We start from the raw sequence: 43911 nt of genomic DNA, 5'->3' as shown, positions 1-43911 counted from the left end.
CCTTGCGGGCGTTCCTTCGCTTTTTTTTTTTTTTTGAATGCGCTTCCATTCCAAATAGACTGCAAGTTGATCATGCATTTTTAGATCAGCAGTTACAGCCCGGATATTCATGATATATACGTAATATGAAATAGGTTTCGCAGATAAACTGACAGAATCTATTATAAAAATACATTTTTTTTATCATTTTAAAAATAAAAACGTGAAATATTTCTCAACAAAAATGTTGGCGTTTTCACGGGGCGGAAAGCATGGACCATTTATGATGTATTTGTATACATCAAAGATTAAAAAGGAGGTACGACCAATGAAGCATCCATTGCATGTGGCTTCGGAAATTGGGGAATTACAAACGGTTTTATTAAAACGTCCGGGACAAGAATTGGAGAATTTAACGCCGGAATATTTACAACCGTTATTATTTGACGATATTCCCTTTTTGCCAGTGATTCAAAAAGAACATGATTATTTTGCCCAAACATTACGCAATCGGGGAATTGAAGTTCTTTATTTGGAAAAACTTGCGGCCGAGGCATTAGTGGATAAAAAACTAAGAGAAGAATTTGTTGACCAAATGTTGGAAGAAGGAAGGGCTGAAGGAAATGTTTCACATCAAATTTTAAAAGAATATTTACTTTCCTTCTCCAATGAAGATTTAGTTCAAAAAATAATGAGTGGTGTACGGAAAAACGAAATTGAAACGCGTAAGAATATGCAACTATATGAATTTATGCAAGATCATTCTCCATTTTATTTAGTTCCAATGCCAAACTTATATTTTACCCGCGATCCTGCAGCAGTTATTGGTGATGGATTAACGATTAATAAAATGAGAGAAACTGCACGAAGACGTGAATCCATGTTTATGGAGTACGTTATCAAACATCACCCGAGATTCACCAGCCATAATGTACCGGTTTGGCTGGATCGCAATTATGAATTTCCAATCGAAGGCGGTGATGAGCTCATTTTAAATGAAGAAACCATTGCAATTGGTGTATCTGCCCGTACTTCAGCGAAGGCTATTGAACGTTTAGCCCTAAATCTATTTAGCCGTCAAGAAAAATTCAAGAGAGTACTAGCCATTGAAATTCCAAAATGCCGCGCATTTATGCATTTAGATACCGTATTTACGATGGTTGATTTTGATAAATTTACAATTCACCCCGCGATTCAAGGACCGCAGGGAAATATGAATATTTTTGTTTTAGAGAAAGGTCCGGATGAAGAAACGCTTAAAATTACCCGTCACACCTCTTTAATGGAATCTCTAAAAGAAGTTTTGGGCTTAAAGGATCTGGTTTTTATTCCTTGTGGAGGAGGAGATGTAATAGCCTCTGCTCGTGAACAATGGAATGACGGATCCAATACATTAGCCATTGCGCCAGGAGTCGTTGTTACGTATGACCGTAACTATGTATCAAATGCTTTATTGCGTGAACACGGTATCGAGGTCATTGAAATATTGAGCTCGGAATTATCCCGAGGCCGTGGGGGACCACGTTGTATGAGTATGCCAATCGTTCGAAAAGATATTTAATTTACGGAGAAAGCAGGGATCAATATGGGAAAAACCAATTCAAGCTTACAAGGCAGAAGTTTTCTTGCAGAGATAGATTTTACAGAAGAGGAATTGTTATATTTGCTCGATTTAGCAGCAGATTTAAAAGATAAAAAGAAAAACGGTATTCCCCATCGTTATTTGGAAGGGAAAAATATAGCTCTTTTATTTGAAAAAACTTCTACTCGTACACGGTGCGCATTTACAGTGGCTTGTACAGATTTAGGGGCGCATCCCGAGTATTTAGGTAAAGGTGATATTCAGCTTGGTAAAAAAGAATCCGTAGAAGACACGGCGAAAGTGTTGGGCCGTATGTTTGACGGAATTGAGTTCCGCGGTTTTGCTCATAAAACAGTGGAATCTTTGGCTGAGCACTCGGGTGTACCGGTGTGGAACGGTCTAACGGATATGTGGCATCCAACTCAAACGCTCGCTGATTTATTAACCATCCAGGAACATATTGGGCATTTGCGAAATGTGAAGCTCGTTTATGTTGGTGATGGCCGAAACAATGTTGCAAATAGCTTATTGGTGGGTGGTTCAATCGTCGGAATGGATGTGCGGATTTGTGCGCCCAAATCATTATGGCCAGCACAAGAAGTCATTTATTTGGCCAAAAAATTTAGTGACCAGGTAATGGTAACCAGTAGTATTGAAGAGGCTGTTGCGGGCGCAGATGTAATCTACACAGATGTGTGGGTATCTATGGGGGAAGAAGATAAATTTGCTGAACGTATTGAACTGCTCTCACCTTATCAAGTAAATATGCAGATGATCAAAGAAGCAGGGAATAAGGATGTGATTTTTTTACATTGTCTACCTGCATTTCATGATCTGGAAACAAAGTATGGAAAAGAAATTTACGAAAAACATGGATTGAGAGAAATGGAAGTAACCGATGAGGTATTCCGCAGCAAGCATTCAAAAGTATTTGATCAAGCTGAAAATAGAATGCATACCATTAAAGCGGTTTTGGCAGCTACTTTAGGAAATATGGAGTAAAGAAGGAATTCATCTTCCTTCTTTCTCTCTCTCTTTTCCTTAACACGATCAAATAGAGAGAGGTGAGTGTAGTGGGTGAAGAAAAGAAATTGGGATTATTTACTTTAACAGCTCTCGTGGTCGGTTCGATGATAGGCGGTGGGGCATTTAACCTGGCAAGTGATATGGCCAAAGAAGCCGGCGCCGGAGCGATTATGATTGGGTGGATTATCACAGGCATCGGAATGATTGCGCTTGGATTATCCTTTCAGAATTTAACTAAAAAAAGGCCTGATTTGGATGGTGGTATTTTTAGTTATGCAAAAGCTGGATTTGGAAATTTTATGGGGTTTAATAGCGCGTGGGGGTATTGGGTAGCCGCATGGCTTGGGAATGTAGCTTACGCAACTTTACTATTTAGTTCATTAGGTTATTTTTTTTCCATTTTTGATGGGGGTCAAAATATAGCATCGATTATTGGCGCGAGTATCTTGCTCTGGTGTGTCCACCTGCTGATTTTACGAGGCGTACAATCGGCAGCGCTTATAAATCTAGTAACTACAATCGCAAAATTAATACCTGTGTTTGTATTCATTATTGTGGGAATCTTTGCTTTTCGAATCCATGTATTCGTAGAAGGATTTTGGGGACAAGGCGGTACTTTTACTTGGGGGGCAGTAGGCAGCCAAGTCAAAAGCACAATGCTTGTAACGGTCTGGGTATTTACAGGTGTTGAAGGGGCTGTTGTCCTATCTAGCCGTGCAAAAAATAAAAGTGATGTCGGAAAAGCGACAGTCATTGGGTTGATAGGAACCCTTATTGTTTACGTATTGATTACATTATTATCTCTTGGGCTTATGCAGCAAGCGGATATTGCTAATTTAAAAAATCCAGCTATGGCCTATTTATTTGAAAGCGTTGTTGGAAAATGGGGGGCTGCATTTATTAACCTAGGTTTGGTTATTTCCGCCTCAGGCGCTTGGCTAGGGTGGACTTTACTCGCATCTGAAATTCCATATTTAGCTGCTAAAGATGGTATATTTCCAAAGTGGTTTGCGAAAGAGAATAAAAATAAAGCCCCTGTAAATTCATTATGGATTACAAATGGTTTAATTCAACTTTTTTTATTAACCTTCATTATTTCGGATAAAGCGTATCATTTCGCGTTTTCTCTAGCATCTTCTGCTATTTTAGTTCCTTATGTGTTTTCAGCATTTTATCAATTGAAGTATAGCTTGCGATCAAGCGAAAAAGGCCGAACCATCAATATAGTCATTGGGATCGTTGCAAGTATTTATGGAATTTGGTTAGTTTATGCGGCTGGATTAAATTACTTGTTATTAGCAATGACCTTATATGCACCAGGCATTTTTATCTATTATAGGCTGAAAAAGCGAAATAATCCAAAGCAAATATTTACTCAGGTGGAACTGATATTATCTGTTGCTATTGCTGCTTTGGCAGTATTCACAATCTATGAATTAGTTGCGGGGAATATTGCGATTTAAGTTTTCTGGAAATAAAAACAGTTGGAGGGTTGATGTATGGCACGCAGAAAAATTGTAGTGGCATTAGGCGGAAATGCGATACAATCTGTGAACGCTACGGCACAGGCACAACAAGAAGCATTAGAAAAAACAGCGGAACAACTTGTAAAAATAATAGAAAATGATGTGGATATCGTTATTGTCCATGGGAATGGTCCGCAAGTAGGAAATATTTTATTACAGCAAAAAGTGGCGGAATCAGAAAAAACCCCCGCAATGCCGTTGGATACTTGTGGTGCGATGAGTCAAGGAATGATTGGCTATTGGATGGGAAATGCGATTGCAAAAGTATTAAGAAAACGGAATATAAATAAAGATGTGGCAACAATCGTAACAAGAGTGATCGTCGATGAAAAAGATGAAGCATTTAATAATCCTACCAAACCAATCGGGCCTTTTTATACAGAGGACGAAGCAAGAAAGGTTATGAAGGAATCAAAAGTGGTATTTAAAGAAGATGCAGGAAGAGGATGGAGACGAGTTGTTCCATCACCAGCACCTGTAAGCATACTTGAATATAAAGTGATTGACTCTTTGGTAAAGGATGGGAATATCGTCATTGCTGTTGGAGGTGGCGGAATTCCAATCATTCATTCTCATGAAGGATTGACAGGGACTGAAGCCGTTATTGATAAAGACTTCGCCGCTCAGAAATTAGCTGAATTAGTAGGTGCCGATACGCTTGTCATTTTAACTGCAGTTGATTTTGTGTATGTGAATTTTAATAAGCCCAATCAAAAAAGGTTAGAGCTTGTAACCAGTGATGAATTAGAAGGATATATAAAGGGACAACATTTTGCAGCGGGAAGTATGCTTCCCAAGATTGAAGCTGCGATTCATTTTGTTAATACAAATCCAGAACGAAAAGCCATTATTACTTCTTTAGAGAAGGTATATGAAGCATTAGAAGGAAAAACAGGTACGGTTATTTCTAAACAAGAAGGATCTGTGCATGTATAAATAACATTTAAAAATACTGCTCTTTAAACAATATGGTCGAGTTTGGGCTGATTTTTGCTCCCGAATTCGGCCTGCTTGTTTCATTGATCATTTATAGTTTATGGAGAGCTAATTGCTCAGTACATAGGATAAATGATAAAATTTATATTATATTCTATTATGAAACAAGAGAGGTGTATTTATGGATAAAAGGAATGTGATGGAAAATTTGAAGCAGTTTAATTTATTTGCTGATTTATCAGAAAAAAAATTAAAAACCTTAAGAGAATTTGTCTATTGGAGAACTTATAAGAAGGGTCAATTTTTATTTTTAGAAGGGGACTTAAGGGAGCGAATTTACCTTATGTTAGATGGCTTTGTAAAGTTAGAGCGGGTCAATCAAAGTGGAAATTTACTATATGAGGACTATGTAAAACAATATTCAATTTTTCCTTATGGCGGTATGTTTACAGATCAAAGATACAATTACTCAGCAGAAGCACTGACAGATGTGGATGTGTATTATATTCCTACAGTAATTTTTGAAGATATGTTGAAAGCCAATCCCAAACAATTATTATCTGTTGTTCAGCAGTTTTCTTTAATCTTAAAACTTCATGAACATCGTATACAATATATTACAATCCCCAATGCACAAGATCGGGTAATTCAGTCACTTAATTATTTAAGGCAGGATTTAGGGGAACAAAACGGTGAAGAGATTGTCATTTCGTGTCCACTGACAACAATCGGAATTTCTAAAATATCCGGAACGTCTCGAGAAACGGTCAGCGGTGTGTTAAATCAGTTAAAGAAAGATCATATTATTACCGTTTCAGGTAAAAAAATTATAATACATGACCCAACTTATTTTGAAGAACTCTCTATATGAAAATAAGGATGAACGCCTTCAAATCGAAGCCGTTCATCTTTTTGCTTTTTGTTTATGACGATGAATAACATCCTCCATTGCTGCAGCTGCATTCGAACGTTGCTCGTTTGAAATCGGAACAGCCATGACCCCATCGTATTAGAGGACGAATTACAGCGCGATTATCAAAAACCGATCCCCGACCTTTCACGGTCTAATCGGGTTTTCTAATTTTTCCTCAAATCCCCGCGCATAAATCTTCACACTCCCCCAAACACACCGCTGTTCAAATAGTTACACCCACTCCCAACATCATGTATAGTAAAGTTATGGGAAATAAACATGAACCCGCATATCATCGAGAACGTTTTAAACGTACATTAGGAAACATGGCAAAAACGAGGAGGAACGTGATGATACATCCAACACAGATTCAGGACATGCTGCAAGCCGCGCTGGAGACGGGCGGAGATTTTGCAGAGGTGTTTGTTGAGGACCGTACCAATGGACAACTGGGTATGACCGGGGGCGTCGTAGATACGGCGCTGTCAGGCCGGGATTTTGGGGTTGGCATTCGGATCATGAAGGAGCATTTTTCGGTGTACGCCTATACCAGCGACATGAGCGAACAGAGCCTGATCCGGCTGGCCCAATCGGCCGCCAAGGCCATTCGCGGAGGTGGAGTGCCAGGTACACAAACGATTACACTCCATCCTCATGCCATCCCTAACCATCATCCGATTGCCATCATACCTGACGGATCACAGAAGCGCGCCAAGATCGAGATGATGAGACGTGCGCATGAGGCGGCCAGCCAATACGATCCTTCCATCACGCAAACCTCCATTGGGATTAGCAACTCGATTCAGAATGTATTGATCGCCAATAGCAATGGACTACTGGTGGAGGATACACGCACGTATACACGCATGAGAATAAGCGCCATTGCGACGGCTGGGGAGCATAGACAATCCGGCTTTCGCGGGCCGGGAGCGTATGCGGGGACTGAATTCCTGGAGAATCTGAATATCGAAGAAAATGCGAGACACGCCGCCCGCATTGCGGCCACGATGGTCAAAGCGGGATATGCGCCCAGCGGCAGACTACCCGTCGTGATTGAGAACGGCTTCGGCGGTGTGCTTTTTCACGAGGCGTGCGGACACGGACTGGAATCCACGGCGGTGGCACATGGAACTTCCGTGTTTGCCAATAAAATCGGGCAGCAGGTGGCTTCACCGCTTGTTACGGCTGTGGATGACGGAACGATTCCCAATGCCTGGGGCTCGCTGAATATCGATGATGAAGGAGCGCCGACACAGCGAAACGTATTGATCGAGAACGGCATTTTAAAAGGATATTTGATCGACCGAATGGGCGCGCGCCAGATGGGGATGGTTGCGACAGGGTCAGGACGAAGACAGTCTTATAAATTTGCGCCTGCTTCCCGTATGAACAATACGTTTATTGCGAATGGCGCTTCGACACGTGAAGAAATTATCGCCAATACGGAGTACGGGATCTATGCCAAGTCGCTGGGCGGCGGTTCGGTGAATACCTCGACCAGCGAGTTCAACTTTGCAGTCGAAGAGGCGTACATGATTCGCAATGGCAAAATTGCCGAGCCGGTCAAAGGGGCAACGCTAATCGGAAAGGGAATTGAAACCCTGCAAAATATTGATATGGTCGGCAACAATCTGGATCATGGTCAGGGCATGTGCGGCTCGGTCAGCGGAAGCCTTCCGGTTAACTGCGGGCAGCCCACGATTCGCGTGTCCGAAATGACCGTCGGCGGACGGAAGGGGGAGTAGGCGATGAATATTCAGCAATTTCAGGAAGCGTTGTTTACAAAAGGCCGCGAAATCGGTTACACAGACATGGAAATCTATTATGTGAATGGACGTTCTACCTCGGTAAAGGTGTTGAAGGGAGAAATTGACCAATATACAATCGTCGAAAATGGTGGACTTTCCTTCCGAGGTGTCATTAACGGGAAAATGGGCTACGCCTCTACGGAGAAGCTGAAGCCTGACGTGATCGATTTTTTATTGGAAGAAGCGCGCAGCAACGCAGACATACTGGAGAACGAGGAGCAGGATGAACTGTTTGAGGGCTCTGAAAGCTACCCTGAGCAGCCTGTCTATATCGCCGAGCTAGTCGACACGGCTCCCGAGATACTTATCGAGGCTGCGATGGAAATGGAGCGCACGGCGCTTGCCGCAGATCCGCGGGTTGTAATGGCCAGACATTGCTCGGTCAGCATTCGTGAAAACGAGGTCTTGATTGCCAACACGAAGGGACTGCATTGCCATCACCGTAAAAGCCAGGCGACCGCCTATATATATGTCATTGCAACACAACATGGGGAGACCGTTACCGGGGGCTGGCATGATTATTCCTTGCGAAGTGTAGAGGAAATCGACATTGAGGATGTGGCGCGAAAGGCGGTTCAAGAAGCCGTTTCCCGACTGGGCGCTAGCACCATCCAATCGGATAATTATCCGGTCATTTTCCGCCGCGATGCAGCAGCCCAATTGCTGGCTGCGTATACGACGGTATTTTCAGCGGAGTCGGTGGATAAAGGCTTTTCACGGATGGCTGGGAAATTGGGACAACTGGTAGCAAGTCGGCACGTCACGCTAATTGATGATCCGCTTATGAAGAACGTTCCGGCAGGCAGTACGTTCGACGCCGAAGGCAGCGCGACACGCCGCAACGAGATTATCAAGGACGGGGAGCTACGGACGTATTTCCATAACCGCAAGACGGCCCGCAAAGCAGGCGTACAAAGTACTGCCAATGCCTCCAAGGGCAGCTATAACGGCAAAATAGGCGTTTCGTACCATAATCTGTACCTGGCTCCAGGCTCCTCTACCTTGGAGGAGATGATTGGCAAGACAGATCGCGGGCTAATGATCGTGGAGCTGCAAGGGCTGCATGCGGGCACCAATACGGCGTCCGGTAATTTTTCGCTGGCTTGTCTGGGATATTGGATCGAGCAGGGGCAGGTGGTCAGAGCAGTCAATCAAATTACCGTATCGGGCAACTTCTTTGACGTGCTGCAGCAGATTGAGGAGGTTGGAAATGATTTGCGTTTTACGGGAAGCTGCACCTCACCTTCGTTCAAGCTGGCTTCACTCTCGATTTCAGGCTCCTAACACTGGAGAAGTCTCTTTCCTTCCATTTTTACAGTCTGTTTCTGACCTCCGCTTGGCTGCCGATTGCAGATGCCTGATGCTTCGAGGTATGGTAAAGTAGGAGAAGGCTTTTAGGAAATATGAAAAAAAGGCTTGGTTGCAGCACCGCGGGCAGGGTATTATAGACAATAATATATTCGAAAAAAGGTTCGAATTGAATTTTTACTGGGGGATGTATATGAGATATATAAGCACTAGAGGCCGAGTAGAAGCCAAGGGATTTATTGATACCGTGCTCATGGGGTTAGCTGACGATGGTGGCTTGATGGTACCGGAGCAAATTCCACAGGTGCCTGTGGCTACGCTGGAGCAATGGGCAACATTGAGCTACAGAGAGCTGCTGCTGGAAGTTTTTGCGCTGTATATCAATGATGAAATTCCTCGTGAAGATTTGGAACAGCTGGTGGAACGCAGTTATGCAAGCTTCCGTCACCCGGAAGTTACGCCAGTGAAGAAGATCAACGAATCCCTGTCTATTTTGGAGCTGTTCCACGGACCTACGTTTGCGTTCAAGGATGTGGCGCTGCAATTTATGGGTGAGTTTTATTCCTATGTGTCCAAAAAGCAGAACGAGATCATTCACATTTTGGGCGCAACCTCAGGTGATACAGGGGCAGCAGCCATTCAGGGCGTGCGTGGCAAGGAAGGCATCAAAATTTGTATTTTGCATCCGCATCAGAAGGTGAGCAAGGTACAGGAGCTGCAAATGACGACCGTTGACGATGAAAATGTACTGAATCTTTCGGTAAAAGGAAACTTTGACGATTGTCAAAAAGTCATCAAGGACCTATTTGCAGATCTCGATTTCAAAGGCAAACATCATCTGCGTGCGATTAATTCGATTAACTTTGTACGTATTTTGGCGCAGACGGTATATTACTTCTATGCCTATTTCCGGGCGCAGGAGTCAGCAGGTACGAAGAAGATCAATGTCAGCGTGCCATCCGGCAACTTTGGCAATATTTTTTCCGGTTTTCTAGCGAAGAAAATGGGCCTGCCGATTCATAAGCTGATCATTGCAACGAATGAAAATAATATTTTGGAGCGCTTCGTGAAGACGGGCGATTACAAACCAGGCGACTTCAAAAGCACATACAGTCCTTCCATGGACATTCAGGTGGCGAGCAACTTCGAAAGATATTTGTACTACTTCGTTGGAGAGGATGCAGCCAAGGTATCTGAATACATGAACAACCTCAAAACCGAAGGACGGATTGTGATCAGTGCAGAGGATTTGCAACGGGTACAGCAGGATTTTGAAGCTCTCGGCGCTTCGAATGAGCAGTGTCTGGAGCTGATCCAAAAATACAAGGCCGAATACGATTATTTGCTCGACCCGCATACGGCTTGCGGTATTGCCGCATATGAGGCGCATAATGGCGCGGACGAAGTATGTGTGACCTTTGCGACAGCGCATCCGGCCAAATTCGATGAAGCCATCCGTCTGGTGGATATTAAGCAGCAGTTCCCGGCAGAAATTGAACAATTGTTCTCCAAGCCGCAGCACCAGCAGGTGGTTGAGCATGACGAGGCAGAAATTGTACGTCAGCTTGAAGCCTTTTATGCGTAGAAAATCGTTTCTGCAATGATGAGTTACATCCTAATAGAATGGAGAGAAGAGGCTGCGCCCTGTGCGTAGCCTCTTTTTGTTGCCTCCACATTCCCGGATAGGCTGTATGTACATAAATAATAGAGGAAAGGATAAACGTATAACAGACCATGGGAGGTTTATAGAGTTATTTAATAAAGGGGACAAATTATTTTTATAAGCAAATTAGATGTATTTATTTTAAAAATCATGTATAGTTAACTAAATTTTATGAATACATAAGATTCCACTCTTGCGGTGTAGATCAACTCGGATCATCATGTAGCAGAGGGACTCATTATAAAGGGGTGTATTGAAAAGTGACCATTATCCGTTCAGAGCAGAGTCAACAGGCAGCAGCCGAATATGTGCAGTCCGTTTTTGAGAAGGTTATCGCGCGTAATCCTCATGAGAATGAATTTCATCAGGCCGTCAAGGAAATATTGGATTCGTTAGTTCCCGTGCTGGCTAAGCATCCCAAGTATATGCAACAAGGGCTTTTGGAACGGCTGGTGGAGCCGGAGCGTGTCATTACCTTCCGTGTACCTTGGGTGGATGATGCAGGGAATATACAGGTCAACCGCGGCTTCCGCGTACAGTTTAACAGTGCGATTGGTCCTTATAAAGGTGGACTCCGCTTTCATCCGTCTGTATATCTGGGAATCGTCAAATTTTTGGGCTTTGAGCAAATTTTCAAAAATGCATTAACAGGCCTCCCCATTGGTGGTGGCAAAGGCGGCTCCGATTTTGATCCCAAAGGCAAATCAGATAACGAAGTCATGCGGTTTACACAAAGCTTTATGACCGAGCTGTACAAATATATTGGTCCGGATGCCGACGTTCCGGCAGGGGATATTGGAGTAGGCGGCCGCGAGATCGGTTACATGTTCGGACAGTACAAACGGATACGCGGTGGACATGAAGGCGGTGTCCTGACGGGAAAGGGAATTCATTACGGCGGGAGCCTCGCGCGTACAGAAGCGACTGGCTACGGTTGCGTGTACTTTGTAAATGAGATGCTGCAAGCCCAGGGCTTGTCTTTTGAAGGAAAACGTGTCGTCGTGTCCGGCTCGGGGAATGTATCGATTTATGCGATTGAAAAAGCACAGCAGCTCGGCGCCACGATTGTCGCTTGCAGCGATTCGAACGGCTACATCTATGATCCCGAAGGCATTGATTTGGAACTGGTGAAGCAAATTAAAGAAGTGAACCGTCTGCGGATTAGTGAGTATATCAAGGAGCGTCCAGACGCAACATATACAGAAGGCTGTTCCGGTATCTGGTCGATTCCATGCGACATCGCACTGCCATGTGCCACGCAGAACGAAATCAACGAGCAAGCAGCCCAGTTGCTGGTGAACAATGGCGTAAAAGCGATTGGCGAGGGAGCCAATATGCCATCCACGCTGCAAGCCATTGAAGTATTTTTGAACAATGGAGTACTGTTTGGCCCAGCCAAAGCTGCCAATGCAGGCGGAGTTGCGGTTTCCGCACTTGAAATGTCACAGAACAGCATGCGCTTGTCATGGACCTTTGAGGAAGTGGACGCCAAGCTGCATGATATTATGAAAAATATTTATGAGAACAGCGTGAAGGCGGCTGAGGAATACGGTGTGCCTGGCAATCTGGTCGTAGGTGCGAACATTGCCGGATTTGTTCGGGTGGCCGACGCTATGTTGTCCCACGGAATTGTCTAAGTCAACGGTAGCTTGGGACACAAGTAGAGAAATAAGTGAGTACACATATATTAAATAAGCAAGCTTATAAAAAAGAGAAGCTGAGTGTCCCTCGTGAGGGCGCTCAGCTTTTATTTTCCAAGCGGGACTTTATTTTTCTCAGGAACTTGATTTTTAAAAAAAGAGAATGTATATTATTTGATATATCAATGATTGATGTATCAAGGGTTTAATCACAAAGCTCATCGATATGCTTAAGGGGAGGGATTACGATCACCCAAACATCATCTGAGGCTGGGCATATTTTTGACTTGCTGCTGCTGCTCAACAAGCAAATCAGCTCCAAGTTTAAGCGCTGTGCAGGAATCAGCGCATCCCGATTGCAGCTGTTGTGCAAGTTGTACCAGGTTGAGGAAATTAGCCAAACTCTGCTGCAAAAAGAGGTTGGCATCGACGGTGCGGCCGTAACCCGCCATTTGAAGCAGCTTGAGGCGAATGCTATGGTTGCACGGCGCATCAAGCCCGAGGACAACCGGATTACCTTGGTAAGCCTGACCGATTATGGCCGGGAGCGTATTGTCACTTTCGGACAGGAGCGCTCGCAGTTTGTGGATCGACTGCTCAGCAGCTTTGATGAGGCAGAGCGGCAACAGTTAGCTAATATGCTGAAAGTCATGAATGATCACATTTCCGATATGGACTGACTAAAATACGTTACTAACGATTACTCCCACAGGGAAGAAGGAGAGATTTGAATGAGTAATACGGATACATCTAATATTGTAAAAACGAATGATTTTAGAGAGATTGCACTCGGCCGGCGTTCTGTTAAAGTATACGATCCAACTGTGAAAATCAGCCGTGAAGAAATGACCGAGATGTTAACGGAAGCTACACGCGCACCATCTTCCATTAACCTGCAGCCTTGGCGCTTCCTTGTGATTGACAGCCCGGAGGGCAAAGCAACCCTTGCACCATTGGCAAGTTTTAACCAGCGTCAAGTGGAGACATCTTCAGCCGTAATCGCTGTGTTCGGAGATTTGAACAACTTTGATAATTTTGAGCAAATTTTCGGAGAAGCTGTAGAACTGGGCTATATGCCAAAAGAAGTGAAGGAAATGCAGCAGGAAAAAGTGGCCGCCCATTTCGCAGTGCTTGATCCGGTTGTGAACAAAGAAACCGTCTTGATTGACGGAGGCCTGGTCTCGATGCAGTTTATGTTGGTGGCGCGTGCCCATGGTTATGACACCAACGCTATCGGCGGATATGACAAGGATAAAATTGCTGAAGCCTTTGGCCTGGAAAAAGATCGTTATGTTCCTGTGATGCTCATTTCCATGGGTAAAGGTGTCAACGAAGGCCATCCGTCCACACGCTTGCCGATTGATCAAATTGCGCAGTGGAAATAAGATGAACGTGTGATCATATATATGCAAAATAAAAACAGGCGACAATGGAACTATCCTTTGCTGCGCCTGTTTTTTGTTAGTTTTCTTTTAGCTTTCCGGCGTCGTATTAGCAGAATACAGATCCGATCGAGTCATAAGCTGCTTACGCCTGCTTTCTCCGGAATTTCACCAAAGACCAGATGATCAGGAGGGCCATGAAAGCCACGCATACGCTGATGCTGATCCGATTTTGCGGGTCAAGCAGGAACAGGAATGCAATCACCCACAGACATCCGATGGTTATCACTGTGATATAAGGGAATCCCCATATTTTAAAGCTGGGCTCTATGGGATACGATTTGCGCAGTTTCAACTGGGACAGGCAAATACAGCTCCAGACGAGCAGCACGCCAAACCCGGGCACGGCCATCAAAATACGGAACAGTCCGTCCTGAGCGATATAAGCGATCATGGAGCCCACAACCAGAGCTACGGCAACTAATTTGAGGCTATTGATTGGAACTCCATTCGCAGATACCCGAGCGAGTGATTTGGGCCCTTCCCCATTGACGGCCAGTGAATGCAGTATGCGTGTTGCGCCGTAAATCCCCGAATTGGCGGCAGACAGTACAGCGGTGATCAAAATAAAGTTCATCACATGTGCCGAGCCTTGAAGTCCTACAGAAGACAATACCTGTACAAACGGGCTCGTATTTGCATCCAGCTGATTCCAGGGAACCAGACCGCAAATGATGAGAATGGGCAATGTATAGAACAAAACAACGCGAAAAATAAAGCTTTTAACAACTCTGGGCATTACCTTTTCCGGATTTTCTGTCTCCGTCAACGTCAATCCGATCAGCTCGGATCCCCCATAGGAAAAGGTAACGACCAGCAGCGCCGAAAAGATAGCCGGCCAGCCATTGGGGAGAAATCCGCCATGCTGCATGTAGTTGCTCAGGTAGGGTGGAGTTCCCGTAGGGATAATGCCGAACAGTATACAGCCACCCAACGCGACAAAGATAATAATCATGGCAATCTTGATACCCGCAAGCCAAAATTCCAGCTCCCCAAAACCGTCGACACTCAGCATGTTGACGACAATAATGAAAGTCGCACTCGCTAAACTGAGTACCCATAAGGGGACATCCGGCAACCAGTATTGCAGGAAGCTTCCCGCCGCGATGACCTCAATGACACAGACAGCCAGCGACATAAAGCAATACAACCAGCCAATGATAAAGGAAAGTCGCTCTCCAAAGGCTTTGCGAATAAATTCCTTCATATTCATATTAGGGTAGACGGTGGCCATTTCGGCAATTGCCCCCATAACGACCAGAAGCAGAAGCCCTGCAAAGACATAGGATAAAATAACCCCAGGCCCCGCCAAGCTGATCGTTTCGGTACTTCCTTTAAAAATACCGGTTCCGATGACTCCGCCTATAGCCATAAAGGTGATATGTCTAGGGCGCAGCTTCTTGTGTAAAGTTGCTTCATTTGACTTCAATCTGAAATCCTCCTTCATAATGTGTATAGCTTCAGCATAGCCCAAATAGGATACTTCAATTAGATTTATACTACATGAAAATATCAAATTAGGAAATGAAAGAAATAGGATCAGAGAAGAGAATGATATATAATGAGGTTGATTTGGAAAATAGTATGTTATTTTATGAAGCGGAGGCTTTCCCCAGTGAAGCAGGATCGAAAACAACTCAGCGTGTGATTGCTTCGTATCTGGAGGATCATCTGGTTGCAAGGGTGTGAGCAAGGATGAATTGATTAAAGATCCTGTCCGGAGTGGAATTTCAGCCGTTAAGGAAGGACATGTATACGATTTTGGCAAAGATTCCAGCTGGTTGTATACAGGTACGATTGCAAACGGACAGATGATTGATGATGTTCTGAAAAGTGTATTTCAATAATCGGGAATGTAAAAGCGCTCCCCCGCTTGATGGCATCATGCCTCAGGAAGGGGGCGCTTTTTTTATCAAAAAGATGCCTGCATGGGGCAGACTTCAGAATTTACATTTTTATTAGGATTGCGGAGATACCAGGATTTTAACCTAATTTTTTTCTTTCAGAAGACCTTCAAAGCCTTGCTCAATCACTTCTTCGAGTTTAATACGTTTGGTAACCAGTTTGTCCGCAGGGAAATAGCCTTTTTCCATCAGACTGATGACAGCCGGGAACACATCGCGGTACCCGATAATACCCGTCAGATTGCGTTCTTTCATGACGATATTGTTAGGTTTGATTGGAGCTTTTTCACCAGTCAATGGATGCTGAGCATCCTGGGGAATGAAGATCGGTCCAGCTACATATTCCATGAAGATCACTACCACAAATACCACACCACTCAACTTTAATTTTTACTTTTCCTGCCAGAGCAGCGGGTTGTTCAATGTTTTCCAAACTCAAGTCTTTTACTCCATGCCATCTCAATGCTTTCATATCTGTCATCTCCTTGACAAATATATGATCATGTAATGATGCTATAAAAAAAAGAGAATGAAATAGGAAACGTTTCCGAAAGACAAGCGGCGGGAAGAAGAAAACGGTTTCCATCTTTAAATGCTGATTCTATGGTATAATATCAATATTGAGGTTTTAAACTGGGAAGTCAGAAAACGATTCCGTTCTTGAAAGGATTTTGGGCGTGACAGATCAAAAAAAAGTAACCATAGAGGATGTAGCCAAGCGGGCAGGGGTAGGTATTGCGACTGTCTCGAGGGCTATTAACGATAGTGAAGGCATTAGCCCGAAGACGAAAGCATTGATTTTGCAAGTGATTGACGAAATGGGGTTTACACCCAATACCTCGGCGCAAAGCTTGAAGGTACGCCAGACACACCAAATTGCGCTGGCCGTGCCGGATATTCGCAATGCGATTATTCCCGAGATCGCCTGGTCTGTGGAACAGGCTGCCAAGCAGCATGGTTATCGTGTCGTGCAGATTAATACCGCCGGAAATGCCAGAATGGAGCTTGAAACAGTTCGTGAGGTAAAGAAGCTGCATGTGGACGGACTCATTATTATGCCGCTGGCATACCCCAAAATGCTGGTGGATTTGATCAATAAAGCCAGTGTTCCTGTGTCCATTATTAATTATGGCAAGAAGCTGGGCGAAGATGTCAAAGCGGATATCGTCAGTCTAGCCCGGCAAGAGGGACGGCTTGTCATGGAGCATTTGCTTAAAATCGGAAGGACGAGAATTGCTTACGCAGGTGCTGCGAAGGACAAAATTGAGGAAAGGTACTTTGCTTATGAGCAGTCTCTGCAGCATGTGGACCCTTCACTCGTTTATTTTGGTGATGATTTCTCCTTTGAGACAGGACTGCGTGCAGCCGATTATTTTTACAGCCTGAAGCATATGCCGGATGCGATTTACGCGGTTAACGATATGGTGGCGATAGGGATTGTCAACCGCTTTAAGGATCTGGGCGTCAAAGTGCCGGATGAGGTTGCAGTCGTCGGTATTGATAACAATCTATGGGCAACGGTAACGATACCACAGATCAGCTCTGTGTCCATTATGGGGGAAGAGGTAGCACGATTGGCTGCGGAGCTGCTGCTCAAGCGAATTCAAGACCAGACACCGGGCGATTATGAACGCGTGCAATTCGAGCCTCGCCTGATCGTCAGGGAATCAAGCGTCTCAGTGATCCGTAAGCCTACGGTTGGACGTGGCGAGTAGAAGCCCTAGCTGGTACCTTCCTATCGTTATAGCGATGGATGAATGGTCGCAGGAGCAGTCGCAGATGACTAGTTTATAATCGCAACTAAGCCATTGGTTTGAACAGGAGAGTGGACCCGTGTCAAAAGGGAGCGTGTTCGTTTCTGTAGCTTGTACTGCACTATTGCTGGCTGTAATTATAGGATGTACTTCTAATCCATCAGAACAGTATACTGACGTTACAGCGCGGTCTGGAGCAACTGCCGGGAGTCCAGGCTTCTGACGGATTGGATGGAGCTTTAAGTGAAAGCTATGCTGCCATCTTGGGGGAGCTGTTCACAAGGGATAAGACTGCGATGACCCATATTAATAAAATGATAGTCGTTTCTCTACCTGAGAATCGGCTTATTTGTGCTTGTGCCACAATAAAAAAATAATTGGTTTACTTTTGGCGATAGTTATGATAATTTTACTTCGACAAACATCGAAATTAAGCCTGAAGCAGAAAGGAATGGAGCAAGGTGAAAGATACGGAAATGCAGCAAGCTGTAAAAATATACAAAGCGCTGGGAGAACCGACTCGTCTCAAGATCGCGCTGTTGTTAAAAGAGGAAAGTGACCAATGCTGCTCTGTGCTGGGCGAAAAGCTGAACAGTGTTGCTATCTCAACTTTATCGCATCACTTGAAGCAAATGGCAGACTCTGGACTGCTGACATTTCGGAAAGAGGGCACTTTTATTTATTACAGCTTGGATATTGAAGCAGCAGAGAAATATGCTTCGTTCCTGTTAAAATAATTTTTTTTAGTCTTAATTTCGATAATTGCAAAAATATAAAAACAAATAGAAAAGAGGCGTTATCTAGAAATGCAGAGTACATGGAAAGTGTATATTTTGGCTATTGTCAGTTTTTTGGTAGGCACATCCGAATATATCATCTCGGGGATTTTGGATCAGATTGCGATGACGATGGGAATTACGGTGGCGGCCGCAGGTCAGTTGATTACCGTTTTTTCTCTGGCCTATGCGATTGGCACGCCGATCCTGATGGCAATATCGGCTAAATGGGACAGACGCAAGCTGCTTCTGTATTCCCTCGGCTTGTTTGCAGTCGCCAATGTTCTGTCCTTTGCCCTGCCGGGTTTTGGTATGTTTATTGCCGCACGTATTCTTATGGCACTCGGGGCGGGGGTGGTCGTGGTTACAGCCCTGAGCATCGCAGCGAAAATTGCCCCAGCGGGCAAGCAGGCCAGTTCTATTGCTACGGTTACCATGGGTTTTACAGCCTCGCTGATCATTGGAGTACCGCTTGGAAGAATGATATCTTCTGCATATGGCTGGAAAATGGTATTTCTCGGCATTGCTTTGGCAGGGATTATGGCACTGATTGTTATTGCAATGGCCATTCCTCGCTTAAAAGGAGATCAGCCAGTTCCCTTACTACAGCAATTTGCTCTTTTGAAAAAGCCTGAAGTCGCTTTGGGATTGGCCATCACCTTCTTTTGGCTAGGTGGTTATTCACTTGCTTATACTTACATTTCACCATATTTGCTGAATGTATCTGCTATAGGGGAGGATGTGCTAAGCTCAGTATTACTCGCCTTCGGGATCGCCAGTCTGGTCGGGTCGAAAATCGGTGGGTACAGTGCAGATAAAAAGGGCATTCCCTTCACATTATTTGGTGGTATGATGCTGCACGTCATTTCCTTGCTTTTACTTCCTTTTGCTGCTCATTCCCTCATGGCAGTGTTGGCTCTGTTGATTCTTTGGTCGTTCGCAGCCTGGACATCCGGACCCACTCAACAATATAATCTGGTCACGCTTATGCCTGAGTCTTCCGGCGTTATGCTGAGTCTCAACCAGTCTACGATGCAGCTTTCCATGGCGGCCGGAGCTGGGATTGGAGGCGTGATTGTAAGCCAGGTATCGCTGGCTTCCATCACTTGGTTTGGGGCGGCGGGTGTCGCTATCGCCATTATAGCTGTGTATTTACTTACACGAAAAGTCTCGGTCCAAACGAAATTGAGTATTACGGAATAAGTTTACAGGTAAGCTGAAAAGAGGGGGCATGATCACAAAAGTGGTTTTGCAGGCCCTCTTTTGATCTGTATGAATCGTTTTGTAAAATCTATCAAGGCTTAAATCTCTTCTCGATCTGCTTCTTATTCTTTTGCCGCCAAATCCACCTCTCGATAAAGTTTTTTTCTTTTCTTTCCTGAAGTGTTTCCTTCATACCTTTGATAAGCAATTCGGATCTCCGCTTGTCATTTCTGTCAATTGCGCGCAGCTCCTCAATAAATTTGTGGTCCATGTCCGCATCTCCGTTAGTTCAGGATTTACAAATTGCTAAGTTAAATTATATGGAACGTTTGTTCTATTTTCAAGTTTATTCCCGATTTAATCTATTTCATAGTGATTCCGAGGTAGTGCGTGAGGCCGAGGCCTTGCGCGGATTGACAGGGAAAGCATGGAATAAAGTAGTTAAACGCATTGAGTTGTATGATGAAATCGATGCCGTAGAGAAGGCAGGGTTTCGTGCTTGTAAAAGATGCCAGCCTCAGACAGCTGTTTCACCCTATACCAGACTTGTCCAGCATGTGATCGCCTTCCTGGTCAATCATTATAGAGAAAGACTGGTATTGCGGGATATTGCCGATCATGTCGGAGTAAGCCCCTTTTATCTGGAGCGTTTTTTAAGCAGAAAACTTCGGAAGCACCCCGCACGTATTTGGAAAAAATCAGAGTGGATAAGGCAGCCTATCTGCTTAAAAGTACGGACCTTACGAATCTTGAGATTTGTTATGAGGCGGGTTTCCAAAGCCCCTCCAATTTCTATAAAGCCTTTTGTAGCCAGAGCGAATGTTCTCCTAGAGATATGGGGAACGATTGATGCAGTCCATTATATCATGTTCTCTGATCGGGACGTGCCTATAACCAGAATGAGGGAAGATACTGTACCCCAGGTTTAGGAGCAATTTCGGAAATCATGCAGAGATATTGAACACATGAGCAAAGGCCGTTTTGATATTTTACGGAGAAGAGTTCGACGGTTTTCCCGTTAAGGTGATTTTCCCATAGGGAAAAGGGAACTCCCTGATTGGTTCCATCAGATAGAATGTTTAGAATGAAAGAGAATAAAAAAATTTTAATCATGGGGGAATAAAATGATGGGTCGATTAAACAAAGCCGCAAAGATGACAAGCATTGTGAAAAAAGGAGCAAGGATTTGAAGGGGATCAGCAGATACATTCCCAATCAGCATGGCGCTTGGGCAATGCTAATTCTTCCATTTTTATTCGGTCTAGCTGCTTCTCAAGGACAATTCATTCATATTCCGCTTTTTGTGTGCTGGTTTTTTATATATTTGTTCAGCTTTCCACTTCTCCAGTGGATCAAAACAGGAAACAGTGAAAGATACCGTAAGCCCGTAGTAGTGTACGGAGTGATACTGTTTCCCTTTTTAGTTTCTTTGGTATGGTTCAAGCCTGCGTTGGTCTGGTATGGAGCCCTGTTGCTAGTGTTTTTTATGGCGAATATGTATTACGCGAAAATAAAAAAAGAACGTGCTCTGCTAAACGATATTACTGCGATTATCCTTTTTTGCTCTTTTATATATCCTGTTGCTCATATTGGAGAAGGCGGCAGTTGGAAAATATCCACAGAGCTATTTTTGCTTCTGGTATCTTATTTTATAGGAACTGCTATTTATGTTAAAACGGTCATTCGGGAAAGAAAAAATAAACGTTATTATTATGCTTCGGTGATCTATCACCTGATCATTGTGCTATTCGCTGCATGGGTAAAGCTCCCATTCTGTGTTCCTTTTTTAATTTTATGGTTACGAGCGATCTGGCTTCCTAAATTCGAATTAAAGGTCAAACATGTTGGCATGGCTGAAATTGGATTTTCATTGATGCTCTACATATCTGCACTGTTCTTATATTTCTAAAAAAGGAGAGACATCAATGATAGCTTTGGAAACACGAGATTATCACGAAAATCCGTTCATCGTCATTTGGGAGGTCACACGAGCTTGTGCTTTAAAATGCCTTCATTGTAGAGCGGAAGCCCAGTACCATCCGGACCCTCGCCAGCTGACATTTGAAGAGGGGAAAAAGCTGATTGATCAAATCGCTGAAATGAATCATCCGCTGCTGGTTTTCACAGGCGGAGATCCTTTAGCGCGCCCTGATTTATTTGAGCTAGCTCAATACGCCATCGAAGAGAAAAAGCTTTCGGTTTCCATGACTCCCAGTGCTACCCCTAAAGTGACACGAACAGCAGTTGAAAAAGCAAAGCAGGTTGGCTTATCCCGCTGGGCTTTTAGCCTGGACGGCTCATGCGCAGACATTCACGATCATTTTCGGGGCACTGCGGGTTCTTACGATAGAACCATGCGAGGGATTGGCTATTTGAAGGAAATGAACATCCCAATTCAAGTGAATACGACGGTGTCCCGGTACAATCTTCACGATTTGGAGCAAATTGCAGAGAAGGTAAAGGAAATGCATGCGGTGTTATGGAGCTTGTTTTTTCTTGTTCCAACCGGACGCGGTATGGAGAAGGATATGATCACTCCTGAAGAGCATGAAGCTGTAATGAAATGGTTGTATCAAATACAGCAGCAGATGCCTTACGGTGTAAAGGCTACAGAAGCGCCTCATTATCGAAGAGTTGTACTGCAGGAAAAGCGCAAAGCCAGTAAGCAAGGAACAGCGTTCGAGCCGAAAAGGGCCGATGTGTTGGGACGTGCTCCTAAAGGCGTAAATGATGGAGATGGATTTGTTTTTATCAGTCATATCGGTGAGGTGTATCCAAGTGGATTCCTGCCCCTTGCATGCGGAAATGTACGAAAAGATAGTCTGGCTCATATTTATCGGCACTCTCCGATCATGAACCACCTTAGAGACAAGTCTATGCTTAAAGGGAAATGCGGAGTCTGTGAATTCAATACGGTGTGCGGAGGCTCCAGAGCCAGGGCTTTTGCGGTAACAGGAGATTATTTGGAGAGTGACCCTTATTGTGCATATGTACCTGGGGTTGGGAGGGAATAGTGCTTTTATGAAAAAAAGTTCAAAGAAAGTTGTTATTCTCGGTGGAGGAATAAGTGGTTTAAGTGCTGCTTTTTATGTAAAAAAGCTGGCTGAAGAGAAGCAACTGGAGGTAGAGATTACGCTGGTTGAGAAAAGCGACCGGCTAGGAGGTAAGCTGCACACTGTTCGTCATCATGGCTTTTTGATCGAAAAAGGACCGGATGCTTTTCTGGCCAGAAAAACGGCTATGCTGGAGCTAACGATGGAACTTGGACTGGAAGCGGAACTGGTGTCGACCAACCCGAAGGCCAAGTCTGCCTGCATTTTGCATAAGGGCAAGCTGCACACCATGCCGATGGGCTTTATTTTGGGGATTCCAACGAAGCTAACTCCCTTCATCCGGACCGGACTGATCTCACCGCTGGGAAAAGCGCGCGCAGCGCTGGATTTAATCCTTCCGGCGAAGCAAGGCGACATAGACGAATCGCTGGGAGATTTTATTAAGCGGCGGCTCGGCAAAGAAGTGCTGAACCAGATTACAGAGCCTCTGCTATCTGGAATTTATGCTGGCGATACGCACGCTCTCAGCTTAATGTCAACCTTCCCTCAATTTAAGCAGATGGAACAAAAGTATGGAAGTCTGATTATGGGTATGGCCAAAGGAGCAGGGAGAAAGTCGGCTAGTGTATCTGATAAATGGCCGGATATCGCCAGGAAAAGTATGTTTCTTTCCTATCGACAAGGATTATCTGCCATCATAGAGCGGTTAAAGGAACGGCTGCATACCGTACATTTTGTTATGGGACAGGGTGTGGCTGAAATAAGAAAAGAAAACGGATATCAGGTCATTCTGGATCATGGACAGGTCATAGATGCAGATGCAGTGGTCTGTGCTGTCCCGGCTTTTGAGGCAGCTGAATTATTTCCCAGTGTTGCGAGTGTTGGCTTGCTCCATAAGATCAACTACGTTTCGGTCGCCAATATTGCGCTTGCTTATAAAAATACAGAGCTTAATCTTTCATTTGAGGGAACGGGATTTTTGGTGCCGCGCAAGGAAGGCAAAAGGATTACAGCATGCACGTGGTCTTCGACCAAATGGAGCCATACTGCTCCGGAAGGATTTACGCTGCTGCGAGCATATATTGGACATGCAGGTGCGCAGGAATGGATGCAGATGACGGATGCTGAGCTTGTGGAGGCCGCACGCAAAGACTTGAAGGATTTAATGGGCTTGAAAGCAGAGCCGGAATTCGTTGAAGTTAGTCGGTGCAATGAATCCATGCCGCAATATCCGATTGGACACCAAGAGCATTTGGCGCTGGTGAGGCATGATTTGTCACAGCATTTTCCAAATGTATTTTTATGTGGCGCTGGTTATGGAGGCGTTGGCATTCCAGATTGTGTTGCTCAAGGGAAAGAAGCGGCTGAGCAGTTGGTTTCAGGTTTTTGTTAATCAGGAAGTTTCCTTCTTTGGAAGAGGGAGCTCCCTAATTGGTTCCAGTTGAAATAGAAAGTAGAGTTAGAACTGAACAAAAAATAAAGTCAAGGTAGGGAAGTGAACAATGATCCAGTTAACGGAGGAAACATGGGTGGCGGACATTGTGAAAGAGGTTCCCAAAACGGGGGATTTGTTTCGTAAGCTGGGAATTGACTTTTGCTGTGGCGGCAAAATACCACTTCGGGAAGCCGCTGCCAGCCGAGGGCTGCATGCTGGTGAACTGCTGACGCAGGTGCGTGAAGTGAAGGAGGCTCAGGCGCAACATAAGCAAATGCAGCCTTCTTCTCTCGAAACCAGCGAGCTGATCGCCTATATTCAAGAGAAGTATCATGCCAGGCTTCGCGAAGAGCTATCGGCGCTCACGCCGTATGTAACCAAGCTTACGCGGGTTCACGGCGAACGGTATCCGCATCTTAAGTGGGTGAATGAGCTTTTTTCCTTGCTTAAGCAGGAATTATCGGACCATATTCAAAATGAGGAAGATCAAGTATTTCCGATGATTCAAGCGTTTTTAGAGGAAGCGACAGCAGAACGGGCATACGTGCTGAATCCGCATGTATCCAAGCTGCAAGACGAGCATCAAGCTGTGGTGGAATTACTGAAAGAACTGCGCTTGATCACTAACGGCTTTGAACCAATGCAGGAAGCTTGTGCCACCCACCGGCTTGTATTGAAGCGATTAGAAGACCTGGAAGCAGATATTTTTAATCATATTCTTCTTGAGAATTGCACATTAATCGAACGTACGAAACAGGCGCAGCTCAAAATATAGTCCAACATATGATGAAAAGCTAAACTTAAGGAGTAAACAATTGAAAAGGTTTATTAGACATAGCCAGGTGCTCTTATTTGTTTTTTCCATTGTGTTATTACTTGCAGGATGCGGTACGAATCAACAACCGGCTGCCAATGCCGGAAGTACGGCCCAAATCGGGTCTTCCGGCCAGGCATCTTCAAAATCGGCTGAAACGGTTGAGCTGACCGTATCGGCAGCTGCAAGCTTAACAGATGCGCTCAAAGAAATCCAGAATTTATACGAAACCAGTCATAAAGGTGTCAAATTGAATTTTAACTTTGGCGGTTCTGGTGCGCTGGAAAAGCAGATTGAGCAAGGCGCACCGTCGGACTTGTTTTTGTCGGCTTCGAAGAAAAACATGAAGTCTCTCGTAGACAAGCAGTTCATAGCTAGTGATCAGCAAAAAACATGGCTGACGAACGAATTGGTAGCGGTCATTCCAGCAGACGGGACGACGAACATTGCGAGTGTAACGGATTTAACCCAAAAAGAAGTGAAGAAAGTGGCAATCGGTATTCCTGAAAGTGTTCCTGCAGGCAAATACGCACAGGAAGCGCTGACCAGCACGAAGCTTTGGGACGCGTTGCAAGACAAGCTCGTTCAGGCAAAAGACGTTAGACAAGCGCTGCAATATGTGGAGACTGGAAACGCTGATGTCGGCTTTGTCTATAAAACAGATGCACTGACTTCGCAAAAAACGAAAATCGCTTTTGAGGTCGATCCTAAAACCTATTCACCTGTTGAGTACCCGATAGGGATTGTCAAAGCTTCCAAACATATTCAAGAAGCCGAAGATTTCTATGCATTTCTTCAATCCCAAGAATCTCTGAATATTATGGCTAAGTACGGATTTACGATACCGAAGTGAGCATGCAAGATATAGATTGGAATGAATATTGGCCTCCTATCCGGTTATCGCTACAGGTTGCGCTGTTATCCAGCGTTCTGGTAATCATCATAGGCTTGTTTGCGGCATGGTTCATGTCGCGATTAGGATTATTTAAAGGGAAAACGCTCGTTGAAACGGTGCTTATGCTGCCGTTGGTACTCCCGCCGACCGTTGTTGGCTTTTTACTGCTCATATTGCTTGGACGAAAAAGCGGGATAGGACGTATTGTGGAACAATGGTTTGGCGAACCTATTATTTTCTCATGGTGGGCTGGGGTTGTGGCAGCGGTAGTCGTGGCTTTTCCGCTTGTCTACCGGACGCTAAGGACGGGATTTGCTTCTGTTGATCGTGACTTGGAAGACGTGGGACGTTCCATGGGTGCAAGTGAGTGGCAGGTTTTCCGATATGTCACCTTTCCTTTGATTTTCCCTTCTTTTAAATCAGCCTTTATACTCGGCTTTGCCCGCGGTCTGGGCGAATTCGGTGCTACACTGATGATTGCCGGAAATATCCCGGGTAAAACACAAACCATTCCGACGGCTATTTATGTGGCGGTCGATTCTGACCACCTGCCTATGGCCTGGGCCTGGACATGCTCTATCATAGTGATTTCCTTTATCATGCTCCTATTAACAGGCCAAAAGAACAATTAACCTCCTCCCAAAAAGCTTCTCTCTAGCAGAGAGAAGCTTTTTTGTATCTTTTTTCATAGAACGAGGGATTTTCTATACCACTATAGGTTATTCCCTAATGGGAACAGAGATGAATGAACTACATAATGAGGGTATGCGAATGAATCTAAGGAGCGTTGATCATCGATGAAAAAAAAATACAGTCTCAACTTTTTTAAACCGATCGAGAGTTATTCCGGAAACTGGTCAATCCTTGAGGAAAAAAATAGAGAATGGGAAAACGTGTACCGTCAGCGTTGGTCTCACGATAAAGTGATCCGAACGACGCACGGTGTTAACTGTACTGGCTCCTGTAGCTGGAAGGTTTTTGTTAAAAATGGCATCATCACCTGGGAAAATCAGCAAATTGATTATCCCTCCTGCGGTCCAGATATGCCAGAATTTGAGCCGCGTGGATGCCCGCGTGGTGCTTCATTTTCCTGGTATGAATACAGTCCGTTACGTGTGAAATACCCTTATATGCGCGGCAAGCTATTGCGACTCTGGTTGGCTGCGATCAAGGAGCATAACAATCCGGTAGATGCATGGGCGAGTATTGTGGAAGACCCTGAGAAAGCCAAGCTATACAAATCGGCGCGCGGAAAAGGCGGCCATGTTCGTGTGGCTTGGGACGATGTCCTACGCCTGATCTCGGCGCAATTAATATATACGATTCGCAAGTACGGACCTGACCGAATCGCAGGCTTCACCCCGATTCCGGCGATGTCGATGATAAGCTACGCCTCGGGAGCGCGGTTCATTTCGTTGCTTGGCGGGGAAATGTTGAGCTTTTACGATTGGTATGCCGATCTTCCGCCTGCTTCTCCTCAGATTTGGGGTGAGCAGACAGACGTACCCGAATCTTCTGACTGGTACAATGCGGGTTACCTGATCATGTGGGGATCGAACGTGCCGCTTACCCGGACGCCGGATGCCCACTTCATGACGGAAGTACGCTATAAAGGGACGAAGGTTGTGTCGGTAGCACCCGACCTGGCGGAGAATGTGAAGTTCGCTGACAACTGGCTTGCCCCTAATCCGGGTACAGATGCTGCCGTAGCCCAGGCTATGACACATGTCATTCTGGATGAGTTCTATAAAGAACGCCAAGAACCGATGTTCATTAATTATGCCAAGCAATATACAGATATGCCATTTATGATTCTGCTTGATCCCCATGAGGGAGCCTGGAAAGGTGGACGTTTTCTACGGGCGAGTGATCTGGGAGATGCTTCGCCGCATGCAGACTGGAAACCGGTCATATACGATGAAGCGACGAAAGAAATGCTCGTTCCGAACGGTACGCTGGGACAGCGCTGGGAGCAGGGCAAGAAATGGAACCTGATCCTGGAGCGGGAAGATGGAACGAAGGTTGAGCCCGCGCTCACGATGGAAGGCCATGGCGAGCAATGGGAAGAGATCGTATTCCCTTATTTTGATAACTCGGGTAATGGAACGTTCAGACGTGTCATTCCAGCTAAAAAAGTCCGTCTGGCAGATGGTTCGGAGCGTTTCGTAGCAACCGTATATGACCTGATGATGAGTCAGTATGGTATCGCTCGTAACGACAGTCCTCATAACGCCAAGGATTATTACGATGCGGATTCGCATTATACCCCTGCCTGGCAGGAGAAAATCACGAGTGTCAAGGCATCAGTTGTGGTGCAGATTGCTCGGGAATTCGCTCAGAACGCAATCGATACCCAAGGGCGCTCCATGATCATTATGGGAGCGGGGATCAATCACTGGTTCAATAGTGACACCATCTATCGGTCGATTTTGAACCTGGTCATGCTGACTGCTTCCCAAGGCGTAAATGGTGGAGGCTGGGCGCATTATGTAGGCCAGGAAAAATGTCGTCCTATTGAAGGCTGGTCCACGATTGCCTTTGCCAAAGACTGGCAGGGGCCAGCTCGATTGCAAAATGCCACTTCATTTTTCTATTTTGCGACAGAACAGTGGCGCTATGAAGAAAGCGGCACGGATTCGCTGAAATCACCGACGGGCGGAGATGTCAAATATCAGCATCCGGCAGATTACAATGTGTTGGCAGCACGTTTGGGATGGATGCCATCTTACCCGCAGTTTAACAAGAACAGCCTGTTGTTTGCCGAAGAGGCGGCGAAGCTGGGCAAGAAGTCAAACGCGGACATTATTAATCACGCTGTAGAAGAGGTTAAATCGCAAAAGACCCGTTTCGCGGTTGAAGATCCAGGAGCAGCAGAGAACTTCCCGCGCTCACTCTTTATTTGGCGCTCCAACCTGATCTCCAGTTCGGCGAAGGGGCAGGAATATTTCATGAAGCATTTGCTCGGAGCCTCCGACGCGCTACTTGCCCGGCCGAACGAAGAGCAGAAACCTGAAGAAATCGTTTGGCGGGAAGATGTGGAAGGAAAGCTTGATCTGGTGGTTGCCCTTGATTTTCGGATGACAACAACCCCATTGTACGCGGATGTTGTACTCCCGGCGGCAACCTGGTACGAGAAGACAGATTTGTCCTCGACAGACATGCATCCGTTCGTGCATCCATTTAATCCTGCGGTTAATCCTCTTTGGGAATCCCGTTCGGACTGGGATATTTACCGTCATCTATCCGAAACCTTCTCGGAAATGGCCAAAGAGCATCTGCCAGGAGTATATAAAGACGTTGTGACTGCACCGCTTGGGCATGACTCCATAGGCGAAATTGCGCAACCGATGGGTCTTGTCAAGGACTGGACGAAGGGCGAGATCGAAGCAGTTCCGGGTAAAACCATGCCAAATTTCAGCATTGTAGAACGCGATTATACAAAAATACATGATAAATATGTCTCGCTCGGTCCAAATTTGGCTACCGGGAAGACAGGTGCGCATGGCGTTAGCTTCTCGGTGGCGGAAGAATATGAGGAGCTGAAGAAGCTGAACGGGGTCTACTACGATGAGTCCATTAAAGACGGACTGCCGAAAATACAGACAGCCCGCCAAGTGGCCGATACAATTCTTCATCTTTCGTCCGCAACCAATGGCCGTGTCTCCCAAAAAGCCTATGAAGAGGCGGAAAAAGATCACGGTGTTAAACTGATGGACATCTCGGCCGACCGCGCTGCTGAAAAAATCACGTTCCAAAGCATCACGGCACAGCCGCGAGAAGTGATACCGACACCGGTATTCAGTGGTTCAAACAAGCAGGGACGTCGTTACTCGCCATTTACAACGAATATTGAACGTCTTGTACCGTTCCGTACTTTGACAGGAAGACAGCATTTCTACATCGATCATGAGATTTTCCAGCAGTTTGGAGAGTCGTTGCCAGTCTATAAACCGACTCTGCCGCCAATGGTATTCGGCACGCGTGATCGGGAAATCAAGGGCGGTCAGGATTCACTTGTGCTTCGTTATCTGACTCCACACGGTAAATGGAATATTCACTCCACCTATCAGGATAACCAGCATATGCTTACGCTGTTCCGTGGAGGACCGACGGTATGGATTAATAACGAAGACGCAGCGGCCCATGATCTGGCCGACAATGACTGGGTAGAGGTGTACAACCGCAACGGTGTCGTAACCGCCCGCGCAGTTGTCAGCCATCGGATGCCAAGAGGAACGATGTTCATGTACCATGCTCAGGACAAGCATATTCAAGTGCCAGGCTCCGAAATCACGGATACGCGCGGGGGCAGTCATAATGCGCCAACAAGAATTCATCTCAAACCAACCCAGATGGTTGGCGGATATGCTCAGCTAAGCTACGGGTTCAATTATTACGGTCCGATCGGGAACCAGCGTGATGTGTACGTAGCGGTACGTAAAATGAAGGAGGTTAACTGGCTTGAAAATTAAAGCTCAAATTGCCATGGTCATGAACCTGGATAAATGTATTGGCTGCCATACGTGCAGCGTGACGTGCAAAACAACTTGGACAAACCGCAAAGGCGCGGAATATATGTGGTTCAACAACGTGGAGACCAAACCCGGCATTGGCTATCCAAAGCGCTGGGAAGACCAGGAGCAATATAAGGGCGGCTGGCAGCTTCGCAAAGGAAAGCTTGAGCTAAAGTCAGGGAGCAAGCTATCCAAGATAGCGCTGGGCAAGATTTTCTACAATCCCGACATGCCGGAAATGAAAGATTATTATGAGCCTTGGACTTATAATTATGAGCATTTGACCAACGCAAAAGAGCAGAAGCATTCTCCGGTAGCGCGTGCCCATTCCGCAGTAACGGGCGAAAAAATGGATCTGAATTGGGGTCCAAACTGGGAGGATGATTTGGCGGGAGCCCATGTAACGGGGCCACTTGATCCGAATATTCAGAAAATCGAAGAAGAGATCAAATTCAATTTCGAGAAGTCGTTCATGATGTATCTCCCTCGGCTTTGCGAGCACTGTCTAAACCCAAGCTGTGTCGCATCCTGCCCTTCGGGCGCGATGTACAAACGGGACGAGGACGGAATCGTGCTCGTGGATCAGGAAGCCTGCCGCGGCTGGCGATATTGCATGACAGGCTGTCCATACAAGAAAGTGTACTTCAACTGGCAAACGAACAAAGCAGAGAAATGTACCTTCTGTTTCCCACGTGTGGAAGCCGGGTTGCCAACCGTCTGCTCCGAGACATGTACTGGACGAATTCGCTACCTCGGTGTTCTGCTGTATGATGCGGACCGAGTGCAGGAGGCTGCTTCTATGGAGGATGAGAAGGACCTGTATAAAGCGCAATGCGACCTGTTCTTGGACCCAAGTGATCCAGCGGTAATTGCACAGGCGAGAAAAGATGGTATCTCGCAAGACTGGATTGAGGCCGCTCAGAACTCGCCGGTCTACAAGCTTGCGATTGAATACAAGCTGGCATTCCCGCTTCACCCGGAATATCGCACGTTACCTATGGTCTGGTATGTACCGCCACTTAGCCCGATCATGAATTACTTTGAAGGGAAAGACTCGATCGAGAATCCAGATATGATTTTTCCGGCTATCGAAGAAATGCGTACGCCCGTTCAGTATCTTGCCAATATGCTGACGGCGGGCGACACGGTTACGGTGAAGGAATCCCTGCAACGGATGGCTATGATGCGCTCCTACATGCGTGCCCAGTCCACAGGGCAAGCTTTCGGTGAAAGCCGTCTTGAGCGTGTCGGCTTGACTTCACGGCAAGCCGAGCAAATGTACCGCTTGCTGGCCATTGCCAAATACGAGGACCGTTTCGTCATTCCGACGTCGCACAAAGAGAGTTATGCCAATCCATACCGCGCCCAGGGAGCTGCTGGTTACGGCGACACCTTAGGAAATATGGAAGCTTGCGGATCGGGTGGATCTGGCTGTAGCGGCTGTAGCCTGGGAAGCTCCATGGGAATGGAAGAGCCTTCAAAAACAGGCAATCAAATGTATGAAGAAAACTTCTACGGGGGTATTTGGCGTGATTAATGTAGCGAAGCTGTATGAATGCAAGCCTTCATTCGGTTTTTTTGCCCAACAACTCATGTACCCGGAAAAGCTGGATTTTCATCCGGCTTTTCTGGAAGCATCATTTGACCCGGGCCATCCTGCGTATACGCACGCTAATAAGTACTGGTCTCTGATGCAAGAATTCAGCATGGAAGAGATTCAGGAGTTGTATACGGAAACCTTCGATTTTCAAAAAAATTGCGCCCTATATATGACTTACTTCAAGTTCGAAGATGCAAAAGAGAGAGGACAAATGCTGGTCAAATTAAAGGTTTTGTATGAGATGTACGGTCTTGAAATGCCGGATGGCGAGCTACCGGATTACTTGCCGCTTATGTGTGAATTTCTGTATGCCGCCGAATGGGTACAAGATCCGAAGACGACAGAAAACTTCCTCATGCCTATCGCGATTTTGGAAGACGGCACCTATCATTTGCTTAAAGCGCTGGAAAAAATGAAAAGCCCGTATTTTCATCTGGTCAAGGGATTGCGCGAAACGCTTAAAGCTTGCGTAGAACAGGAGGCAGCCACGCTATGATGCTAGAGCAGTTTTTGTGGGTTATTTACCCTTACATGTGTTTGGTCATCTTTATTGTGGGCCATATTTTTCGCTACAGAACGGATCAGTTCAATTGGACGGCGAAATCAAGTGAATTTATTGAAAAGAAACAATTGATGATCGGCAGCCTTTTATTCCACCTGGGAATTATTCCGGTTATTTTCGGTCACATATCCGGTCTGGGTATCCCAAAAACCTGGATGCACGCATTGGGTGTAAATGATCATCTGTATCACATTGGAGCAGTATATATTGGAGGCATATTTGGAGCCATAACGTTCCTCGGTATGTTGATTCTTACCTCTCGGCGTTTTACAATACGAAATGTACGCCGTTTAAGCTCAGCTTCTGATTTGATTGTAAACTTATTGCTTTTTGCCCTTGTATGTATCGGGATGTTCGCGACTCTTGTAACGAACGCAGTGCAGCCAGAATTTGATTATAGGGAAACCATCTCGATCTGGTTCCGCGGTTTATTCATATTCCGTGTCGACCCATCACTGATGAGAGACGTACCTTTGTCTTTCAAGCTTCATGTACTTATGGGCTTTGCCATTTTTGCATTCTGGCCGTTCACCCGGCTTGTTCATGTATGGAGTGTTCCATTGAATTATGTGCGCAGAAGTTATATTCTGTACAGAAGGCATAAATCGAATTAGGAAAGCGGGCGCTGCCTTCTTTCCTAATTGTAATTAGGAGAGAGTGATGAATTGGGATGGATTATCAAAGGGAGCTTGAGCGAATTCGCGAGCATTTCGGTTATGATTTCATGGCACTTGCTCTTGTTGAACCGGCCGAATATCAATACGTAATTAAATGGAAACATGCGGCCGGGAATTTAAATGATCGCTTTAAACGGATTGTGCTGCAATCCGGAAAGGGCATAGCAGGAGTCGTGTTTAAAACCGGAAAATCCATTTTCATTCCATCTGTTTATCAATTTGTGGGTACAGACAACCTGTTTAACTATCCTATCGTCCAATCCGAGAGGCTCAAGAGTCTCGGGGCTGTACCCCTGTGGAATGATGCTCGCGTCGCGGGTGTACTGCTTGGTGGATTTCGTGAAGAACAGCTGATGACCGAAGCGATGATGCGTGATTTGGAAGCCTTGGCGCAGAGAGGAATTGGAGAGTTGAACGGGAAGGAAGTGATGTAAATTGACATTGTCTGTAGGGACCGACTCTTTGAGCGCGTTAATGGTGAAATTGTTTGAGAACAGTACAGAAGCTATTTTCTTTTTTGATAGCCAAGGGAATACCCTGGCTATGAACCCGGCAGCTGAGGAGATTGTGAGGGATGATGTCCTCATTCAACTCTATGAAGGGAAGGAAAAAGCTTTATGCGGAACATGCAGAGGCTATACAAGCGACACAGAGCCCCGCACCTGTCTTGATTGTTATTTCAATGTGCCCGAATCCAAAAATTTCGCTTCTTTCCAGGTCTATTTGGAAACGAAGCGAAACGGAATGGTTCCCTTTGCCGCTTCTTTTCACACGATTGATTCTGTAAATGGAATTCGAGTGTTGATGCTGAGAGATTTGACCCCGCAATTTCAGACGCAAGAAAAATTGTATCAAAACAAAATGATGAAGCATGTCATTGAAGCGCAGGAAAATGAGCGTAAGCGGCTTTCCAGGGAGCTGCATGACAGCGTTGCTCAGGAATTGCTGAGCGCGGTTGTTGAATTACGAGTGTTAAAATATATGACCAATGATGACCAACTCCTCAAAAACATGAAGCAGACCGAAGCATCCATGACGCGATTGCTGGATGATATCCGCAACCTGTCTGTGGAACTACGTCCTGCTACCCTTGATGATTTTGGGCTTGAAGCAGCCTTCCGTTCCCACTTCAAGCGGGTCGAGCAAAGCTTTGGTCTAGTGGTTGAGTTCGTGTCCGATCTTCCCCGCAAGCGGTATGGAAGTGAAAAGGAAACCGTCATTTACCGTGTTTGTCAGGAGGCCGTTCTCAATGCGTTGAAGTATGCCCAGGTAGACACGGTTAAAGTTACTTTGTCTGAGCATGATCATGCGCTTCGTTTGACTGTAGAGGACGATGGAATTGGCTTTGATAAGGGGGGCAAGCCTATTGGAACAGGGCTCGGTTTGTATGGTATGCAGGAGCGGGCAGAGCTGGTAGGCGGAAGCTTTGGTGTCATTTCGAATGTTGGCCAAGGAACCAAAGTCTTTTTACAAATTCCGATTGGACATGAGGAGGAATAGAGACTTGATCAAAATTGTGTTAGCCGATGATCATGCCATTGTACGAAGCGGATTTTCCATGATTCTCAACTTCCAATCGGATATGGAGGTTGTCGGAACAGCTGCAGACGGAATTGAAGCGTATACAATGGTAGCTAAATGTAAGCCGGATATTCTAATCATGGACCTCAGCATGCCACCTGGAGAAAGTGGATTGATCGCTACAGGCAAGATTAAAGAGGATCATCCTGATACTAAAATTCTGATTCTGACCATGCATGATGATGAAGAATATCTATTTCATATTTTGAAGAGTGGCGCTTCAGGATATGTTTTGAAAAATGCACCGGATGAAGAGCTGCTGCTTGCTATACGAACCATTCATGGGGGCGGGACCTATATTCACCCTAAAATGGCCACTTCTCTTGTCCGTGAGTTTATCAAGAAGGATACGTCGTCACAAACAGAAGATCCGTATGAGATTTTGTCAAAGCGGGAACTGGAGATTCTGCCTTTGGTCGCAAAGGGATACGGTAACAAAGAGGTTGCCGAGAAGCTGTTCATCTCTGTCAAGACGGTGGAAGCAAACAAAGCGAGAATAATGGAAAAGTTAAATTTGAGAAGCCGGCCTGAGCTGGTCCAATATGCGTTAAAGAAAAAAATGCTGGACTTTTAAAACTCGTGAAAATGAACGTTTTGTGAAAAATATCTCATGAATAAACGAAGTCGTTTCTAGTAGAGGCGGCTTTTTTTAATTTGAGGGACTCCCCTGTTAGGGAAAGGGGAGTCCCCTATATTCGTTGAAGTAGCTAGCGGCTACAATGGGGACAGAAATTTAAATTAATAAATTCGACAGAAAAAACGTTGGAAAAGGTGAGTTAAATGATTAGAAAGTTGCAGTTGCCGTTACAAACATTGAACTTGATTCTTGGATTTATGGTATGGGTTATCATTTCTTCCCTCATGCCGTTTATTACCGAGGATATTGCTATTCCACCCGGAAAATTGGCCATAGTTACGGCGATTCCGGTTGTGCTTGGATCGATTTTGCGTATTCCGATTGGTTATTATGCCAACATTTTTGGAGCAAGAATCGTTTTTCTCGTTAGCTTTATTCTGCTTTTGTTCCCGGTCTACTATATAAGTGAAGCCTCTACAATGACGGATTTGATTATCGGTGGTTTGTTCCTTGGGATTGGAGGAGCGGTGTTCTCCGTCGGGGTAACCTCGCTGCCAAAGTATTACCCGAAAGAAAAGCATGGGTTCGTCAACGGAATATACGGTGTAGGGAATTTGGGAACAGCAGTAACTACCTTCTCTGCTCCGATTGTAGCGACGCAGGTAGGATGGGCACTTACGGTCAAACTGTACCTTATTCTATTGCTTGTTTTTATCGTTTTGAATTTCTTCTTTGGGGACCGTCATGAAGCTAAAGTAAAAACGCCGATTATGGAGCAGATCAAAGGGGTTTACAAAAATGAGAAACTTTGGTTTTTCTCGCTCTTTTATTTTATTACGTTTGGTTCATTTGTAGCGTTCACAGTGTACTTACCGAATTTCCTTGTATCGAATTTTGAGCTGACTAAAGTGGATGCAGGGATGCGTACAGCAGGCTTCATCGCGATTGCGACATTCTTCCGTCCTATCGGTGGCTGGCTGGCGGATCGGTTTCAGCCCCTGTTCCTACTGGTAGGTACGTTTGCCGTTTATACGGTCGCTGCGATTCTTTTGGCTTTTTCACCAGAGATCACCCTTTATACAGTAGGCTGCTTGGCTATCGCTGTATGTGCGGGAGTCGGGAACGGTGTCATTTTCAAGCTAGTTCCATTCTATTTTAACAAGCAGGCAGGCATTGTGAACGGAATTGTTTCCATGATGGGCGGCCTCGGTGGCTTTTTCCCTCCGATCTTGTTATCGTCGATTCATGCCGCAACTGGCCATTACTCCATTGGATTCATGCTGCTCTCCCAAGTGGCGCTGGCTAGCCTGATCCTTGTTATATGGCTGCATTATCAAGCACGTTTGACTGCGGCTACTGAAGCGATCGATTCAGTGGGGCAAGGCAACTTTAAGAAACAAAAAGAAATTCAAAAGTAACCGAAAGACATCAGAAAAAACTTGGGAATGACGATCATTCTTCAACGTAGGGGGACATTGTGATGAATGAACGTTATTCAAGACAAATCTTGTTCAGACCTATCGGCGGCGAAGGACAGCGTAATCTGTCTGAAGCCGTCGTCACCATTATTGGTTGCGGGGCGTTGGGTTCCGCCATAGCCGAAACACTGGTAAGGGCTGGCGTTGGGGAGCTTCACCTGGTTGATCGTGATTATGTGGAGCTGTCGAATCTGCAACGTCAGCAGCTGTTCACGGAGCAGGACGCTGCGGAAATGCTGCCCAAGGTGATGGCTGCCGAAAAAAGACTGAAGGCCATACGAGAAGACGTACGTTTGTTCACATATCTCGACAACCTGGATGCCGAGCTTGTTCAAGAGCTTGCTGGCAAAAGCACATTGTTGATGGATGCTACGGACAATTTTGAAACTCGTCTACTTATAAACGATGCTGCACTGAAGGCTGGAATTCCATGGATTTACGGAGCCTGTGTTGGAAGTACAGGTGTCGTTTTTCCTTTCGTGCCGGGCAAGTCAGCCTGTTTTCGCTGTCTACTGCCATCGCTGCCGGCGATCAATCAGACCTGCGATACGGCTGGGATCATTTCACCCGCAGTCCAGGTGACAGCCGCCCTCCAATGTGCAGAAGCAATGAAGTGGCTGAGCGGCAGACGTGATCAGATGCGTCGCAAGGTCCATCTATTTGATCTATGGGAGAACACACAGATGGATGTAGGAATTTCTCGCATCCGTAACCAGGATTGTTCGACCTGTGGAGAACATCCTACGTTTCCTGCACTGACGGCATCACGTCGCACGGCTTATGCTGCGCTGTGCGGGCGGGATGTCGTGCAGGTTCTTCCGGACCCTAATCGTCCGATTACACTTGATGATGCTGAGAAAATGGGTAGACTTATGGCCGAAAATGTAAAAAGAACTCCTTATTTCGTTGAATTCTATGCCTTTAAGCATCGAATGATTTTGTTCAAAAACGGAAGGCTTCTTATTCACGGGATTGGAAGTATTGCTAAAGGTCAAAAGTTATATCATCAGTTGTTCGGTTGAATGTGCGTATGTAGATATAAGATGCAGAAGGTATTAGATAGAGTTTATCATCAGAGAGTGGTTTGCACAGTGGCTGGAAGGTGGAAAAGATGAGTATTTTTGAAATCGTGACTGAGCCTATTATTCCGCAGACTTATGCGGATTATGTCCTAAGGCCGGAGGCGGGAGCGGTGACCATGTTTACAGGGCATGTCCGAGAGTGGACCGAAGGTGTACGAACCTTATACCTTGCTTATGAGGCCTATGTACCCATGGCTCAAAAAAAGCTCGCGGAAATTGGTCGCGAAATCGAAGAAAAATGGATTGGGACAAGAGTGGCTATTGCACACCGGATTGGCGAGCTTCAAATCGGTGATATTGCCGTTGTCATTGCCGTTTCTTCGCCGCATCGCTCGGATGCGTATGAGGCGAATGAATATGCGATTGAGCGAATCAAGGAAATCGTTCCGATCTGGAAGCAAGAGGTTTGGGAAGACGGGAAGCAATGGATGGGACATCAGAAGAAAAAGCCGGGAGAGATTCAGTTATGATTAAGCTGTACTATTTTGCAGGACTCCGTGAGATGACAGGGAAGGCAGAAGAAATGGCAGATTTGGCAGGCCAAACTGTAGGCGACTTATACGGTTGGATAACAGACAAATATCCGGATATGCCGATCAGTTCTGTTCGTATTGCGATAAACGAGGAGTATGCCTTGCCTACGGATGTGCTGCAGGATGGAGACATTGCAGCCTTAATTCCGCCAGTCAGCGGCGGCTGATGACTCTCAGGTGCTATCAACTAGAAAAGGAGGAGACGTATGAATCCGCATCCGCTGAAAGACTCGTTGCAGCGGTCGATTCGTGATTTGCGTATATCAGTTACGGACCGTTGCAATTTCCGCTGTTCCTACTGTATGCCAAAAGAAATTTTCGGTGACGATTACGCATTTCTTCCCAAAAATAAATGCCTGTCGTTTGAAGAGATTCAGCGGCTGACGAAGCTCTTTGTATCCTTGGGTGTAAAAAAAATCCGGCTCACGGGCGGCGAACCGTTAATGCGTCCGAATCTGCCCGACCTGGTCTCGAAAATCCTGTCCATTGACGGAGTGGAAGATGTCGGCTTGACCACCAACGGTTCGTTGCTAGGACAACAGGCCAAGCGTTTGTATGACGCAGGATTACGGCGGTTGAATGTCAGTGTAGACGCATTGAATCCCGAGCTGTTTGGGCGATTGAATGGGCGGGGGATTGAGCCTGCTTTTATTTTAAAGCAGATCGAATATGCAAGAGAAATCGGCTTTGAAATCAAGGTTAATATGGTGGTTCAAAAAGGCGTGAATGATTCAGAGATTTTGCCGATGGCCGCTTATTTCAAGGAACAGGGGATAACGCTCCGTTTTATTGAGTTTATGGATGTAGGGAATGACAATAGCTGGAGCTTCAAAAAGGTAATAACAAAAAAAGAAATATATGAACGGCTTAGCAGTATATATGAACTGGAGCCGATGGACCGCGATTACTTTGGAGAGGTGGCCAAGCGTTATCGTTATAAAGACAGCGATGCGCAGGTGGGCTTTATTACTTCGGTTTCGGAATCATTTTGCTCGTCCTGCACACGGGCCCGTTTATCGTCCGATGGCAGGTTTTATACGTGTTTGTTTGCTTCAGGCGGATTTGATCTGCGCCAGATGCTCTGGGATGGGGCGAATGACGAGGAATTGCTTGCTGTAATTACTTCAGTATGGGAGCAGCGTACAGACCGATATTCCGATGAACGTACGGAGCAGACTGCAAAAAACAGGAATAAGATAAGCATGTCCTATATTGGTGGTTAACATTTTATTCCAGAAAAATGCGTTTTATTTGTTGTGCCTGCCAACCTCTGAATTGTTCATCAAAAGAAGCCAAGGCTTAGCTAGGAACGATGCGGGGGATGGAGGAAATTCCCGAAAAGAAAGCGCAAACATTTTTGTTGGCAAAGTTTAAATTAAGTGTTATTATGGTTTTGGGATTGTTACTGAAAAGGCAAAACCCGGGGCATGGAATTCATATTTCCATGTTTTGGGTTTTGCCTTTTCTTTTAAAATATAAGCTTTATGATATCCTGCACAATATGAATATCTGGCCCAGATATAACGCAGAAAGGTGAGTGATGTTAAGCCTTACAAGTGCTGAACAACAAAGGTGATAACGTCGACCAACAAAACGGCATCCGGGAATTGATATGTAGGACGTGGTTAACCGACTATATCCATTTGCAAAAGGGAATATCAGATCGGTTTGGAAGCACTCAAGATCATTCAAGGAAAACGTAAGGCTTTTATCTCTGGATATGAATGCGTTTTCATAACGAGTTGTGAATCGACACGGCTACATTTGGATTCACAACGAAGGTTTGATCGGCTATTACCGTCTTATGACCTATCTGAAATTTCGCCCAGCATCTAAATCCTTTTTGAAATGATTGTGGGATAAGGGGGCAGTTAGATGATCATAACGAAGATATTCAATAATAATGCGATCATTGCCAAAGATTCAACAAGGGATGAATTTGTTGTTATGGGCCGTGGTATTGCATTTAAAAAGAGTGCAGGAGAAAAAGTAGAAGAGCATTTAATTGAGAAGGTCTTTGAGCTTAAACAGAAAGATGCTTCAGAGAAATTTAAATTATTGTTAGAGGATGTTCCCACAGAATATGTAGCTTTATGCTATGACATCATTGAATATGGCAAAAGCATATTAGAAACACAATTGAGTGATTATATATATGTTTCGCTTACAGATCACATGAACAATGCATTTAAAATGTTTGATGAAGGGCTTAAAAATACAAATCCGTTAATTTGGGAAATCAAAAAATTTTATCCCAAAGAATATGGAGTTGGATTAAAAGCACTGGAGTTTATTGAAAACGAAACAGGCAAACGATTATCAGAGGATGAAGCAGGCAATATAGCCCTTCATTTAATCAATGCTCAAGTCAACAGCTCTTACAATAAGGTAGCAGATGTGGCTCAGCAAGCTGAAAAAATACAGGATATTTTAAATATTATTAAATATTCTTATAATACCACTTTGGATGAACACTCCATCGGCTATGAACGATTTGTTACCCATTTAAGATTCTTCTTCCAGCGATTAAATAAAAGAGAAAAAACAGAACTGGAAGACGATTTTTTGTGGAGGCAAGTGAAGACAAAATATAAAAAAGCTCATAGTTGCATGCTCAAGATTGAGAAGTACTTGAACACCGTATTGTCAGATGAGGAAAAGCTGTATATAACGATTCATATTCAGCGTGTAACTCAAAGACAGAAAAATTGAATAACACTTGGATTGTTACTGGTAATGCAGGCGAAACCAACCGAGATCGAATTTGATCTGTTGGGTTTCGCCTTTTTTTATAAATGCCAATATTTTGAGTAGTTCCATTCACCCCGAAAGCACAATATACAGGCACCTGTAATATTTCAGATTTAAAACTCTCTCGGGATTGATCAACATGCCAAATACAAAAAAAGGGGAAATTGCGATGAAGTATGAGACATTGGCAAAAGACATCATCAAAAATGTCGGCGGCAAAGAAAATGTAAACAGCCTAACTCATTGTATCACGCGTTTGCGCTTCAAACTAAAAGATGAAAGCAAAGCCAATACAGAAGTTTTGAAAAATATGGATGGTGTTGTCACGGTAGTAAAGAGTGGCGGACAATACCAGGTTGTAATAGGGAACCATGTACCTGAGGTTTATGCTGATGTTGCTGCTATAGGCGGTTTCCAGGCAGGAGATTCAGAAGCGTCAGATGAAAAAACAAGTTTGTTTAATAAATTCATTGATATCATTTCAGGCGTATTCACACCAACGCTCGGTGTTCTGAGTGCCACAGGTATGATTAAAGGATTCACCGCTTTATTTGTAGCTTTGGGCTGGCTTACCAACACATCAGGTACTTATCAAATTCTCAATGCTTTAGGAGATTGTTTATTTTACTTTTTCCCTGTTTTCCTGGGGTACACATCGGCTAAAAAGTTCAATGCCAACATTTTTATAGGTATGTCCATCGGGGCATCGCTTGTTTATCCAACTTTTAGTACGATAACAGCCTCGGGCAAGCCGCTATACACTCTATTTAGCGGTACTATATTTGAGTCGCCGGTATATATCACCTTCCTAGGTATTCCGGTCATTCTGATGAGCTATGCGTCAACCGTTCTTCCGATTATCATTTCTACCTATGTAGGCTCAAAAATAGAAAACTTCTTTAAAAAGGTAATTCCTAGCGTAGTGAGAACTTTTTTGGTGCCATTCTTCACACTGTTGGTTATTGTTCCGTTAGCGCTGATTGTGATTGGGCCGCTCTCGACTTGGGCAGGTCAACTGCTTGGGGCAGGCACCCTTTTTGTGTACAACTTGAGCCCGATTATTGAAGGTATACTCATGGGCGCTTTCTGGCAAGTGTTTGTTATCTTTGGCTTACACTGGGGAATCGCTCCTATCGCGCTTAACAACTTGGCAGTGCTCAAATTCGACCCGATCCTTGCTGCGGCGCTTGGAGCTTCTTTTGCCCAGACGGGTGTCGTACTGGCGATTTTGTTCAAAACCAAAAACGCCAAATTAAGATCTCTTTCCATTCCAGCAGTCATTTCCGGGATTTTTGGTGTTACAGAGCCCGCGATTTACGGGATTACATTACCGCGCAAGAAACCGTTTATTTTAAGCTGTATAGGAGCCGCAGTAGGCGGGGGTATTATAGGGGCGATGGGAACCAAAGGATATATCATGGGTGGTTTGGGTATTTTCGCTATTCCAAGTTATATCAGCCCGGCAGGAATGGACAGAGGATTTTATGGAGCGGTAATTGGTATCCTGGTAAGTTTTGTGCTAGGCTTCCTGCTGATGTTCTTTGGCGGATTTAAAGACGATGAAGTGAACGAGACCAAGAAGGAGGACAGCACAACAGGAGGAGCACGAGGAGAAGTTTTAGTAAAACAGGAGACGGTGATCAGTCCGTTAAAGGGTGAAGTGAAGCCTTTATCTGAAGTAACCGACGAAGCCTTCTCGACAGGTGCCCTGGGCAAAGGAATTGCCATTGAGCCTTTCGAAGGCAAGGTCGTTGCACCTGTAGACGGCGTATTAACCTCATTCTTTTCGTCAGGTCATGCGATCGGAATTACAAGTGACCACGGTGTTGAAGTCCTTATTCATGTGGGCAAGGATACAGTCAAACTAAAAGGCAAGCATTTTTATCCAAAAGTAGAACAAGGGGATGTTGTAAAAAAAGGTCAACTGCTTATGGAATTTGATATGGGGGCTATAAAAGAGGCGGGATATGTGCTGACCACTCCTGTGATCGTTGCCAATACGACGAATTATCTGGATGTGATTGAAACCGAGCAGAAATCGATTGATTATCAAGAGGATTTGCTGACCGTCGTCGTCTAATCCTGGTCAATGGATAATGATCATACTAATAAAATACTGAGGAGGAATTAACAATGAAAAATACAACCCAATTGCGATTTCCACAGGGATTTTTATGGGGAGGCGCAACGGCCGCCAACCAATTGGAAGGTGGATATAACGAGGAAGGCAAGGGATTAAGCACTGCTGATATGCTTACGGCTGGCACGCATACGACTTCACGCAGAATTACGCCTGTACTGGAAGAAGGAGTGAACTATCCAAGTCACGAGGCGATTGACTTTTTCCACCGCTACCAGGAGGATATCCGTTTATTTGCGGAAATGGGATTCAAGGTCTTCAGAATGTCCATTGCCTGGACCCGAATATTTCCTAACGGAGACGATGTACAGCCGAACGAGCAAGGCTTGCAGTTCTATGATCGTGTATTTGCAGAATTGAAAAAGTACAATATTGAGCCTTTGGTGACGATCTCGCATTATGAAGCACCGATTCATTTAACCCAAAAATATAATGGCTGGTCAGATCGCAGAGTCGTAGATTTTTATGTAAGATATTGTGAAGTGCTTTTTAACAGATACAAAGATGTGGTCAAGTACTGGCTTACTTTTAATGAAATCAATATCTTAACCCTGCCTTTCGGAGCGTTCATGGCCGGAGCTATCATGCCGGAGGGGAATGAAGAGCTTGCCCATGCTACAGTGAAGGATGAGCAGATTCTGTATCAGGCTTTGCATCACCAATTTATTGCCAGTGCCAAGGCGGTAAAGCTGGGTCATGAGATCAATAAAGACTTTAAAATCGGCTGTATGATTGCTTATATGTGCTCCTATCCGCTTA

General features: G+C 45.1%; 39 protein-coding genes and 2 pseudogenes (1 of these 41 cut by a window edge). 38 read left to right on the top strand and 3 right to left on the bottom strand.

The genetic code is table 11. From position 1 onward, the window contains the following. Positions 1 to 307: 307 nt before the first annotated feature. From arcA to JO375_RS12400, 11 genes are all read left to right on the top strand, one after another. The gene (arcA, locus tag JO375_RS12450; protein WP_229524765.1) at positions 308 to 1540 is read left to right on the top strand and encodes an arginine deiminase; all 1233 of its coding nucleotides are present in this window, start codon (positions 308 to 310) and stop codon (positions 1538 to 1540) included. Between the two features lie 24 nt (positions 1541 to 1564). Then, the gene (gene argF / locus JO375_RS12445; RefSeq protein WP_229524764.1) at positions 1565 to 2563 is read left to right on the top strand and encodes an ornithine carbamoyltransferase; all 999 of its coding nucleotides are present in this window, start codon (positions 1565 to 1567) and stop codon (positions 2561 to 2563) included. 71 nt (positions 2564 to 2634) lie between these two features. Further along, positions 2635 to 4050 (top strand): arginine-ornithine antiporter, encoded by a 1416-nt coding sequence (gene arcD / locus JO375_RS12440; RefSeq protein WP_229524763.1) that lies wholly within the window; start codon positions 2635 to 2637, stop codon positions 4048 to 4050. A gap of 36 nt (positions 4051 to 4086) precedes the next feature. Beyond that, the gene (arcC, locus tag JO375_RS12435; protein ID WP_229524762.1) at positions 4087 to 5049 is read left to right on the top strand and encodes a carbamate kinase; all 963 of its coding nucleotides are present in this window, start codon (positions 4087 to 4089) and stop codon (positions 5047 to 5049) included. A gap of 181 nt (positions 5050 to 5230) precedes the next feature. Further along, positions 5231 to 5920, top strand: a complete 690-nt coding sequence (locus JO375_RS12430) for a Crp/Fnr family transcriptional regulator (protein ID WP_229524761.1) — start codon at positions 5231 to 5233, stop codon at positions 5918 to 5920. 392 nt (positions 5921 to 6312) lie between these two features. Continuing rightward, positions 6313 to 7707, top strand: coding sequence for a TldD/PmbA family protein (locus tag JO375_RS12425; protein WP_229524760.1), 1395 nt, complete (start codon positions 6313 to 6315; stop codon positions 7705 to 7707). A gap of 3 nt (positions 7708 to 7710) precedes the next feature. Further along, positions 7711 to 9054 carry a TldD/PmbA family protein gene (locus tag JO375_RS12420; RefSeq protein WP_229524759.1) on the top strand — a complete coding sequence of 448 codons (1344 nt, stop codon included), beginning with the start codon at positions 7711 to 7713 and terminating at the stop codon, positions 9052 to 9054. A 217-nt stretch (positions 9055 to 9271) separates the two neighbouring features. Next, positions 9272 to 10663, top strand: coding sequence for a threonine synthase (gene thrC, locus JO375_RS12415; RefSeq protein ID WP_229524758.1), 1392 nt, complete (start codon positions 9272 to 9274; stop codon positions 10661 to 10663). A gap of 338 nt (positions 10664 to 11001) precedes the next feature. Then, complete coding sequence (gdhA, locus tag JO375_RS12410; RefSeq protein ID WP_229524757.1) at positions 11002 to 12378, top strand: NADP-specific glutamate dehydrogenase; 1377 nt, start codon at positions 11002 to 11004, stop codon at positions 12376 to 12378. 290 nt (positions 12379 to 12668) lie between these two features. Further along, on the top strand, positions 12669 to 13061 hold the full coding sequence (locus JO375_RS12405; protein ID WP_229524756.1) for a MarR family winged helix-turn-helix transcriptional regulator: 393 nt from the start codon (positions 12669 to 12671) through the stop codon (positions 13059 to 13061). A 51-nt stretch (positions 13062 to 13112) separates the two neighbouring features. Further along, positions 13113 to 13766, top strand: a complete 654-nt coding sequence (locus JO375_RS12400) for a nitroreductase family protein (RefSeq protein ID WP_229524755.1) — start codon at positions 13113 to 13115, stop codon at positions 13764 to 13766. A 142-nt stretch (positions 13767 to 13908) separates the two neighbouring features. On the opposite strand, the gene JO375_RS12395 is transcribed toward JO375_RS12400, so the two are convergent. Further along, on the bottom strand, positions 13909 to 15252 hold the full coding sequence (locus tag JO375_RS12395) for an amino acid permease (protein WP_229524754.1): 1344 nt from the start codon (positions 15250 to 15252) through the stop codon (positions 13909 to 13911). A gap of 122 nt (positions 15253 to 15374) precedes the next feature. On the opposite strand from JO375_RS12395, the gene JO375_RS12390 reads away from it, so the two are divergent. Both JO375_RS12390 and JO375_RS12385 read left to right on the top strand, forming a co-directional pair. Beyond that, positions 15375 to 15512 carry a hypothetical protein gene (locus tag JO375_RS12390; RefSeq protein WP_229524753.1) on the top strand — a complete coding sequence of 46 codons (138 nt, stop codon included), beginning with the start codon at positions 15375 to 15377 and terminating at the stop codon, positions 15510 to 15512. Next, positions 15509 to 15670: a hypothetical protein gene (locus JO375_RS12385; protein WP_229524752.1), complete on the top strand. Its 162-nt coding sequence runs from the start codon at positions 15509 to 15511 to the stop codon at positions 15668 to 15670. Before JO375_RS12390 ends, JO375_RS12385 begins: the two co-directional genes overlap by 4 nt. 141 nt (positions 15671 to 15811) lie before the next feature. Here the strand turns inward: JO375_RS12385 and JO375_RS12380 are convergent. Next, positions 15812 to 16199: pseudogene (locus JO375_RS12380) on the bottom strand (hypothetical protein). Between the two features lie 205 nt (positions 16200 to 16404). Here JO375_RS12380 and JO375_RS12375 point away from each other — a divergent pair. From JO375_RS12375 to JO375_RS12365, 3 genes are all read left to right on the top strand, one after another. Next, positions 16405 to 17442, top strand: coding sequence for a LacI family DNA-binding transcriptional regulator (locus JO375_RS12375; protein WP_229524751.1), 1038 nt, complete (start codon positions 16405 to 16407; stop codon positions 17440 to 17442). Positions 17443 to 17942: 500 nt separating this feature from the next. Beyond that, positions 17943 to 18218 (top strand): ArsR/SmtB family transcription factor, encoded by a 276-nt coding sequence (locus JO375_RS12370; protein WP_229524750.1) that lies wholly within the window; start codon positions 17943 to 17945, stop codon positions 18216 to 18218. 69 nt (positions 18219 to 18287) lie between these two features. Further along, positions 18288 to 19460, top strand: coding sequence for an MFS transporter (locus tag JO375_RS12365; protein WP_229524749.1), 1173 nt, complete (start codon positions 18288 to 18290; stop codon positions 19458 to 19460). 91 nt (positions 19461 to 19551) lie between these two features. On the opposite strand, the gene JO375_RS12360 is transcribed toward JO375_RS12365, so the two are convergent. Further along, positions 19552 to 19731 carry a hypothetical protein gene (locus JO375_RS12360; protein WP_229524748.1) on the bottom strand — a complete coding sequence of 60 codons (180 nt, stop codon included), beginning with the start codon at positions 19729 to 19731 and terminating at the stop codon, positions 19552 to 19554. A 178-nt stretch (positions 19732 to 19909) separates the two neighbouring features. Between JO375_RS12360 and JO375_RS12355 the strand changes: the two are divergent. The 22 genes and pseudogenes from JO375_RS12355 to JO375_RS12250 all read left to right on the top strand — a co-directional run. Then, positions 19910 to 20310 (top strand): annotated as a pseudogene (locus tag JO375_RS12355) (helix-turn-helix domain-containing protein); the annotation flags it as partial. Between the two features lie 285 nt (positions 20311 to 20595). After that, positions 20596 to 21369, top strand: a complete 774-nt coding sequence (locus JO375_RS12350; protein WP_267497690.1) for a YwiC-like family protein — start codon at positions 20596 to 20598, stop codon at positions 21367 to 21369. A gap of 16 nt (positions 21370 to 21385) precedes the next feature. Further along, positions 21386 to 22474 carry a TIGR04053 family radical SAM/SPASM domain-containing protein gene (locus JO375_RS12345; RefSeq protein ID WP_229524746.1) on the top strand — a complete coding sequence of 363 codons (1089 nt, stop codon included), beginning with the start codon at positions 21386 to 21388 and terminating at the stop codon, positions 22472 to 22474. 7 nt (positions 22475 to 22481) lie between these two features. Next, positions 22482 to 23906, top strand: coding sequence for a protoporphyrinogen oxidase (gene hemG, locus JO375_RS12340; RefSeq protein ID WP_229524745.1), 1425 nt, complete (start codon positions 22482 to 22484; stop codon positions 23904 to 23906). A gap of 109 nt (positions 23907 to 24015) precedes the next feature. Beyond that, entirely contained in the window at positions 24016 to 24723 is a 708-nt protein-coding gene (ric, locus tag JO375_RS12335) for an iron-sulfur cluster repair di-iron protein (RefSeq protein ID WP_229524744.1), read from the top strand. Positions 24724 to 24763: 40 nt separating this feature from the next. Further along, positions 24764 to 25615: a molybdate ABC transporter substrate-binding protein gene (modA, locus tag JO375_RS12330; RefSeq protein ID WP_229524743.1), complete on the top strand. Its 852-nt coding sequence runs from the start codon at positions 24764 to 24766 to the stop codon at positions 25613 to 25615. Continuing rightward, positions 25612 to 26289: a molybdate ABC transporter permease subunit gene (modB, locus tag JO375_RS12325; protein WP_229524742.1), complete on the top strand. Its 678-nt coding sequence runs from the start codon at positions 25612 to 25614 to the stop codon at positions 26287 to 26289. The genes modA and modB overlap by 4 nt, the downstream gene beginning before the upstream one ends. A gap of 165 nt (positions 26290 to 26454) precedes the next feature. Next, on the top strand, positions 26455 to 30129 hold the full coding sequence (locus tag JO375_RS12320) for a nitrate reductase subunit alpha (RefSeq protein ID WP_229524741.1): 3675 nt from the start codon (positions 26455 to 26457) through the stop codon (positions 30127 to 30129). Beyond that, positions 30119 to 31708 (top strand): nitrate reductase subunit beta, encoded by a 1590-nt coding sequence (narH, locus tag JO375_RS12315; RefSeq protein WP_229524740.1) that lies wholly within the window; start codon positions 30119 to 30121, stop codon positions 31706 to 31708. The genes JO375_RS12320 and narH overlap by 11 nt, the downstream gene beginning before the upstream one ends. Then, the gene (narJ, locus tag JO375_RS12310) at positions 31701 to 32267 is read left to right on the top strand and encodes a nitrate reductase molybdenum cofactor assembly chaperone (RefSeq protein ID WP_229524799.1); all 567 of its coding nucleotides are present in this window, start codon (positions 31701 to 31703) and stop codon (positions 32265 to 32267) included. The genes narH and narJ overlap by 8 nt, the downstream gene beginning before the upstream one ends. After that, the gene (narI, locus tag JO375_RS12305) at positions 32264 to 32947 is read left to right on the top strand and encodes a respiratory nitrate reductase subunit gamma (protein ID WP_229524739.1); all 684 of its coding nucleotides are present in this window, start codon (positions 32264 to 32266) and stop codon (positions 32945 to 32947) included. The genes narJ and narI overlap by 4 nt, the downstream gene beginning before the upstream one ends. Before the next feature lie 56 nt (positions 32948 to 33003). Next, positions 33004 to 33444, top strand: coding sequence for a GAF domain-containing protein (locus JO375_RS12300; protein WP_229524738.1), 441 nt, complete (start codon positions 33004 to 33006; stop codon positions 33442 to 33444). A gap of 1 nt (position 33445) precedes the next feature. Then, the gene (locus JO375_RS12295; RefSeq protein ID WP_229524737.1) at positions 33446 to 34510 is read left to right on the top strand and encodes a PAS domain-containing sensor histidine kinase; all 1065 of its coding nucleotides are present in this window, start codon (positions 33446 to 33448) and stop codon (positions 34508 to 34510) included. Between the two features lie 7 nt (positions 34511 to 34517). After that, the gene (locus tag JO375_RS12290; RefSeq protein WP_229524798.1) at positions 34518 to 35165 is read left to right on the top strand and encodes a response regulator transcription factor; all 648 of its coding nucleotides are present in this window, start codon (positions 34518 to 34520) and stop codon (positions 35163 to 35165) included. A gap of 206 nt (positions 35166 to 35371) precedes the next feature. Beyond that, positions 35372 to 36586, top strand: a complete 1215-nt coding sequence (locus JO375_RS12285) for a nitrate/nitrite transporter (RefSeq protein WP_229524736.1) — start codon at positions 35372 to 35374, stop codon at positions 36584 to 36586. A 62-nt stretch (positions 36587 to 36648) separates the two neighbouring features. Further along, on the top strand, positions 36649 to 37668 hold the full coding sequence (locus tag JO375_RS12280) for a ThiF family adenylyltransferase (protein WP_229524735.1): 1020 nt from the start codon (positions 36649 to 36651) through the stop codon (positions 37666 to 37668). An 89-nt stretch (positions 37669 to 37757) separates the two neighbouring features. Then, a complete protein-coding gene (locus JO375_RS12275; protein ID WP_229524734.1) occupies positions 37758 to 38198 on the top strand; it encodes a molybdenum cofactor biosynthesis protein MoaE in 441 nt (146 codons plus the stop codon). Then, positions 38195 to 38428, top strand: coding sequence for a MoaD/ThiS family protein (locus JO375_RS12270; protein ID WP_229524733.1), 234 nt, complete (start codon positions 38195 to 38197; stop codon positions 38426 to 38428). The genes JO375_RS12275 and JO375_RS12270 overlap by 4 nt, the downstream gene beginning before the upstream one ends. Before the next feature lie 39 nt (positions 38429 to 38467). Beyond that, on the top strand, positions 38468 to 39484 hold the full coding sequence (gene moaA, locus JO375_RS12265) for a GTP 3',8-cyclase MoaA (RefSeq protein WP_229524732.1): 1017 nt from the start codon (positions 38468 to 38470) through the stop codon (positions 39482 to 39484). A 652-nt stretch (positions 39485 to 40136) separates the two neighbouring features. Continuing rightward, positions 40137 to 40973 (top strand): BglG family transcription antiterminator LicT, encoded by an 837-nt coding sequence (licT, locus tag JO375_RS12260; protein ID WP_229524731.1) that lies wholly within the window; start codon positions 40137 to 40139, stop codon positions 40971 to 40973. Positions 40974 to 41181: 208 nt separating this feature from the next. Next, complete coding sequence (locus JO375_RS12255) at positions 41182 to 43092, top strand: beta-glucoside-specific PTS transporter subunit IIABC (RefSeq protein ID WP_229524797.1); 1911 nt, start codon at positions 41182 to 41184, stop codon at positions 43090 to 43092. Between the two features lie 53 nt (positions 43093 to 43145). Beyond that, on the top strand, positions 43146 to 43911 hold the 5' portion of the coding sequence (locus tag JO375_RS12250; RefSeq protein WP_229524730.1) for a glycoside hydrolase family 1 protein. 692 nt of this gene lie beyond the right edge of the window; only the first 766 of its 1458 coding nucleotides appear in the window; the start codon lies at positions 43146 to 43148; its stop codon lies beyond the right edge, outside the window.

Origin of the sequence: Paenibacillus farraposensis, from assembly GCF_020736845.1 — a bacterium.
GTDB classification, from domain to species: domain Bacteria; phylum Bacillota; class Bacilli; order Paenibacillales; family Paenibacillaceae; genus Paenibacillus; species Paenibacillus farraposensis.
Note: the sequence above shows the minus strand (reverse complement) of the source record. Positions and strands in the feature narration are given on the sequence as shown.

Excerpts from the sequence above, each read along its gene's own strand:
- JO375_RS12430 (WP_229524761.1), top strand. The coding sequence starts at position 5,231 with ATGGATAAAAGGAATGTGATGGAAAATTTGAAGCAGTTTAATTTATTT.
- JO375_RS12275 (WP_229524734.1), top strand. The coding sequence starts at position 37,758 with ATGAGTATTTTTGAAATCGTGACTGAGCCTATTATTCCGCAGACTTAT.
- JO375_RS12255 (WP_229524797.1), top strand. The coding sequence starts at position 41,182 with ATGAAGTATGAGACATTGGCAAAAGACATCATCAAAAATGTCGGCGGC.
- licT (WP_229524731.1), top strand. The coding sequence starts at position 40,137 with ATGATCATAACGAAGATATTCAATAATAATGCGATCATTGCCAAAGAT.
- JO375_RS12300 (WP_229524738.1), top strand. The coding sequence starts at position 33,004 with ATGGATTATCAAAGGGAGCTTGAGCGAATTCGCGAGCATTTCGGTTAT.
- argF (WP_229524764.1), top strand. The coding sequence starts at position 1,565 with ATGGGAAAAACCAATTCAAGCTTACAAGGCAGAAGTTTTCTTGCAGAG.
- JO375_RS12425 (WP_229524760.1), top strand. The coding sequence starts at position 6,313 with ATGATACATCCAACACAGATTCAGGACATGCTGCAAGCCGCGCTGGAG.
- arcA (WP_229524765.1), top strand. The coding sequence starts at position 308 with ATGAAGCATCCATTGCATGTGGCTTCGGAAATTGGGGAATTACAAACG.
- JO375_RS12280 (WP_229524735.1), top strand. The coding sequence starts at position 36,649 with ATGAATGAACGTTATTCAAGACAAATCTTGTTCAGACCTATCGGCGGC.
- JO375_RS12420 (WP_229524759.1), top strand. The coding sequence starts at position 7,711 with ATGAATATTCAGCAATTTCAGGAAGCGTTGTTTACAAAAGGCCGCGAA.
- JO375_RS12365 (WP_229524749.1), top strand. The coding sequence starts at position 18,288 with ATGCAGAGTACATGGAAAGTGTATATTTTGGCTATTGTCAGTTTTTTG.
- JO375_RS12400 (WP_229524755.1), top strand. The coding sequence starts at position 13,113 with ATGAGTAATACGGATACATCTAATATTGTAAAAACGAATGATTTTAGA.
- arcC (WP_229524762.1), top strand. The coding sequence starts at position 4,087 with ATGGCACGCAGAAAAATTGTAGTGGCATTAGGCGGAAATGCGATACAA.
- JO375_RS12285 (WP_229524736.1), top strand. The coding sequence starts at position 35,372 with ATGATTAGAAAGTTGCAGTTGCCGTTACAAACATTGAACTTGATTCTT.
- JO375_RS12320 (WP_229524741.1), top strand. The coding sequence starts at position 26,455 with ATGAAAAAAAAATACAGTCTCAACTTTTTTAAACCGATCGAGAGTTAT.
- narI (WP_229524739.1), top strand. The coding sequence starts at position 32,264 with ATGATGCTAGAGCAGTTTTTGTGGGTTATTTACCCTTACATGTGTTTG.
- JO375_RS12345 (WP_229524746.1), top strand. The coding sequence starts at position 21,386 with ATGATAGCTTTGGAAACACGAGATTATCACGAAAATCCGTTCATCGTC.
- JO375_RS12360 (WP_229524748.1), bottom strand. The coding sequence starts at position 19,731 with ATGGACCACAAATTTATTGAGGAGCTGCGCGCAATTGACAGAAATGAC.
- JO375_RS12270 (WP_229524733.1), top strand. The coding sequence starts at position 38,195 with ATGATTAAGCTGTACTATTTTGCAGGACTCCGTGAGATGACAGGGAAG.
- hemG (WP_229524745.1), top strand. The coding sequence starts at position 22,482 with ATGAAAAAAAGTTCAAAGAAAGTTGTTATTCTCGGTGGAGGAATAAGT.
- moaA (WP_229524732.1), top strand. The coding sequence starts at position 38,468 with ATGAATCCGCATCCGCTGAAAGACTCGTTGCAGCGGTCGATTCGTGAT.
- JO375_RS12390 (WP_229524753.1), top strand. The coding sequence starts at position 15,375 with ATGATATATAATGAGGTTGATTTGGAAAATAGTATGTTATTTTATGAA.
- ric (WP_229524744.1), top strand. The coding sequence starts at position 24,016 with ATGATCCAGTTAACGGAGGAAACATGGGTGGCGGACATTGTGAAAGAG.
- thrC (WP_229524758.1), top strand. The coding sequence starts at position 9,272 with ATGAGATATATAAGCACTAGAGGCCGAGTAGAAGCCAAGGGATTTATT.